Source organism: Dactylosporangium sp. NPDC051484, from assembly GCF_040689395.1.
Classification (GTDB): Bacteria; Actinomycetota; Actinomycetes; order Mycobacteriales; family Micromonosporaceae; genus Dactylosporangium.
In genome coordinates, this window is sequence record NZ_JBFAZX010000003.1 from 55,103 (window position 1) to 112,773 (window position 57,671).

Here is a 57,671-nt window from a genome sequence, read left to right on the forward strand (position 1 = left end):
GCCGCAGACGGTGACGGACGAGGAGACCGAGACCAACGTCGTGGTCGGCCGGCTCCGAGACGTGTGAGGCGGCCGGGCCGCCGCGGTGCGATCCGCGGCGGCCCGACCCGGCGGCGGTTAGACGTTCATCACCACCCGCTGGCCGAGCTCGTGGCTGATCCGCTCGAACGTGCCCGCGTTCTCCTGCTTCTGCACCAGGTTGGTGCGCAGGATCTGGGCGCACTGCATCTCGCCCATGAGCAGCGCCTTGTCGATGAGGTTCTGGTATCCGGCGATGCCGAAGTGCGCCAGCTTGGTCTCGGCGTCGACGGCGTAGATCTCCATCGCCTCCATGGAGGGCCGCTGCTCGGTGAACGCCTGGAACTCCGCGCGCATCCCGTCGAGCGTCATGCACGGCACCTCGGAGGGCTCGGTCTCCATCATCGCGAAGCACGCCTCGATGTTCTGGATCTTCTGCTGGCCCTGCTGCTGCTGGGCCCGCAGGATCTGGGCGAGGGGGCTCTGCTCGGTCCGCCCGAGGATTTCGCCCACCATCTGGTTGCTCTTGCGCTCGGCGTCGTACATGCCCGACAGCTCGTAGAGGAACAGGTCGGCCGGGTTGTCGAGTGCCATCTGCTTCTCCTGCCTGCGTTGGGGTTTCGGTGGTGCCGGACGCGCTCTACCCGCCCTGCCGGGACTCTCACGTGCCCGGCGCGGGTCGTGCATCGTCCGGAGGGTGGTTCGCTTCGGTGCGCGAGCCGGGTGCGGGTTATGGCGTAGATTCGTGCGGGTGGATCGCGTCGTGGTCGTCGGGGCGGGCCCCGTGGGCGTCGCGGCCGCGATCCTGCTCGCGCAGCGCGGCATCCCGTGCCTGGTTCTGGACCGCTACACCGAGCCCTACCCGCTGCCCCGCGCCGTCCACGCCGACGACGAGGTGATGCGCATCCTGCAGGAGATCGGCGTGGCCGAGGACTTCCGGCGGGTCAGCCGGCCCGGGCTGGGGCTGCGGCTGCTCGACGGGCGGCACCGGGTGATGGCCGAGTTCCGCCGGGACGCCGCGCGCGGCCCGCACGGTTACCCGCAGGCGAACATGTTCGACCAGCCCGATCTCGAGCGCCTGCTGCGGGCCCGGATGGCGCGGCTCGAACTGGTCGAGTTCGTCGGCGGCGCCGAGGTCTTCGCCGTCTCCTCCTCGATCGTCCGGTACCGCATGATCTCCGACGGCACCGAACACGCCATGCCGGCCTCGGCCGTGCTCGGGTGCGACGGCGCGAACAGCACCGTCCGCGACCTCATCGGCGCGCGCCGTGTCGATCTGCGTTTCGCCCAGCGCTGGCTCGTCGTCGACGGCGAGTGCGAGGCCGACCTTGGCGCCTGGGGCGGCGTGCACCAGGTGTGCGACCCACGCCGCGCCGCGACCTTCATGCAGCTGGGCCCGCGGCGCTACCGCTGGGAGTTCCGCCTTTTCGACGGCGAGCCCGAGGTGGACGTCGGCGCGCTGCTCGCACCGTGGCTGGGTGAGGTCGCGGTGCGGATCGTGCGCCGGGCGGAGTACACCTTCCGCGCCGAGGTCGCCGACCGCTGGCAGTCCGGGCGGGTGTTTCTGCTGGGTGACGCCGCGCACCAGACGCCGCCGTTCATCGGCCAGGGCCTGGGCGCGGGCCTGCGCGACGCGTACAACCTGGCATGGAAGCTGGCCGCCGACCTGACCACCTCGGGCGGCGCCGGGGATCTGCTCGACTCCTATGAGCGTGAGCGCGCCCCGCATGTGCGCGCCCAGATCCGCCTGGCGATCGTGGCCGGCTGGGCGATGACCGGCGGCCAGGACCGCGCCGCGGCCGTGCGCCGGGTCGTGCTCAGCGCGATCTGGCGCCTGCCCGGCCTCAAGACCCTGGCGCTGCGCTCGACCAGCCCTCCGCTGCGCGGCGCCGGCCGGGGCCGCCGGGCGGGCACCCTGGCGCCGCAGCCCTCGGTGACGTGGCGGGGCCGCAGCGTCCGGCTGGACGAGGTGCTCGGCCCCGGCTGGGCGGTGCTGCACCCGGGCGAGCCCCCGCCCGGCCACGACGGCCGCCGCCTGGTCGCCGTCACCGCGGCCCTCGACCCGACCGGCGAACTGCGCCGCTGGATGCGCGGCCGCACCGTCGTCCTGCGCCCGGACCGGGTGGTCCACGAGTCCCACCGCCGCACCTGACCTCGGCTGACTCCGCGGCGGATCCGGGGCGGGACGCGTCGTGGAAAATGCGGTGAGGCGGGTGACGTTGTGGGCGCACAATTGGGACCGATATGGAATACGGTCAGTTAGTCAAGATCAGTAAGCGGATGTCCAAGGCGCTCCGCCACGATCCCGCGCGCGCCGGGATCGTGCTCGACGACGCCGGGTGGGTGGCGTTGCCGACGTTCCTCGCGGCCATGGGCATCGACCGCGAGACGCTCGACGCCGTCGTCGCGGGCAACGACAAGCAGCGCTTCGCCATTGTCGTCGGGGAGGACGGGGTGGAGCGGATCCGGGCGAACCAGGGGCACTCGGTGCCCGTCGAGCTCGGGCTCGCCGAGGCCGAGCCGCCGGAGGTGCTGTTTCACGGCACCAGCGCCGGCGCCCTCGCCTCGATTCAGGCCACGGGGCTGAACAAGGGCGGGCGTCACCACGTCCACCTGTCGCCCGACACGGACACGGCTCGGCGCGTGGGGGCCCGCCGCGGCGGCGCGATCGTCATCCTCACCGTGCTCGCCGCGCGGATGGCCCGCGCCGGGCACGCGTTCTACCGCTCCGACAACGGTGTGTGGCTCACCGACGCCGTCCCGCCCGAGTTCATCCGGACCGCCTGACCGGGACGGTCGCGGTGCTCAGGAGGCGCTGCAGCAGCGTGGCGAGCGGCATCGACTCGCCGTCGCGGGCGCCCTCGCCGACGATCAGGCGCGGCGGCCGCGGGGCCGGGGCCGCGCCGGTCAGCCACGAGCGGGCCGACGGCGGGACGAGCAGCGAGTAGTACTTCCCGGCCTCGGAAATCGCGATCGTGCGGGCGGAATCGAGATACCAACCGCGCAGCGACGTCCGGTAGGTGCGGCCAGTGTAGGAGCGGGCGCGCAGCGGCACCGGCGGCGGGCCGGACTCGCGTGCGGCGGACACGAAATCGGCTATGAGGCTCATGGCCTGGTTGGCCTCGGCCTCGCGGCGGCGTTCGAGCTGCGCGCCGTGGTGCGCGACCGCCCGGGCCCGCTGCTCGCGCCAGGCTTCGCCCGAGGCTTCGGGCCGCGAATCGTCCGCCACGTTCAAACACTATCCGGTCACACATCACACACGGCGACCGCGCCACCATGCGGATCCGAGCGTTTGGGATGCTAGAAGGGCCGCCATGCCGAGAAGGAGCCACCCGTGACCGCGAGCACCAACGAATACGACATCCTCGGCTTCGCCGAGCTCGGGCTGCGGGACGAGCTGCTGAAGGCGCTGACCGGCCTCGGATACGAGGAGCCCACCCCGATCCAGCGCGAGGCCATCCCGCCGATGCTCGCCGGCCGTGACCTGCTCGGGCAGGCCGCGACGGGCACCGGCAAGACGGCCGCCTTCGCGCTGCCGCTGCTGCAGTGCCTGCCGGGGCCCGGCGGCGAAAACCCGTCGGCGCTGGTCCTGGTGCCGACCCGCGAGCTCGCGGTGCAGGTCTCGGAGGCCATCCACCGATACGGCCGGGATCTGGGCGTCCGAGTCCTGCCCATCTACGGCGGCCAGCCCATCGGGCGGCAGCTGCGCTCGCTCGAGTTCGGCGTCGACGTCGTGGTCGCCACCCCCGGCCGCGCGCTGGACCACCTCGGCCGCGGCACACTGCGCCTGCACGACCTGCGCGTCGTCGTGCTCGACGAGGCCGACGAGATGCTCGACATGGGCTTCGCCGAGGACATCGAGGCCATCCTGCAGGCGACGCCCGAGGACAGGCAGACGGTGCTGTTCTCGGCGACGATGCCGCCGCGCATCGACGGGCTGGCCCGCAGCCATCTCAGCGACCCGGTGCGCATCCAGATCGGGCGCGAGCCGACGCCCGCGGGCGAGGCGCCGCTGGTGCGCCAGGTCGCCTACGTGGTGCAGCGGGCGCACAAGCCGGCCGCGCTCGGCCGCGTGCTCGACGTCGAGTCGCCCGGCGCCGCGATCGTGTTCTGCCGCACCCGCGACGAGGTCGACTCGCTGACCGAGACGCTCAACGGGCGCGGGTATCGTGCGGAGGCCCTGCACGGCGGCATGGGCCAGGAGCAGCGCGACCGGGTGATGGCGCGGCTGCGCAACGGCACCGCCGACCTGCTCATCGCCACCGACGTCGCGGCCCGCGGGCTCGACGTCGAGCACCTGACGCACGTGGTGAACTACGACGTTCCGTCGGCCCCCGAGTCGTATGTGCACCGCATCGGCCGCGTCGGCCGCGCCGGCCGGGAGGGTGTGGCGATCACCCTCGCCGAGCCGCGCGAGCACCGGATGCTCAAGACCATCGAGCGGGTCACCAAGCAGCGCATCGCGATCGAGAAGGTGCCCTCGGTCGCCGACCTGCGCGCCCGGCGCCTCGAGCTGACCCGTGCCGCGCTGCACGAGAGCCTCATCGCCGACATCGACCTCGAGCGGTTCCGGGTGGTCGTGGAGTCCCTCTCCGAGGAGTTCGACCCGGTGGAGATCGCGCTCGCCGCCGTCAAGCTGGCGCACGAGTCGACGGGCATCGGCGAGGGCGATCAGGAGGAGATTCCGGAGGTACCGGTGCGGCAGCCGCGCGAGCGCGAGGACCGCCCCGGCCGGCGGGTGAGCGTGCGCGACGCGGACGGTCGGGGCCGTGGCCGCGACGCCGGGGGCCGGCGCACCCCCGCGGGCGGCATGACCCGGCTGTTCGTGGGCGCCGGCCGCAGTGCCGGCATCCGGCCCCAGGACCTCGTCGGCGCGATCACCGGCGAGTCGAACCTGAGCGGCCGGGACATCGGCGCGATCGAGATCACCGACCGCTTCTCGCTGGTCGAGGTTCCCGACAGCGCCGTCGACGAGGTCATCGACACGCTGCGGCGCACCACGCTGAAGGGCCGCCGCCCGGTGGTCCGCCGCGAGCGCCAGCGCCCGGTCTGAGCCCGGTCTGAGCCCTGAGGTCGCGGTGTAACGCGACCTCAGGCCGTCAGCGGGCCGGACGGCTTCTTGTCCTGCGACGACGGGCCCCACGACTCGAGCACGACGCCGGCGCCGAGCTCGTCCTCGACGGTGCGCACCCAGTCGGTCACCGGTGCGTACCGCGGCTCGACGCCGGCCAGGGCGCGGGTCATCGCCTCCTGCCGGGTGAGGTCGCCGGGCTCGCCGGCGCGCAGCGGGTCACGGCGGTAGGAGCGGCAGATCCGCCGGACCGGCAGGTCCAGGTGGGTGAGCGCCAGGCCGTCGACGCCACCGCAGACCTCCAGCGCGTAGCGGTGCAGCGGCACGTCGAAGTGCCCGACCCGGAACGGGCCCTGCCAGTCGTTGGCGGGGTTGTTCGGGTCGGTGATGCCCAGCCCGGGGTCCTCGGTCGGCAGCGGGCCGGCGCCGTGGCGGGTGGTCACGGTCCGCAGCACGCCGAGCCGGAACGCGGGCGCGCCGTCCAGCAGGGCTTCGGCGTTGGCGAAGGTCGTGGTGCTCCACGTCGTATACGGGTGGAAGCCGTGCCACTCGTCCAGCAGCACCCCCTGTGCCCCCTCGAACACGCAGGGCCCCTCGGCGCGGAAGCCGTCCACCAGCGACGCCGTCGCCGCGAACCCCTCGTAGGCGGGCAGGCACGCCTCCACCGGCGGCCCGCCAGCCCCCAGCCGCTCACGCAGCAGGGCGAGCTTGCGGCGCAGGACCGTGGGCTCGGCGCAGTCGCCGGCGCGCGGCGCGTCGCCGGGGTGCGCGAGCGCGTATGCCATCGTCTCGCCGACGCCCATGCCGCACGAGCCGTGCCGGTCCGCGCCGCGTGCGAGTTCCTTGGCCCGGTTGGCCAGGCGGTGGTAGGGCGTGCTGATGAGCGCCGCGCGGTCGACGCTCAGCCGCCGCCAGACGTCGCGCGCACCCAGGGCGACGAGGTGCTCGGCCTCGGTGACCAGCGCGAGCGGGTCGACGACCATGAACCGCGAGAGGTGGGTGCGCACGCCGGGGCGCAGCGAGCCCGCGCCGAACTGCGCGAACGTGTGCTTGCGGCCGTCGGCGAGCACGACGGTGTGTGCCGCCTGGGCGCCGCCGTTGAACCGTACGACGGTGTGTACCTCGCGGGTCGCGCACAGGTGGTCGACCACGGTCCCTTTGCCGCAGTCGCCGAACCCGAGATCGACGACGATGATGTGCATGCCGCACGCTCCTGGCGATGGGTCGCGTCGAGGTGTGGGTGCCGCCCCCTCGACGGCACCCACGGTGATGAGGCGATTACAAACGTTCCAGCGTTACTGGGCCGGCCAGATCCGTCGGGGTGGAGCCGGTCGCGAGCGGTGCGCGGCCGTCGCCGATGCGAGCCAGGGCCTTGCCGACCGAGTCCACCGCGCCCGAGCCGACCTCGTGCAGGTCCGCCAGGCCCTCGGCGAGGTCGATGCTGTCCTCGCCGAGCCCGATGGTCAGGGCGATCGTCTCGCACACCGCGTCGAGGTCGTCGAGCGCGATGACGTTCTGGCCGAGCAGGTCGCGCCAGAAGTCGAGGATCGCCGTGTTGCCCGCGTACGACGAGCCGGCCGGCAGGATGTAGTACGTGTCGTACGTGCGGCGCACCTCGTCGACGATCGCGCGCAGGCCGATCGGCTCGCCCAGCCGGTCGCCGATGACCTTCTCGACCTCGGCCGGCTTGACCCGTGGGTACGCCTGCTCGTCGCCGATGATGAACAGGTATCCGCGCCGGCCCCGCTTCTCGTAGCAGTCGACGCTGGTACGGCGAGCCATGAAGTACAGCGCGAGCTCGTAGGACTCGGTCATCTGCCCGCCACCGCCGCCCTCGAGCACGAACCGGCCCAGGTCCTCGTCGAGCCGGTTGTCCGACTCGAACTGGCCGATCTGCAGCGGCGCGCGGTCGCACGTGGCGTCACCGATCGCGCCGAACAGGATCTGCGGGTCCTTCACGTAGCCCTTGCGCAGCAACAGGCCGAGCAGCTGCGGCAGCTTCCGCTGCAGCACGCGCGGCACCGAGCGCATCGAGCCGGTCACGTCGAAGAGCACGGCGATGGCCACGGAGTCCGGGTGCTCGTCGGAGTCGCGGCTCTCCCGGGTGCTGCCCAACGGGTCGAGGGCCTTGTGCACGCTGCGTGCGCCGGAGTCGCTGTAGGCGAAGGCGCTCGTGCCGGTGGCGCGCCGGTAGCGGTCGGCGGCGTCGTAGACGTCGGTGGACCAGGTTCCACTGCCCATCGGGATTCTCCCTCGTCAGAGTGTGAACGGTCGGAACTTGCGGGGGCCGTACAGCCGGTGCAGCAGCTCGTCGAGCTCGGGGAGCAGGCGCCACGCGTCGTCGGGCCGCTGCCGCGGCGAGGCGAGCCGGCAGCCGTCGGCGAAGCGGCGCAGCGCCTGCGGTGCGCGCTCGCCCATCAGGTCGGCCATCAGTCGGGCGGTCATGGCCAGGTCGGTGTACGGGCCGGGGGTGCCGCGGTCGAGGACCTCGGCGGGGTAGTGGTCGCGGTAGCGGGGGACGATGGCGGCGATGCGCTCGCCCGGGGCGCTCACGCTGTAGCACCAGTCGACGAGCACCACGCCGTGGTCGTCGGGCTCGATGAGGACGTGCTGCGGCAGTACCGCGCCGTGCACGACGCCCGCGCGGTGCGCGAGGCCGAGCGCGACGAGCAGCCGGCGCCACATCCACGCCGCGTCCCGCGGGTCGAGGCCGTGCGGCCGCCGCTCGGCCACCTCGGCGAGGCTGTGCAGCCGGCTCGCGGACACCGCGATGACGTTGCCCCGCCGTGGCCGGTCGGACGTCTCGGACTTGTGGCGAAACGTCTCGATCAGTCGCGGCACGTACGGCAGATACCTCGGGTCGCCGTGCTCCGCCAGGCGGCGTAGCGCGGTGGCCTCCCGCGCCATCAGGTCATTGCACGCCGGGTCGCGGACCAGCTTGAGGTGGCCCTCCGGCACGCGGTAGAGGTTGGCCAGGTCGCCGCGGTGCTCCAGGGTCGCCGTGGAGTACACGCCGCGCTCGCTGCGGATCGTGCCGCGGTTGCGCCACAGCTCGGCCAGGCGCGCGAACGCCTTGGTGCCCCGCGGCCCGGCGGCGTCCGGGTGGACCAGGCGGGCCAGGCTGCGGTACCGCCGGTTGGCGTCGGCGCCGCCGAAGAGCTCCTCCGCGGTGGCCGTCTCGACCAGGGCGATCGCCTCGTCGGTGTTCATCGCAAGGTCTCCTCCCGGCTCGGCATCAGCAGTGCGGGGTGCAGCAGCTGGGCGTCGCCGGCGCGGTAGAGCTTGGCCCGCGGCCCGCCCCGCGCCCCGCCGCGTTCGGTCGTGGCCCCGGTGCTCTCCACGAACCCCGGCACGGACAGCACCTTGCGGTGGAAGTTGCCGGCGTGCAGCGGTTCGCCCCAGACCGTCTCGTACACCGCCCGCAGCTCGGCGATCGTGAACTCCTCGCCGACGAACTTCGTGGCCAGCGGTGAGTACTCCAGCTTCGAGCGGGCCCGCTCGAGCCCGTCGGCCAGGATCGTGGCGTGGTCGAAGGCCAGCGCGGCCGGCCGGTCGTCCATCGGCACCCAGGCGGCCTCGCGCGCGTCGCTGCCCGACACCGGGTCGGGCAGCTGCGGCGCGAAGGCGAGGTACGCGACCGAGAACACGCGCATGCGCGGGTCCCGCTCCGGCGCACCATACGTCCCCAGCTGCTCCAGGTGCAGCCGCCGGTTGGCGGTGGCCACGCCCGTCTCCTCGGCCAGCTCCCGGGCCGCCGCGGTGGCCAGGTCCTCCCACTCGCCGACGAACCCGCCGGGCAGCGCCCACATGTCCTTCATGGGCGGGCCTCCGCGGCGGACGAGCAGGACGTGCAGCGCCCCGTCGCGAATCGTGAACGCGACGACGTCGACGGTGACGGCGACCGGCGGGTAGGCGCGGGGGTCGTAGCTGGTGAGGAAGTCGGCGTCGTCGTTGGTCACGGTCCGGAGTCCTTCTCGGGAAGAGTCCTTCTCGCCCCGAGTATTTCTCGGTTTGAGTATTTCTCGATCTGAGAACAACATAAGGCGTGCCGGCCGGCGGCGCAACAGTCTTTTGGTCTCTCCGATTCGGCGCCAGGGTCGCTGGCGAGGTCAGGCGCGGCGGGTGCGCATGTGGTGGCTATGCGCGGCCGAGACCTGGGCCGGCCACCGCCGCCGTTCGGCCTCGGACCGGCCGCGGCGGATCCGCCGGCGGCCACCCGCCGACGTCGCCGTGGGCGGCGCGGATCAGGTCGCTGTGGTGCCGCACGGTGGCCGCCCGGCCCTCCACCACCGGCAGGTGCCCGCACTCGGTCATGGCGGCGTCCAGCGTGGCGTCGATGTTGGCGCAGAGTCGGTGCGGCACTGTGCGGAGCCGACTCAGCCGCAGCGCTGATCGCCCGCCCGGCCCGCCCGGCCCGCCAGCCAGCCCGGCCCGCCAGCCCGGCCCGCCCGGCCAGCCCGGCCCGCCCGGCCCGCCCAGCCCCGGCCCGCCCAGCCCGCCCAGCCCCGGCCCGCCCAGCCCGCCCAGCCCCGGCCCGCTCGGCCCGGTCGGCCGGGTCAGCACAGGGGTAGCTCGGCCCTCGCCACGATCAGCCTCGGCGCCGTCATCCGCCACGCCTCCAGGATCAGATCGGCGACGTCGTCCTCGTGCGCCTTGCGCAGCCGCACCTGCAACCATCCGACGCGCCCGGAGGTGTGGGCCTTCTTGTAGGCCCTCGGGTTGTCCTCGACCAGCGCGGCCTGGGCCTCTCTGGCCGCCTTGACGAGCATGGTCCAGTCGTGCGCGCACAGGTAGGCGAACGCCTTGTCCCGCACCCGGAAGCCGATGTGGTTGCCGTGCTGGCGCTGGTCGACCTCGGGCAGCATGAGAACCATCCGGAGCGCCTCTTCGACGCTCACTCCGCGTGTGGTCCGCAATCCCATGACTCTGGTGTAACAGGACGGTACGACACTTTTCCTGGGATCCGATTTTCCCTATTTGGCGACTTTTCTGATCATCCCTGTCCCGTCGGCATCGCCGCAGGTCGGGGCGGCCACTGCCGAAAACTGCCGGCGGGGGTGGTTATGGTGTCGCCCGCCGGTCCCCTGGGTGATGGCGGGTCCGGCACACCCGCCGCGTGGCAAACGGGCGACGCACGGTGACCGTTGTGGTGCGTTGCGCAAGGCGGTGGTGTCTGAAATGTCGTGTGTGCGGCGGACCGGTGAGGGATCCGGCGCACACGGCGGTGTCGGTCGGTGTGTCGAGCCCGATCCGTGACTAGGCTGATTCGCCGGACCCGTCAGACCGAGCCCCAGGGGGTTGAGCATGGCCGACTCGTTCGTGCATCTTCACGTGCACACCGAGTACTCCATGCTCGACGGGGCGGCCCGCCTCAAGGAGATGTTCGCCGAGGCCAACCGGCTCGGCATGCCCGCCGTGGCGATCACCGACCACGGCAACATGCACGGTGCGTATGACTTCTACAAGCAGGCCAAGGCGGTGGGCGTCACCCCGATCCTCGGCGTCGAGGCATACGTGGCGCCCGAGTCGCGGCTGACCAAGCAGCGCGTCCGCTGGGGTCGGCCGGACCAGAAGAACGACGACGTCTCCGGTTCGGGCGGCTACACGCACAAGACGATCTGGGCGCGCAACAGGACCGGGCTGCACAACCTGTTCCGGCTGAACTCGCGGGCGTCGATCGAGGGGCACTTCGTGAAGTGGCCCCGGATGGACGCCGAGATCATCGCCGAGCACGCCGAGGGGCTGATGGCCACGACCGGCTGCCCATCGGGCGAGGTGCAGACCCGGCTGCGGCTGGACCAGTTCGACGAGGCGCTGAAGGCCGCCGCGAAATACCAGGAGATCTTCGGCAAGGACAACTACTTCCTCGAGGTCATGGACCACGGCCTGGACATCGAGCGGCGGGTCCGCGAGGGGCTCACCGAGATCTCCAAGCGGCTCGGCATCCCACCGGTGGTCACCAACGACTCGCACTACACGCACCAGGCCCAGGCCGAGGCGCACGACGTGCTGCTGTGCGTGCAGACCGCGGCCAACATCAACGACCCCAACCGGTTCCGGTTCGGCGGGTCGGGCTATTACCTCAAGTCGGCTGACGAGATGCGCGCCGTGGACTCGTCCGACATCTGGCAGGAGGGCTGCCGCAACACGCTGCTGGTGGCGGAGAAGGTCGACATCGACGGGATGTTCGAGTTCCGCAACCTGATGCCGCGCTTCCCGGTGCCGGAGGGCGAGACGGAGGAGTCGTTCTTCCGCGCGGAGGTCGCCCGCGGCATGGCCCGGCGCTTCCCGAACGGCATCGACGAGGAGCACCAGCGCCAGGCCGACTACGAGGCCGACATGATCGTGAAGATGGGCTTCCCGGCATACTTCCTGGTGGTCTCCGACTTCATCCTGTGGGCCAAGAATGAGGGCATCGCCGTCGGGCCCGGTCGTGGCTCAGCCGCAGGCAGCCTGGTCGCCTACGCGATGGGCATCACCGACCTCGACCCGCTGCCGCACGGCCTGATCTTCGAGCGGTTCCTCAACCCCGACCGCGTCTCGATGCCCGACATCGACATCGACTTCGACGAGCGCCGGCGCGGCGACGTCATCCGCTATGTCACCGAGAAGTGGGGCGAGGATCGGGTCGCGCAGATCGCGACCTTCGGCACCATCAAGGCCAAGGCCGCGATCAAGGACTCGGCGCGGGTGCTGGGCTACCCGTTCGCGGTCGGCGACAAGATCACCAAGGCGATGCCGCCGGCGGTGATGGGCAAGGACATCCCGCTGTCGGGGATCTTCGATCCCAACCACCCGCGCTACTCCGAGGCGGTCGAGTTCCGGGCGCTGTATGACAGCGACCCCGACGTCAAGAAGGTCGTCGAAACCGCGAAGGGCCTGGAGGGGCTGATCCGCCAGACGGGCGTGCACGCCGCCGGCGTGATCATGTCCGCGGAGCCGCTGATCGAGCACGTGCCGCTGATGCGCCGCGACGCCGACGGGGCGATCATCACGCAGTTCGACTACCCGACCTGCGAGACGCTCGGCCTGCTGAAGATGGACTTCCTCGGCCTGCGAAACCTGACGATCATCGACGACGCCGTCAAGAACATCAAACGCCGGGGCATCGACCTCGACCTGCTCTCGCTGGAGCTGGACGACAAGGCGGCCTATGAGCTGCTGGCCCGCGGCGACACGCTCGGCGTGTTCCAGCTCGACGGCGGGCCGATGCGCTCGCTGCTGCGGCTCATGAAGCCCGACAACTTCGAGGACATCTCCGCCGTGCTGGCGCTGTACCGGCCCGGCCCGATGGGTGCGAACTCGCACACCAACTACGCGCTGCGCAAGAACGGGCAGCAGGAGATGATCCCGATCCACCCGGAGCTGGAGGAGCCGCTCAAGGAGATCCTCGGCCCGACATACGGCCTGATCGTCTACCAGGAGCAGGTCCAGCGCGCCGCGCAGAAGCTGGCCGGATACACGCTCGGCCAGGCCGACCTGCTGCGCCGCGCCATGGGCAAGAAGAAGAAAGAGGTCCTGGAGAAGGAGTTCGTGCCGTTCCGTGACGGCATGCGCGAGAACGGCTACAGCGACGAGGCGATCCAGAAGCTGTGGGACGTGCTCGTGCCGTTCGCCGACTACGCCTTCAACAAGGCGCACACGGCCGGCTACGGGCTGGTGTCGTACTGGACGGCGTATCTCAAGGCCAACTTCCCGGCCGAGTACATGGCAGCCCTGCTGACCAGCGTCGGCGACGACAAGGACAAGATGGCCATGTATCTGGCGGAGTGCCGCCGCATGGGCATCGACGTGCTGCCGCCCGACGTCAACGAGTCCGCCGGCCCGTTCACCCCGGTCGGCAAGGACATCCGCTTCGGCCTCGCCGCGGTGCGCAACGTCGGCCACAACGTCGTCGACGCGATCGTGCGGTGCCGGCAGACGCAGGCCGGGCCGTACAAGGACTTCGACGACTTCCTGTCCAAGGTCGACGCCGTCGCCTGCAACAAGAAGACGATCGAGTCGCTGATCAAGGCCGGCGCGTTCGACTCGATGGACCACCCGCGCCGCGGTCTGCTGGCCATCCACGCCGACGCGATCGACAACTACGCCGACCTCAAGAAGAACGAGGCCATCGGGCAGTTCGACCTGTTCGGCGACGCGTTCGGCGCGGACGACTCCGGCTCCGGCGGCACGACGATGACCGTCACGATCCCGCAGATCGAGTGGGACAAGCGCGAGCTGCTCGCGTTCGAGCGGGAGATGCTGGGCCTGTATGTGTCCGACCACCCGCTGTTCGGCCTCGAATCGGTGCTGGCCAAGGCCGCCGACACCGCCATCAGCAGCCTGTCGGAGGAGGGCGCGGTGGCCGACGGCGCCGTCGTCACCCTCGCCGGCATGCTCACCGGCGTCCAGCGGCGGATCACCAAGCAGGGCAAGCCGTGGGCGTCGGCGACCCTGGAGGACCTCGGCGGCGCGGTCGAGGCGCTGTTCTTCCCCAACACCTACGAGCTCGTCGGGCAGTACATCGCCGAGGACGCGATCGTGGTGGTGAAGGGCCGGGTCGACAGGCGCGACGAGACGCCGCGGCTCATGGCGATGGACCTGTCGATGCCGGACGTCACCGCCGCCGACGAGAACCGCCCAGTCGTGCTGTCGCTACCGGCCACCCGCTGCACGCCGCCGCTGGTCGACCGGCTCAAGGAGATCCTGATCAACCACCCGGGCAAGGCCGAGGTGCACGTGAAGCTCAGCCACGGTTCGCGGACCACGCTGCTGCGCCTGGGCCCCTACCACGTCAACCCGACCACCGCGCTGAAGGGCGACCTGAAGGCGCTGCTGGGCCCGAACAGCTTCTCGTGACGGCGGCCGGGGCGATCACGAGGTAGTGTCGGCGGGTGCACACGCACGCCCTCGCCGACGGCCTGCGCCCGCGTCGGTCGCTCTGGCTATCGCGGCGTGCGCGGTGGTCGGCCGCCGCGGTTGCCGCGCTGACCGCCGTGCTCGTGGTCTTCTCCGTGGTGTATCGCGTGAGCCAGCGCCCCTACGGCTTCGAGCGCTTCGACCGGATCGGCGGTGTCGAGCTACCCGCCGGCACCGAGGGAGCGCGCGCCTTCCTCGACGGCGGCCGCGTCTTCCTCGGCCACCCCACCGGCGGCGGCCGTTACGAGCTGCGCGCCGTCGATGCCGGCAAGCCCTCCACCGTCATATGGCGCAACAGCGGGCTCACCGACGTCGACACCTTTCGCTCCGCCCGCGGCATGGTGCAGGTCACCGGCCTGCCAGACGCGGGTGGCAACCGGCGGGTGACCCTGCTCAACGCCAACAACGGCATCCCGTTCACGACCTTCGACGTGAGCGCCGGCGACCGATGGATGCTCATCGGCAAGTACTTCGTCCGGTACTTCGCGGCCGAGCACCGCCTGGTCGTGACCGACGTCGGCACCGGGCGCCGGACGGCGGTGTTCGATCAGCCGGACGGCGCCGGCAGCTGGTGGCCGACCGACAACTGGAGCGGCCAGCAGGTGCCGACCTCGATCGGCGGCGAGCCGCTCGACGAGGCGCTGACCGTCGATCCACACATCGTGCGGACCACCCCCGGCCGGGGCCTGGAGGTCGTCGGCCTGGCCGGCGGCCACGCCATCGGTGCCGGCACCGGCCTGGCCGACCCCGGCGACCTGGTGTACGCCTACGAGGACCAGATCTTCGTCGCGGGCCACGCCGCGGGGTTCCAGGTCCGCGCCTACGACCGCACGCGCCTGAGCCGTCCGCAGTGGAGCTGGACATCACCCGACGCGCAGGCCCGGCCCCTGTTCGTGAGCGCCTGCGGCGAACGGCGGGTCTGCGTCGGCGAGGAGCACCACCTGACGGAGCTCAACACTGACACCGGCGAGGTGGCGTTCCGCGTGGCGGCCGAGCGACCGTCGATGGTCGTGCCGGTCGGCGACCGCGTCATGCTGCGCACCGCGACCCAGGCGATCGGGGTCACCGAGACCCTGCTCGCCGCCGATGGCCGGACCGTGCGCAGCTGGCCGGGCAAGCGCGCCGCCCGCCTGGACGAGGGCAGCTATCTGCTCCTGCCGGCCGTGCCGCCGCCGGGGGAGTACCCCTGGACCGGCGTCGACGCGTCCCGCGGCACGGCCCGTGAGCTCGGCACGATCGACGCGCGCCCGGACGCCTGTACGTGGAGCCACACCTACCTGGCCTGCGCGACGACCCGCGAGTTCGTCTTCTACCGCATCCGCGCGCCCTGGTACTCCCTCTGACCGCGGGGGACGGGCTCGCGACTGGACGCCGGTTCCCGCATCGTGGCTGGCCGGTGGAATATTCGACTGGTGGAGGTTGTCACAAGCGTGGTCGCTTGCCCGACACGCACCATTAATATCCATGCATGGGCGCCCCCGTGCAAGATCTAGAGCAGTGGCGGCGGCTCGCGCTGGGCGTGCTGCGCAAGTCCGGGCTGGCCGGCGAGGACACCCCGCCAGAGGCGGTCGTCGATCTGTTGTCGACCGAGACCTACGACGGGCTGCGTATCGCCCCGCTGTACACGGCCGAGGACCTGGCCCCGCCACCCGGGCAGCCGGGGCAGGTGCCGTTCGTGCGCGGCGGCAGTGGCGCGGCCCGGCCGTGGGACGTGCGGCAGCGCCACGCCGACCCGGACCCGAAGGTAACCCGCGCGGCGGTCCTCGACGACCTCGAGAACGGCGCGACCTCGCTGTGGCTGGCCGGGATCGCGCCCGGCGACCTGGCCGAGGCGCTCGACGGGGTGTATCTGGACCTGGCCTCGGTGGTGCTGGACAACGGCGCGGACACGGTGGAGGCGGCGCGCGCGTTCCTGGCGCTGCCCGGCGAGGACAAGTCGGGCAACCTGGGCGCTGACCCGCTGGGCTGGTCGGCGCGGACCGGCGCGGACGCCGACCTGTCCGTGCTGGCGGCCCTGTCGAAGATCTCGCCCGTCCCGGTGGCCACCGTCGACGCCACGGTGTATCACGACGCGGGCGGCGGCGACGCCGAGGAGCTCGGCTACGCCACCGCGACCGGCGTGGCGTACCTGCGCGAACTGGTCGCCGCCGGGCTCAGCGCCGGCATGGCGCTCAAGCAGCTGGAGTTCCGCTTCGCGGCGACCGCCGACCAGTTCACCACGATCGCGAAGCTGCGCGCCGCCCGGCGGATCTGGTCCCGGGTCGCGCAGGTCTGCGACGTGCCGCACCTGGGCGCCCAGCGCCAGCACGCGGTGACCGGCGAGGCGATGATGACGGCCCGCGACCCGTGGGGCAACCTCCTGCGCACCACCGTGGCGTGCTTCGCCGCCGGGGTGGGCGGCGCCGACGCGGTCACCGTGCAGCCCTTCGACGCGCGGCTCGGCCTGCCCGACGGGTTCTCCCGGCGGATCGCGCGTAACACCCAGTCGCTGCTCATCGAGGAGTCCGGGGTGGCCCGGGTGCTCGACCCGGCCGGCGGGTCCTGGTATGTGGAGTCGCTCACCGACGCCCTCGCGCACGCGGCTTGGGACGTGTTCACCGAGGTCGAGCGGGCCGGCGGGATGGCCGCGGCGCTGCGCGGCGGGATGGTCGCCGACCGGATCGAAGCGACCCGGCAGCGGCGCGCGGAGGACATCGCGCACCGGCGGCAGCCGATCACCGGCGTGTCGGAGTTTCCGGATCTCGCCGAGCGCCGCCCGGTCCGCGCCCCGGCGCCGCCACCGCCCTCCGGCGGCCTGCCCCGGATCTGGTATTCCGAGAGTTTCGAACGGCTGCGCGACGCCGCCGACGCCGCGGCGGCACCCCCGTCGGTGCGCCTGGTGGCGCTCGGCTCGCCGGCCGCGCACTCCGCCCGCGTGTCCTTCGCCGGCAACCTGTTCGCGGCTGGCGGCGTGCGCCTGACAGACGACCCGTCGCCGGTGGCCTGCATCTGCGGCTCCGACCGCTCGTATGCCGAGGAGGCCGCCGAAACCGCGCGGCGGCTGAAGGCCGAGGGCGTGCGCCAGGTGTGGCTGGCCGGGAAGCCCGCCGGGTATGACGGCGTCGACGCGTATCTCTACACCGGCTGTGACGCGCTCGCCGTGCTCCAGCAGACGCACCGAGACCTGGGAGTGGCGCCGTGATCCCCGACTTCTCCGAGGTGGCCCTCGGCACCCCGCGGGCGGAGACCAGCGCCCCGATCGGCGGGCCGGACGGCGCCGAGGTCTGGCACACGCCCGAGGGCATCGACGTCAAGGGATTCTACGGCCCCGACGACCTCGCCGGCGTGGACTTCCTGCACGGCCTTCCGGGGATCCCGCCGTATGTCCGTGGCCCCTACCCGACGATGTACACCACGCAGCCGTGGACGGTCCGGCAGTACGCCGGCTTCTCCACCGCCGAGGAGTCCAACGCGTTCTACCGCCGCAACCTGGCCGGCGGGCAGAAGGGCCTGTCGGTCGCGTTCGATCTGGCCACACACCGCGGCTACGACTCCGACCACCCGCGCGTGGCCGGTGACGTGGGCATGGCCGGCGTCGCGATCGACTCGATCCTGGACATGCGCCGGCTGTTCGAGGGCATCCCGCTGGACCGCATGAGCGTGTCGATGACGATGAACGGCGCCGTCCTGCCGGTGCTGGCGCTGTACATCGTGGCCGCCGAGGAGCAGGGGGTGGCACCGGAGCAGCTGTCCGGCACCATCCAGAACGACATCCTCAAGGAGTTCATGGTCCGCAACACCTACATCTACCCGCCCGAGCCATCGATGCGGATCATCGGCGACATCTTCGGGTACACCTCCAGGCACATGCCGAAGTTCAACTCCATCTCGATCTCCGGCTACCACATCCAGGAGGCCGGGGCGACCGCAGACCTGGAGCTGGCGTACACGCTCGCCGACGGCTTGGAGTACCTGCGCGCCGGGCGCGCCGCCGGCCTCGACGTGGACGCGTTCGCGCCGCGCCTGTCGTTCTTCTGGGCCATCGGCATGAACTTCTTCATGGAGGTCGCGAAGCTGCGCGCCGGCCGGTTGCTGTGGTCGCGGCTGGTCCGCGAGTTCGGGGCGAAGAACCCGAAGTCGCTGAGCCTGCGCACGCACTGCCAGACGTCCGGCTGGTCGCTGACCGCCCAGGACGTGTTCAACAACGTGGTGCGCACCTGCGTCGAGGCGATGGCGGCGACGCAGGGGCACACCCAGTCGCTGCACACCAACGCGCTGGACGAGGCCCTCGCCCTGCCGACCGACTTCTCGGCCCGCATCGCGCGCAACACGCAGCTGCTGCTGCAGCAGGAGTCCGGCACCACGCGGGTGATCGACCCGTGGGGCGGCAGCGCGTACGTCGAGCGGCTCACCCACGACCTCGCCCAGCGGGCGTGGGCGCACATCGAGGAGGTCGAGCGGGCCGGCGGCATGGCCCGCGCGATCGACGAGGGCATCCCGAAGCTGCGCATCGAGGAGGCGGCGGCACGCACCCAGGCCCGCATCGACTCGGGCCGCCAGCCGGTCATCGGCGTCAACAAGTACCGCCCCGACGCCGACGAGCCGATCGAGGTCCTCAAGGTCGACAACTCCGCGGTCCGCGCCGCGCAGATCGCCCGGCTCCAGCGGCTGCGGGCCGAGCGCGACCAGGCCGCCTGCGACGCGGCGCTCGAAGCACTCACCGCGGGCGCGGCCGGCGACGGCAACCTGCTGGAGCTGTCGGTGGCCGCGGCCCGCGCGCACGCCTCCGTCGGGGAGATCTCCGACGCGCTGGAGAAGGTGTTCGGGCGGCACACCGCGCAGATCCGTACCATCTCGGGCGTGTATCGCGATGAGGCCGCCGGCAACGAGCTTGTCGAGGGGGTGCGCGCCGCGACCGACGCGTTCGCCGAGGCCGAGGGGCGCCGCCCGCGGATTCTGGTGGCGAAGATGGGCCAGGACGGTCACGACCGCGGCCAGAAGGTGATCGCGACCGCCTTCGCCGACCTCGGCTTCGACGTCGACGTGGGCCCACTGTTCTCCACGCCGGGTGAGGTGGCCCGCCAGGCGGTCGAGGCCGACGTGCACATCGTCGGGGTCAACTCGCTCGCCGCCGGGCACCTGACCCTGGTGCCCGCGTTGCGGGCGGAGCTGGCGGAGCTGGGCCGCGACGACATCCTCGTAGTGGTCGGCGGCGTCATCCCGCCGCAGGACTACGACGAGCTGCGCGCGGCCGGCGCCGCCGCGATCTTCGGCCCCGGCACCGTCATCGCCGCCGCCGCCCTGGACCTGCTGGAGGTGCTGCGATCCCGGTTGCAGCACTGAGCGACCTCGTCGAGGGCGTGCTGGGCGGCTCACGCGCCTGGATCGCCCGCGCGATCACGCTCGTCGAGTCCACCCGCGCCGACCACCGCGAGCGCGCCCAGGAGCTCCTCGGCGCGCTCGCCCCGCACGCCGGCCGGGCCCGGCGCGTGGGCGTGACCGGCGTGCCGGGTGTTGGCAAGTCCACGTTCATCGACGCGCTCGGCACGCTGCTCACCGGCGAGGGGCACCGCGTCGCCGTGCTCGCCGTCGACCCGTCCTCGACCCGGACCGGGGGCAGCATCCTCGGCGACAAGACGCGCATGACCCGCCTGGCCGCCGACCCGGCCGCGTTCGTGCGCCCGTCGCCGACGTCCGGCACGCTGGGCGGCGTCGCCCGGGCGACCCGCGAGGCGATGGTCGTGGTCGAGGCGGCCGGCTATGACGCGGTGCTCGTGGAGACCGTCGGCGTGGGCCAGTCCGAGACCGCGGTCGCCGACATGGTCGACACGTTCCTGCTGCTGGCCCTGGCGCGCACCGGCGACCAGCTGCAGGGCATCAAGAAGGGCGTGCTGGAGCTCGCCGACGTCATCGCGGTCAACAAGGCCGACGGCCCGCACGAGGCCGACGCCCGATCCGCCGCCCGCGAGCTCGCCGGGGCCCTGCGCCTGCTTCGCACGGGCCGGGAGACCTGGCAACCCCCGGTCGTCACGTGCAGCGGCCTCACCGGCGCCGGACTGCCCGACCTGTGGGCGCAGCTGACCCGCCACCATGACACCCTCGAGGCCTCCGGCGCCCTGCGGGCCAGGCGCGAGCGCCAGCAGCTCGGCTGGGTCTGGTCGATGACCCGCGACGCGCTGCTCGACGGCCTGCGCACCAGCCCCGCGGTCCGCGATCTGGCGCCGCGCGTCGAGCGGCAGGTGCTCGACGGCACGCTGACCCCGGTGCAGGCCGCGGAGGCCCTGCTGGTCGCCTACCGCGGCCAGTCCTAGGCCAGTCCCAAGCCAGTCTGGACCTTAGGCTTCCACCGTCTCCCCGGTCTCCAGGTCGACCACCGAGATCGCCTCCATCGGGCACGATGCGACGGCGTCGAGCACGGCCTCGTCGGGCTCGACGTCCGGCGTGACGGGGTGCGAGCGCCCCGCGGCGTCGTCGAGCTCGAACCGCCCGGGCGCGATGCCGGCGCAGCTTCCCGAGCCGATGCACGTGTGGTTCACGGTGATCCGCCACATGCCGTACAACCTATCGAAGCCTGTCGCACCCCGGACAAGTGGCATTTCATATTTTTGGGCGATGAGCCTGATTGCAGCAAGATTCGTACTGATCACGCGAGGTTCTTGCATGGATCATTGAAAATTCCGTATCGCGGCCGTAACCTGAGGTCCTTCTACGTCAGGTGATAATCCAGAGGTTCGGTGAGTCGTGGATAGACACCCGAGCACGATTACGTTTCGCACCGACCGCACCGGCCGCGCCTGCGAGGGGCCGCTGATCTGGTCGCAGCTGGCGATCTGGGACGTGTTCCGCTGGCTTCCGCCGGAGGACACGACGCTCAACCTGCTCGTGAGCTGCCCGGTCCCGCCCGGCCGCGACCTGCCCGCCGTGCTCGACGCCCTGCGGCTGCTGGTGGAGCGGCACGACTCGCTGCATACGCTGTATCTCGACACGCCCGACGGCCCGATCCAGCGCGTCGTCGAGGCCGGTGAGATCCCGCTGCGGGTCCACGACCTCGGCGACGTCGGCCTGGAGGAGGCCACGACCGACCTCGGCGAGGCGTTACGCCGCCCGTGGTTCGACATCGGCGCCGACCTGCCGCTGCGCGCCGCGGTGCTGGTGCGCTCCGGCGAGCCGCTGCTGGTGCTGCTCGCCGCGAGCCACATGGCCGTTGACGGCTGGAGCTTCAACATCGTCCGCGGCGACCTGGCAAACCTGCTCGCCGACCCGCCCGTCGTGGTCGAGCCCGGCCAGCAGCCACTCGAGCGGATCGAATACGAGCGCTCCGCGATCGGCAAGCGCCGTGAGGCCAAGGCGCTCGCGTTCTTGGCCCGCCACCTGGAGAGCCTGCCGGCGAGCATGATCGTGCGGGTCGGCGACGGCACGCCCAACCTCGACTGGGGCCTCATCCAGTCCCCGGCGCTCGCCCTGGCCGCCAACTCCCTGGCCGCTCGCCACGGCGTGCCACCCGCGACGGTGCTGCTGGGCGCCACGACCCTGCAACTGGCCGCGTATACCGGCGAGGACGACGCCGCCCTGCGCATGATCGTGTCGACCCGCTTCCGCCCGGCCAGCCGTGGCCTGGTCGGCGCCTTCAACTCCAACGCGCTCTTCCGGCTCGACTGCGCCCCGGCACGGCTGCACTCCGAGACGGTCGACGGGTTCCTGCGGCGCTCGGCCGATATGGCGCTCTCGGCGTACGCCCACTGCGAATACGACCCGCGCGCCCTCGACACGCTGATCGCCGATCTCGCCGAGCGGCGGGGCATCGTGCCGGACGGCTACTGCTACTTCAACGACACGCGGTATTCCCTGATGGATGCCGAGCCGCCGGCCCCCGTGCCGCAGGACGAACTCGCCGAACGGGTGGCCGACCTGCTCCCGGCCACGAAGCTGCGTTCCCCGGTCATCGACCGCCAGCCGAAGCACGCGAACTTCTTCATGTTCCTGATGGACCTGGGCGAGACGGCCGAGCTGATGCTGTGCGTGGAGCACGGCTTCTTCGGCCGGCGCGGGCCGCTGGGCTTCCTGTCGGACCTGGAGCGCCTGATCGTCCGCTTCGCGGTCGACGAGACGGCGACGGCGGACGCGCTCCACGCCTCGGTCCGCTGACCCGCCGCACGTCGCCGACCTGCGGAGTTGGCGGGCAGGGCGGCATGGCATCCGTGCTACGGTTGGGCTGTTGCAGTCTTGATTTCCATATATGTTGCCGCGCCCGTGGGTAGTGCACCTGCGGGCGCTGTCAGTATTGCCGGGTTTCCGGAGCAGGGTCATCAAAGCGGCGACGCGGGAGACCACACCGTGTGGCCTCCATTTGCCTTGCGAAGGAGCAGGACATGACCGTCGGTACTGTGAAGTGGTTCAACGCGGAGAAGGGCTTCGGCTTCATCACCCCGGATGGCGGTGGCGCCGATGTGTTCGCCCACTACTCCGCGATCTCGGCGGGCGGTTTCCGCAGCCTTGAGGAGAACCAGCGGGTGGAGTTCGACATCACCCAGGGTCAAAAGGGGCCGCAGGCGTCCAACATCCGCGTCATCTGAGCCGTCTCGTCACATTGAGCAGTGCCCCGGCCGGTCGACTGTCGACCGGCCGGGCTTGCGGAGGCGAGTAGTAGCGCTCAGCGCCCACCTCGGCGAGCGCCCGGCCGGGCCCGGGCGGAGAAGGCCGCCGCACTGGATGCCGCCGGGGCGGAGCGCGTCGAGGACGCCGCCTGCGCGGAGCGCGTCGAGGACGCCGCCTGCGCGGAGCGCGTCGAGGACGCCGCCTGCGCGGGCTTGCCGCCCCGCCGGCCCCGGCCGCCCCGGGCAGGCTGTGTCTCGTGCCGCGGTGGTTCGTGGCGTTGCGCCTCGGGCCGCTGCGTCTCGTGCCGCTTTGGCTCGTGGCGTTGCGTCTCGGGGCGTGGGGCGGCGAGCGGCCGCGCCGATTCGGGGACCAGCATCCGTTCGCCAGGGGCGAGCTCGCGCAGCAGCGCGTGACCCGGACTCAGGCGGGTGGTGATCGCCGCAATGCCCGCCCGGCGGGTCAGCTCCCGCACCTCGGGCGCCTGGCCGTCGGTCATCAGCGTGACGACTGTGCCGGCCGCGCCCGCCCGGGCCGTGCGCCCCGAGCGGTGCAGGTATGCCTTGTGCTCCGCCGGCGGGTCCGCGTGCACGACCAGGGCCACGTCCTCGACGTCGATGCCGCGGGCGGCGATGTCGGTGGCGACCAGCGTGCGCACGTCACCGTCGGAGAACGCCCGCAGGTTTCGGGTGCGCGCGGCCTGGGCCAGGTTGCCGTGCAGCTCCACGGCGGACACGCCGGCCGCGACGAGCCGGCGGGTGAGCGTCTTCGCGCCCCGCTTGGTGCGCGTGAACACGACGGTCCGGCCCGGCGCGGCGGTCAGTTCGACCAGCACGGCGAAGCGATCGTCGGCGTGGACGTGCAGGACGTGGTGCGTCATCGCGGCCACCGGCGAGAGCGTCGAGTCGACGCTGTGCTCGACCGGGTCGGTGAGGAACCGCCGCACCAGGACGTCGACACCGGCGTCCAGCGTGGCCGAGAACAGCAGGCGCTGCCCGCCGCGCGGGGTCTGCTCCAGCAGCCGCTTCACGGTGGGCAGGAAGCCGAGGTCGGCCATGTGGTCGGCCTCGTCGAGGACGGTGATCTCGACGGCGTCCAGGCGCGCGTGACCGGCCTCGACGTGGTCGGCGAGCCGGCCGGGGCAGGCCACCAGGACGTCGACCCCGGCGCGCAGGCCGGCGATCTGCGGCCCGGCTCCGACGCCGCCGAAGACGGTCATCGTGCGCAGCTTCAGTGCCTTGGCCAGCGGGGCCATCACGGCGTCGATCTGGGCGGCCAGCTCGCGGGTGGGCGCGAGGATCAGCGCCCGGGGCCGCCCGGCCCGCCGTGGCGCGGCACCCGCGGCCAGGCGGGTGAGCACCGCAAGCACGAATGCGTAGGTCTTGCCCGACCCGGTGCGGCCCCGGCCGAGCACGTCCCGCCCGGCGATCGCGTCGGGCAGGGTCGCGGCCTGGATCGGGAAGGGCCGGTGCACCCCGGTCGCGGCCAGCACGCGGTTGAGCGCGTCGGGCACGCCGAGGTCGGCGAAGGTCAGCGACTCCGGCGAGGTGGGACCGGCCGAGGTGGAACTGGCCGAGGTGGGCTTGGGCGAGGTGGTCTGGTGCGGGCGGCGTGCCGCCATGAAGGCTCCGTACGTCGAAGGGGACGTCCCGCCCGGCGCTGACCGTTTCGGCCGCGGCGCGTGGCGTGGGACATCGAAGCCGGCCCGCACGATGGGCGGACCGCGCCGTCAGTCTACCTGAATCCGCTACCGGACCCCGTTGCCAGCTGGCGGGCGGTGAGCGCAGCTGTGGCGCCGGCCGATCACGGTGCTACGACCTGCCACCGGCGCTGCCCGTCCATCCATGCCCCGGCCAGGATCTCCGCCGACTGCCGGCCCGGGCACTGGTAGATCTTCGACCGGCCGCCGCCGGCTCGGGCCTCTACCTCCCACGACTCACCGTCAGTGCGGATGTACACGTCGCGACGTCCTCTTACGGTGCGGTCGCCGTTCCACCAGTGACGTTCGATTCTCACCCACTGACCGTATAGCACCCGGTCCAAGCCCGGAATATTGACGATATTGGTATGGCCGGTGATCGCGCACAGTGTGCGTAGGCTGACCGTATGGCGCCGCACGCTCGCCGCCATGGCCCCGAAGCCTCCGACGTATCCAACCCGGAATGCGACGCGACCGCTTAGCGGTTGACGCGCAACGGGACGGCGCTGATCACGGCCTGTAGCGCGCTGGGCACGCGGAGTAGGTCTGGCGTCAGGTCGCGAACCATCGCGCGCACGCCTGTGCCCGCAGGAACTCCGGCCAGCTGGCGTCGCCACGGCGAGGTGTCGGGTCCGTCGGACCCCTGCTCCGGTCAGTACACCAGCATCCGGGTGAGCCGCCGGTCGGCCAGCCACACGCTGGCCGCGCCGAACAGCACCAGGTACACCGTCGAGATCAACAGGGGCGCCCCGAACTGGCCCATGCACACCGACCGCAGCAGCTCGATGGCATGGTAGAGCGGAAGGCACACGACGATCCCGCGCAGCAACGCCGGGTACACCGACAGCGGGTAGAACGTGGTCGCGAACAGGAACATCGGCAGCATCACCAGCTGGAGGTACTGGTGGTGATGCTGCGCCTTGATAAATGTGGCCGCCGCCAGGCCGCCCGCTGCGAAGGCGAAGGCGACCAGGAGCGCGCCGGGGATCACCAGCAGCGCCCACAAGCTGTGCACCAGGCCCAGCGCGGCGATTACCCCGAGGAAGCAACTGGACGCCAGGGCTCCGCGCAGCATCGCCGCCACGATTTCGCCGTGGCCGACATCTGTCGGCGTCATCGGGGTGGTGACGATGGCGTCGTACACCTTCTCGAAACGCAGTCGGAACCAGACGAGATTGGTGGTCTCGTAGATCGCGCTGTTCATCGCCGAGGTGGCCAGCAGGGCCGGCGCGACGAAGGCGGCGTAGTCGGTCACCGCACGGCCGTGGTCGGTGAACGTGGAGACGAGCTGCCCGATGCCCAGGCCGATGGACAGCAGGTAGAGGAACGGTTCAAAGACGCCATTGACGATCAGTCCCCAGGGCCGGTTCCTCTTCAGCACCCAGTAGTGGCGCAGGACAAGCATGTATGCGTGCACGTGATTCCTTAGCGTCTGCGGCGGGAGGGTCCGAAGCGGACCTGTGGGGCAGCGGGAGGCGTACGACGGCTCACGGGTGCAGGTAGCGGCGGTAGGTGCGCCGGGCGATCAACAGCCCGACGACGGTCAGCACGACGAGGTACGCCACATGCACGGCGGCTCCTGTCCACGTCGCGGTACCCAGACTCAACGTCCGGCACAGCTGCACCCCCTGCCACAGCGGGGTCACGTAGGCGAGCCAGCGTAGCCACTCGGGCAACTGCTCGACGGCGAAGAAGGTCCCGGAGAACAGGTACAGCGGCATGACGACCCACTTGAACGCGGTGTTCACCGGCCGGGGATTCGGCAGCGTCACCGCCCACGCCATCACCGGTGTGGCGAACGCCAGCGCGGTCAGCACGGCGGCGAACGGCGTCAGCATGACCAGCGGCGAACGCGCCGCCCCGAAGGCAATCATCACGGCCGCGAAGATGAACGCGCTCATCGCCACCCGCAGGGCCATGAACATCAGGTGCCCGACCATGATGTCTGTCGGCTCCAACGGCGTCGCAGTGGCGACCTGATAGCTGCCGCCCGGTCGCTTCGCCCGGCTGATCGGGAACGCCGACTCGACGACGCCGTTCTGCATCGCGGAGGCGGCCAGCATGCCGGGCGCGAAGAAGGCCAGATACGGCACTCCACCGGGCGTGCTGGAGGGCCGGATGATGGCGCCGAGACCGACCCCGATGGCGATGAGGAACAGCAGCGGGTTGGCCACACTGACGACGATCGTGCCGCGCCAGGTACGCCTGTATCGCAGCAGCCAGTACCGGAATTCGCGCATCGCCAGCCGGGACGGTTCGGCCGCCCGCGCCGCGACGGCCGGCAGGATTGCGGATTCGGCTGCCATCAGTCCACCAACGTCCGTCCGGTCAGCGCCAGGAAGACGTCCTCCAGGCTGGCGCGGCGAACCAGTGCGGTCTCCGGCTCCAGGCGCAGCGCATGCACGCTGGCCAGCGCCGTCTCGCCGTCATCCGCGTACCACAGCACCCGGTCCGGCAGCACCTCGATTCGGGCCGAGGCGGCCTCCTTGATTTTGTCGACAGCATCCGACTGCGCGCCGACGGCGAAGCGCAGCTCCAGCACCTCCCGCGTGGCATACCGGTCGATCAGCTCGCGCGGCGAGCCCTCGGCGACGATCCTGCCGTGGTCCATCACCACGAGCCGGTCGCACAACTGCTCGGCCTCGTCCATGTAGTGGGTGGTGAGGATGAGCGTGACCCCCTGCTGTTTGAGCCGGAACAACCGGTCCCACAACACATGCCGGGCCTGTGGGTCCAGCCCGGTCGTCGGCTCGTCCAGCAGCAGGACCTGCGGCTCGTTGATGAGCGATCGCGCGATGGTCAGCCGCCGGCGCATGCCGCCGGAGAGGTGCTCGACCTTGGCGTCGGCCTTCTCGGTCAGCTGGGCGAACTCGAGAAGCTCGTCCGCCCTGGACGCGATGGAGGCCTTGTCCAAGCCGAAGTAGCGACCGTAGATGAGGATGTTCTCCCGTACCGTCAACTCCGCGTCGAGGGCGTCGTCCTGCGGTATCACGCCGATGCGACCACGAATAGTCCGCCCATGGGTCGCCGGGTCGAGTCCGAGCACCTCGAGTTCGCCACTCGACCTCGGAGAGACACAGGCGATCATCCGCATCGTCGACGATTTGCCCGCTCCGTTGGGCCCCAGCACACCGAATGCCTCGCCGCGCCGCACCTGAAGGTCGATGCCGTCGACCGCCGTAAACGCCGTACCTCGGCGCTCCCGAGGCGGGAAGATCTTGGTGAGCCCGACGGTTCGGACGAGAACGTCCTGGCCGGCGGCTGCGGAGGGATGAATTGACATGCCCGTATGGTAAGAACTTGTATGAGCGTCATGCAAGGGCTTACCATTTGACAGAAGCATCAGATAAATAAGTGCAAAAACTCGACTATGCCATTTGTGTTGCCGCCCATATCGAGAGCGAGTCACGCCTTGACCGTGCCCGTCGAACTCGACCCGTTGAGGATTTCCGCGCCTCGCGCGACGATCGTCGCGCGAGGCGCCCGACGTGAACCCCACCCGATCGACACTGGACGCACCGTCGTGAGCTCGCTCGTGCACTGGGCCACCGAGAGTCCACAGTCGACAGCAGTGGTACACCGGGATACGACGGTGAGCTATGCGGACCTCGCCCGCCGTGTCTGGCGGGTGCGGCGGCGGCTGCTGGCGGCGGGCTGCCGGCCAGGCGACGTGGTCGGGTGCGCCGGGCCGCGCGGGGTGGATACGACAGCGGTGTTCCTCGCGCTGGAAGGCATCGGGGCTGTTTACCTGCCGCTCGACCTGAGCTGGCCGGCGCACCGGATGGCGCAGATTCTGGCCGCCAGCAAGGCGAGCCTCGTGATCGTCTACGGCATTCGCACCACCACCGCACCCGAGGACGCCGCCGCCACCACCGGCACGCCGCTGATCACGGTGACCGGCGCGGACGCCGGTTCGGTGGCCGAGGATGAGTCCGACGGTGAGAACGCGGCGGGCGAACCCGGCCTGCCGGAGGTCCTGGCGGAGATCGATCGCCGGCGGTGCGCTGACGACGCCGAGCCGCGCTACCTCTTCTACACCTCGGGCAGCACCGGCACTCCGAAGGGCGCCCTGATCGAGCATCGGGGCATGGTCAACCATCTGCACGCAAAGATCCTCGAGATGGGGCTCACCCGCGCCGACCGGCTGGCCTTCACCGCGCCGCTGGTCTTCGACATCGCGGTCTGCCAGGCACTGCTGCCCATCATGCTGGGCGGCACCAGCGTCGTGCTGGACGACGACGAGCTCAGGTTTCCCCGGATCCTGGTCGCGAAGCTGCGCGACCACCAGGTCTCGGTGATCGAGGTGGTTCCCACCGTCCTGGACTGGATCGCCGGCGCGGGCGGTCACGCCGCCGCCGGCGTGCCCAGCCTTCGCCTGGCCGTGTCGACCGGCGAGGAACTGCGCCCGGCTCTGGCCCGGCGCTGGTTCGCGGCGATGCCAGGCACCGAGATCCTCAACGCGTACGGGTTCACTGAGACCTCCGACGACATCGCCCACCATCGGGTCACGGCCGCCGACCTGGACGGCGTCCGACTGCCTGTCGGCTCGCCCATCATCAACTCCACGCTGTATGTCCTGGTCGAGGAGGATGACGGGTGGCGCGCCGCGGCAAACGGCGAGCCCGGCGAACTGTTCGTCGGCGGCCTGCCGGTCGGTCCGGGGTACCCCGATGATCCGGTCGCCACGCGCCGCGCGTACCTGCGCGACGTTCTCGACGACGACTCGCCGACCGGCCGGCTCTACCGGACCGGCGATGGCGCAATGCTGCGCGACGGCCTGCTGTACTGCCTCGGCCGGCTGGACCGGCAGGCCAAGATCGGTGGCGTGCGGATCGAGCCCGATGAGATCGAGGCACTGCTGCTGCAGCACCCGGGGATCATGCGGTGTGCGGTGCTGGTGCATCATGCCGGCGACACCCCCGAACTGGTCGCGTTCTATCAGTCGGCCACACCGACACCCGCGCCGGCGCAGCTGCGGTCCTACCTGGCTGAGCGGCTCCCACCGGCGATGGTTCCGCAGCGGTTCCTGGACGTGCCGGACCTGCCGCTGAGCGCCAACGGCAAGGTCGACCACGCCGCCCTGGCCGAGCGCCTGCGGCCGGCTGCCCGCTGACGCCGGCCCGCGAGCTGTCCCGGACGAAGGTGCCGCTGGTGCGGCTGCGGGGCCGTGGAGCGCCTGGAGTAGCGACGAGCCGCCGGCGCTGGCCGCGCGGTGCCCGCATCGAGCCTCCACGGCGGGCGGCGGTCGTTGCGCGCCTGCCCGCCCTCGCCGGTCAGCGCCGCTGGACCTGAGCCTCGACCGCGAACGGCGCTTCGTGTGCCGGCACCAGTTTCGGGGCGCCCCGCTCCCGCAGTCGCCGCCGGAATTGGCCATGCCATGACTGGAGGCTGCCATCCGGCGAGCTGGCACTGCACAGCCACTGGGGATCGCAGTACGCGCCGAGTTCGAGCTCGGACACCATACTGCTGCCGTACAACTGGTCGACGTGGTGACAGACCCAGGCGACGGCCGGCGCGATCCCGGAAGACGCCATGATTGCGATGATCTCTGCCGCCTGCGCTCGGGCGAGCCGGTTCCAGAAACGCCACACGTCGGCGAACTGGCTCAACCGCGCGTCTTTTTCATTGATCACCCGGGCGAACCAGCCCTCGCGGAACAGGTGCAGCACGACGAACAGGAAGGAGTATGGCGTGGTGAGCGCCGGCACCGTGGCTCCGGGCTCCCCGAAGCCGACCGGATTGCGCTGGATCGTCGCCAGTGCATCGTCCATCGGGACCTGCCACGCCGTTCCGTACCAGGTGAGGCTGAACGCGATGTCTACCATGTGGTACGGCACCGCCGACTCCGGTGCCAGGCGCAAGAAGTGCGGCAGGTGATCGGGGTAGAGGCGGTACATGGCGGTGACCGACCGGGGCAGGTCGACCAGTTCGCCGGTGCGGTTGTCGAACGACTTCCCGCCGGCGTACCCGAGTTCAGTCAGCGCTGCGGCCACCTCGTGACGCTGCTCGGGCAGCACCATCAGGTCGATGTCACCGAAGTGGCGGGTGCCCCGGTCGTCGTAGAGGAGCGCGTGGGAAGCCACACCCTTGGTGGTGGCCACAGTGATACCGCGGGCGGCCAGGCCGTCGGTCACCCGGATCGCCTCGGCGCAGAACGCCGTCGTTTTCAGACGGTTCCAGTGCAGCGCGCCCAGCACCGCCTTCTGGGTCTGGTGCGGCATCAGCGACAGCAGACCGGCTTCGGCCAGGAAGTCCGCCAGGGCCGGCAGTAGAGCGTGTCGCGCCGCCTGCGCGAGCAGTTCGTCGGGGTCGACCACTGATGCCGCGACCTCGACCGCTTCCCCGAACGCAGCCGATCCGGGATCGGCTATCGATACGAGTTCCAGCAGGCGCCACTCGGGGTTCGAGCCGACCTCAGCCGCCGACATACCTAGCCTCCTTTCGTTGGGCGTACACGTCATCGCTGCGCTTGCGCCGCGCTGACCGCGGCCCACAGGCTGGTTGGTGTCTGAAAGGTCTCCAGCGACAAGACGGCGTCGGGCAACGTGATGTCGAAGGTGTCCTCGATCGCCACGAGTAGACGCACCATCCGCAGCGAGTCGAGCCCGAGATCGATGAGGTTCGTGTCGCCGGCCAACGACGACCCCACGGTGAACCCGGTCAACTGCTCGGCTACCACGTTCTCGAAGTCCTTCGGCCACGGCACCGTCTCGGCCGGGTCGGTCATGCCAGCGTCACCGCCTTGTCCATCAGGGCCATCGTCCCCACCGAGGTGAGCAGGCGGTCGTTGGCCAGGTTCAGTGCCGCCGATCGGAGGTCGCGGAAGTGGCGCTCCAGCGGGATCGGCGACGTGCGCAGGTACCCGGTGGACAGCCCGACCAGTTGGATCAGCCGGTCGACGGCCCGGAACGTCAGTTCCGACGCGGCAACCTTGAGGGTGTTGAGATGGATCTGCGTGCTGGGAAGGTCGAGGGAACGGGCAGCGGCCCGCGCCGCCTGCACCTCTTCGATGACTCGGCGCAGATAGGCGTTGACGAGTTCCAGGTCGATCCGGACCCGTGCCAGCCGCTCGTTGACGAGTTCGGAATTCGGGTCCAGGCCTTTCGGTCGATTTTTAGAGCGCATCAACAGGATGACGTCGGCATAACCGGATTTCGCCGCACCAAGCCAGCACGCCGCCCAGCCGATATGTGCCGCCGGAATCATGCTATCGACGGCAATAGATCGAAATTCGCCCCGGTCGCCGACGATCTGCCCGATCGGAATGTCGCCCTGGATGCGTATGCCGATGCTGTGAGTGCCGCGCATACCCAGCGGATCCCAGACGCCGGAGCTGTCGAGTTTCAACTGATTGCGATCGACATAGACTAATGTCACCCGATTTGACGACGCGCCCGCCGAATCCCGCATAGTAATCAGGAAGCCGTCGGCGTGCTCCCCGCCGGTCACGATCGGGGCGCCGCGGTCCAACCGCAGTACATGGTCGGACTGCTCCAGCGCTGAGGCGGCGGTCATGACGTTGCCGCCGGTGGCGGGCTCCGTGGTCACTGACGCCAGGTACACCTCGCCCGCCGCGATGCGGGGCAGGACTCGTTCCCGAAGCGGCTCGGCCGCGTAGCGCACCAGGGCGTCGACCTGCTGTGAGTGCATAGCCCACACCATGGCCGTGGAGAGGCAGGCGGAGGCCAGCACCTCGGCCACCGCCGCGAGGTCGCCCAGGTCGCCGCCGAGCCCACCGTAGGCGTGCGGAACCAGTAGGCCGAGCAGGCCGCTACCGCGCAACGCCGCCAATGAAGCGACCGGAAAAGCAGCCGAATCGTCGACCTCGGCCGCGTGTGCCCGCAGCTCGGGGAGAATCTCACGCGCCCGGTCGACCGGGGTTACCCGCGACCCATCTATTGTCAGCACGACAATCCCGTTTCCGCCGGTGAACGGTACGCCCGACTTGTCCCGCCTGGACGTCGAGGCCCAACTATGCGTGTCAGGAATCGCGCACAACAAGCCCTCTGTGATGTAGATCACGCATCGAACTACATTGGAGGCCGCGAGAATGGGATATCAGCTCGCAAGTTCCACGCAATCTTGTTGCAAGTCCTTGCGTCGGCTAATATACGCCGCCAGAAAGGGGTTCAAGTTCACCTGTGTGACCGACCCGCGGTGTAACGCCTCGGCGATAGCCATCATGCGCTCGCTCGGCGGCCGGGTCGCGGCCGAGTAGTCACCGGCCGGCCCGGCGCCACGCGCACCACACCTCCCACGGCAACCCCGCCGGATCGCCAACGTCTCGCCACGCAGGAAAGGATCACCGGACAGATGACTCGCACGGCGCGTTATCGGCTGCCGTTCACCGGCCATGGCGCCACCGCCCCGCTGACGTGGGGGCAAGTGGCCATCTGGGACGTCATCCGATGGCTTCCCGATCACCAGTTGCCGTCCCTGAACCTGATGTCCGCCGTGCGGGTACCCGACGGGTGCACCGTCACCGACGTGCTCGACGCGCTGCGCCACCTGGTCGAGCGCCACGACTCGTTGCATTCGCTCTACCTTGAGCAGGCCGGCGTGGAACTGCAGCGGGTCCTCGATCGTGGCGAGTTGGAAGTCGATCTCTATCCACTGGCCGACGGCGACGCGCTGGCGCAGGGCCAGGCATTGGGGGCGGTGCTGCGCCGCGAGCTGTTCGACCCGGCGACCGATCTGCCCCTGCGAGCGGCGGTGCTCACCGCGGGCGATCAGCCCAGGGCCATCGTGCTGACCGCCTGCCACATGGCGGTCGACGGTTGGAGTTTTCAGATCGTCCTGCAGGATCTGCGCCGCCTGCTTGACGAGCCCACAGGCGCCACGCTGATGCCGCCGGCTCAACAGCCCGTGGCGCGCGCCGCCTATGAGCAGACCCCGGCCGCGCGCAGGCGCGAGGAGCGGGCGCTGACGTTCTGGGAGCAGAACATCCGCACCCTGCCGTCCGCGATGCTCAGCGAAGTGGTGACGAACGAACCAGTACCACTGCGCTGGGCGCAGATCGAATCCCGGGCGATGGCGCTAGCGATCGCGTCCCTCTCCGCCCAGGCTCGGGTGTCCAGTTCGGTGACGTTCCTGGCCGCCATCACCATGCTGCTCGCACTGCACACCAGCGAGCAGTCAGCGGCCGTGCGCGTCATCGTGGCCACCCGGTTCAAGACCGAGAACGAAAGGCTGGTCGGCGCGTTCAATCAGAATGCGCTGTTCCGGATGGATCTCGCGGACGAAAGCATCGGCGACTTCCTGCGCAGGGCGGCCTCGTCGGCGGCCAGTGCGTACCGCAGCAGCGAATACAATCCGCGTTCGCTGGAGTCGATGGTGCAGCGGGTCGCCACGGAACGCGGCATCGAGGCGGGCGGGTACTGCTACGTCAATGACGTCCGGTACGAGTTGTACGGCGAGGCCGACGCCGAGGCGCCCGCCGACGTCGCGGCCGAGATCAGGGACGCGATGCCCGGCAGCGTCCTCGTCGACCTGGAGGACACCCGGATTCAGAAGGGCTCCAAATTCTTCATCTACCTCCGCGGCGGGCCGCAACGGTCGATCGTGCAGTTGTCGGCCCACCCTCATTTCCTGGCGCCGAACTCCCCAGCGGACTTCCTCAGCGACCTCGAATGGATGCTCACCACCGCTGCCTGCGACAACCCGTCAATCGGCGAGCTGCGCAAGCAGTGGTCGCAGCGGCACCCGGGCCGCCCAGGCTGCGACTCTGACTGACCAGACGAACCCCGGCGTACGGCAGATCACGGCCGAGGAGGCCGATTATTTGAGGGAAGGACCCAGCACATGGGCGATGTCGTTGGTCGGGAGCTGGTTACCGGCTGCGATTGGCTGCAGTATGACTACCGGCCGGCCCTGCTTCCCGCCGGCCTGGCGCGGTCGTTGGACATGTGGCGGTACCGGGACCTGCTGCCCCTTGCCGCCGGTCCGATCCGGTACCCCCTGCCGGTCGGCGGCAGCCCACTGCTATCCGTACCCGGACTGCGGCAACGGTTGGACGTACCCCAACTGTGGATCAAGGACGAGACCCACGGGCCCAGTGCCTCCAACAAGGACCGGGCCACGGCCCTGGTCATTGAGGATGGCCTGCGCCGCGGCGTTGACACCATTACCACCGCCTCCACCGGCAACGCCGCAGTGGCCACGGCGTTCGGCGCGGCAGCGGCCCAGCTGCGCGCCGTCATCTTCGTGAGCATCGACTGCCAGCCGGACAAGCTCGCGCTGATGACGCAGGCCGGCGCCCGAGTCTTCCAGGTGCGCGAAGGTTACGCGGCGGCCGTCGACCTTTCCCGCGCGGCGGCCGACCGGTTCGGCTGGCTCGACCGCAACACCGGTACCAACCCGCTGACGATGGAGGCGAAGAAGACGGTCGCCTTCGAGGTGTGGGAGCAGCTCGGACGGCGGATACCGGATGTCGTCATCGCCCCGGTCGGTGACGGTCCGACGCTCGCCGCGCTCGACAAGGGCTTCGCGGAACTGGTCAGATGCGGGGTCGCCGAGCGACAACCGCGCCTCGTCGGCGTGCAGGCCGAGCGCTGTCAGCCGCTGGTGTGCGCCTGGACCGGGGTAGAGCCGCGTGCCGACCAACTGGACCCGGCCGGCACGATCGCTGACGGGATCGCCGTGCCGAAAGCGGCGATCGGGGATCTGGTGCTGACGGCGGTGCGCCGGGGTGGCGGCGCTATGGTGGCCGTGTCCGACGACGCGCTGCTCGCCGCCGCGGCTACGCTCGCCAGTGACGCCGGCGTCGGAGCGGAGCCGGCCGCGGCCGCGTCGCTGGCCGGACTGGCGCTCGCTCTTGACGACGGTCTGGTGGATCGCTCCGAGACCGTGGTTCTGCTCAACACCGGCCGGGAGGTCAAGCCGAGCCCGGCCTCGGGCAGTGCCGGCCGGGTCAGCATCGTGAACGCCCGGCTCGATGAGGTGCGGCGGGCCCTGGACAGCGATCAGCCCCGCATGCCCGGATCGTGACCTGCGCAAGAGAGGCCGTTACTGGGCTTGTGTACTGGCCGCGCCGGCATGGAACGCGCTGCTCACCGACGCCGGGATCACCGTCGCGAAGATCCCGGCGTCGGGTCGTAGACCGGATGCTCATCCATGGCGAGGGGCACGTGGCTGGACGTGTACGTCCGTCACCACAACGGTTGGCGGCCACAACGATCTCTGGACGTGGCCCCGCCCCGGTTCGAACACATCAGCGCGGAGATCCCGCGCCGCTGAGCATCTTCTGGAAGCGCCGCAGCAACGGGAACGGCACGTCGCGTTCGACGTGGAAGCCAAGCTGGGCGTTGTAGGCGTACTCGACCGGGTCGGAAAGGCTCAGGGCCGACATGCCGCGGGCGAACTGCTCGACGTAGCCTGGGAACTGCGACTGCAGCGTGTAGATGACGCTGTAGTACAGGTTGCGTCCCAGCGAGAAGCACGGGTACCGGGCGTCGTAGTTGTCCAGCGAGTACTTGGGGAAGCAGCCATCGATGATCCGCTTCGGGCAGAGCCACAGCGGGAACACGAGCCGGATGTCGTCCCCGATCGCCCGCACCGGGAAGCCGGCCGGCTTCAGTCCAGTCGAGACACGGAACATGTTCTCGCAGACGATGTCCTCGAGGTTGACGCCGGTGCAGATGTACTGCGTGCCGATCTCGCGGGCGTGCTTCGACAGCGCCAGGCGGATGAGCAGCGTACCCATGAACTCGAAGTCGTCGCCGGGGAATTCCCGCTCGAACCGGTCGATCAGCGGCACCGCGTCCTTCGGAATGCCCAAGAGCTCCTTGACCTCGTCCGCCTCAATAATCCGCAGGGTCAGCCCGTACGTGTCGCAGAGCGCCTGCGCACGGGGCACGCCGGCGTCCCAGTCCGGGATGCCCTTGAGGATCACCGGGTGCACCGTGATTCCGTGGTCGGTGAGTTGACTCAGCCCGTACAGCAGCGCGTTGCTGTCGCCCCCGCCACTCACCCCGACGACGAGATCCGAGCCGGCGGGCACGTGGGCGCGGATCGTGTCGCCGACCCGGTCGGCGATGATCGACTTACCCTCGGCCGGGCTCAGTTTCTTAAGGAACGTCTCGGTGCCACCCTGCTCGTTGTCGAAGCGCTGGTAGATGTACTCCGTCGCCTCCGCGCCCGGATCGTCGCTCTCAATGACCGCGAAATCGGTCGGCGTGAAGAGGAACGGATTGACGTTGCGGTTGAAGTACAGCAGGATCTCCGACGCATCGACGAAGTCCCGCAACGTGAGATCGAGGCACGCGGTGAGGCGTGGCTCCCCGCCCGATTTCGGCCGGACGTAGATGGAGACCGCCGACCACGGGACATTCGCGCGGCCGAGTATGTCGATGAGGCGTTCGTCCGCCCCACCGGGAAGCGCTTGGCGGCCGTGGGACGTGACCACCGAAACCACTGGAATTTCTACATCGTGAGCGTTCATGGTCTACCGGTCCCGTCTGAGCGTGATGGGTGCGGGTGCGGTGACGATGGGCCGCCGGAAAACCGGCGACCCATCGCTTAATTACTGAGCGCCGACCTCGCAGGAGGCGCCGCAGATGACCTCGAGGCCGTTCTTCGAGGCCGGAACGAACGAGGCACCCGAACGGAACGACTCGAGCTCCGCAACACCGAGGCTGGCCATCCGGGACGGACCAGCCGCCCGGATGAGCTCGACGGCCTGCTCTTTGAGGCCGAAGTTGCTGCTCTGGACGGGGGACACAGCTTCGCGCATGTGACGCTCCTTAATCCAGCGGGACTTGTTTCCCGCATAAGCAGATTACCCGCCGCATTCTGAGGAATGTCAAGGCCATCGGATGTGGTCACTGCTTGTATTCGTTTTCGCGAGACCGTGCGTCTCAAGTGGTATAGCAATCCTGTCTCAGATGGAAATTCGGCTCCGACGCATTCTGCGACAATCACACGGGCGCACGGCACAATCCAGACGCTTCGGCGAACCGGCTCCCTGCCGGCCTGCCGCCCCCGCCATCCTGCTGGCACCGTGGACCCGCCGAACTGACCAGGGGCGACGGTCCGCAGTGTGACGTACGCCACTCCTTCAGGATGCGACCAGACCAGCCGATACATCGCTCGCCGTATCCGCCGGGCTGGCCCCTGGCGCCGGCCGCAGTGGTCGGGTCGCGCAGACGGCCCACCGGAAGGCGCTCGCAACCGCCCGACTGTGGTATCAATGCGTGGCGGATTCGAAAATGAGCCGAGCGTGCCTGCATCGCAGTCCCTCGACTGGTCCACATTGACCCGCATGCCCTTGAAGGCCGGCGTTAGGAGCGGAAGACAAACTTCCGCGACGCATTCGGGCTCTTCGAAGTTAAGCGGCGTTGAGGTGCCCGCTGGCGTGGCAGGTGCGCAATCGCTGGTTGTCGGGTTTGCGGAAGCCGTAGGTCTCGCGGGCGATGGTTTTGATGACGGCCTCAGCCGCCGGCCGGCGGCGACTGCAATGACAGCGCCGAGTCGAGCGGGACCTCGCTGCCGTTGCGCAGCAGCAGCAACGGGCTCGCGTGGTCCAGGATGGCGTCCTGCGTCACGATGATGGCTGCCACGTCAGGCAGCGAGGGCACCTCGTACATCGGCGCCACCAGCACCGATTCCAGGATGGCCCGCAGGCTCCGGGCACCGGTGCCACGCATGATGGCCTGATCGGCCACGGCCTCCAGCGCCCCTGGCTCGAACTGCAGATCGACCCCGTCCACCTGCAACAGTTGCCGGTACTGCTTCACCAGAGCGTTCTTCGGCTGCGTGAGGATCTGCAGCAGTGCGTCGCGGTCCAGGTTCCGCACCGACGTGATCACCGGCAGACGGCCGATGAACTCCGGGATCATGCCGAAGGACACCAGATCCTCCGGGGTGATGTCGGCCAGCAGGTCGCTCTTGTCCGCATCGATCCAGGCGGCGATGTTCCCGCCGAACCCCATCTCCCGCCGGCCTACCCTGGCCTGGACGATGCGTTCGACGCCGACGAACGCCCCGCCGAGGATGAACAGGATGTGCGAGGTGTCGATCCGGACAGTGTCGCGGTCTTGGTACCCGCGCCCGCTACGGGCGTTCGCCCCGTGCTCCTTCAGCGAGATCGTCGCGACGGTACCCTCGAGGATCTTGAGCAACGACTGCTGCACGCCCTCGCCGGACACGTCGCGCGATCCCGTCGCGCCATCGCTGCGGCGGGCGCATTTGTCAATCTCGTCGATGTACACGATGCCGGTCTGCGCCCGCTCGATGTCGAACTGCGCGGCGCGCACCAGCTGCAGCAGGATCGTGTCCACGTCCTCACCGACATACCCGGCCTGCGTCAACGCGGTCGCGTCGGCCACCGCGAACGGCACGTTGAGGATACGGGCCAGCGTCTGCGCAAGCAGGGTCTTACCGGAGCCGGTCGGCCCCAGTAGGAGGATGTTGGACTTCGCCAGTTCCACCCCGTCGTGGCCGCCGCCGGAGAGCAGCTGGATCCGCTTGTAGTGGTTGTAGACCGCCACCGACAGGGCGCGTTTGGCCTGGTCCTGGCCAACGATGTACTCGTCGAGGAAGGCCCGAATCTCCCGGGGCTTCGGCACGCCCTCGGCCACCCGCGCGGCCTCGCTGGCGCGATTCTCCGCCACCACCTCGGCGCACAGCTCGACGCAGCCGGCGCAGATCTGCACTCCCGGACCCTCGACCAGCCGCTCGACCTCGCTCTCCGGCTTCGTGCAGAACGAACACCTCGACGTCACGCGTGATGAGTCCGCCGCGACCATCTGTCCCCCTTGTCCATCGGACGGTGCTGTTTCGAGCCCCGCGTTCCAGGGACGCCGGAACCGACCGGGGAGCAGCTGATCAACCGACCGGAGCGCGCCGCCAGCATATCGACCTACGTCACACAAAACACTGTATCGGATGTCGGGTGGATGTGGGGCCGGACCTGCTGTCGCGCCGGGACCAACGCGGTCCGCTCGGATGCCGGCCACCTGGCCGTGAGTGCCTTCAGGGCTGCGCGTCGACTCGTCGCGCATGTAGGCATATTCGTCGAACCCACACCCGTAGATAACTGTCCTTTATGGACATCGATCGCTAGCCCGGCGCTCGAGGTACCCCCGCCACCAGTCCGGCGCATTCCGCGATCACCGCCTCCGCCTCCGATGTGACCTGTTCGGCGAAGTCGGTGGACCACCGTTGCAGGAACGGATCTGCGATGCCGGCGTCCTCGCCGGCCAACGCCTCCACGATGCGAAGCAGACACAGCGGCATGAATTGCAGCGCATAGCCGCCCTCATGGGTCAGCACAAGCCGGCCGCGGGCGTACCGCTCAGCGATCTCGACGATCCGTGTCGTCATCCAGCCGTAGTCGCCGGAGTGCAACGCCAGCCGGGCCGACGGGTCCAGGTAACTCCCGTCCAGGCCACTCGCCACGAAGACGATGTCGGGCCTGAACCGCGCCGCCGCCGGCCCGACGATGCGGTCGAACACAGCCCGATAGACACCGCCACCGCTGCCCATCGGGACCGGGACGTTGATATTGGTACCCACGCCCGAGCCCCCGCCCCGCGCGTCGGTGCCCCCGGTGCCGGGCGGATACGCGCGCCCCTGATGGATGGAGATGGTCAGCACCCCGGGGTCGTCCCAGAAGGCGGCCTGTTGGCTGTTGCCGTGGTGGGCGTCCCAGTCGACGATGAGGATCCGACGCGCGCCGAGCCGCTTGGCCTCCATCGCCGCGAGCACCAGGTTCGCGAACTGGGCGCCGCCGGCGCTGTCGGCCTCAGTGTGATGGCCCGCGGGTCGCACGAGCGCATACCCGTTGCGTAGCTCGCCCCGCCAGATCCGCCGGCACAGCTCGACGGCGGCGCCCGCGGCGAGCAGTCCGACTTGGACATCTGGGGACGGCGTCCCCGGCCCGAGCAGCCCCCGGTCCCGCGTGAACCGTTCGGTGTGGAACGTGAGGACTTCCCGGGCTGTCGCGGGCGGGAAGTCCTCGATGATGCGTACCGACGGCAGCATTCCGGCCGCGTGCGTCAGGATGTCGAACAGGCACTGCACGCGGTCGCCGCGGTCCCAGCCCTCGTCGGGCAAGAAGTCCGGGACAGGAAACGGTGCCCGTCGCGAGGCCCGGAGTAGGGCGAATGTCGGCGTCCACGCCACCCCGGTCTCAACCATCGATATCCATGATCTGATGCCCCGCCAACTCGACAAGTAGTCCAGCGCTGTCGCGCACCGCCCGATCGAGCGATATTCCGTATGTCACCGCGACCTGTTCGCCTATCTGGCGTACTGTGCGCGAACCGTCGACCTGGCGGAACACGAACTCGGCGCACTCGTCGAGTTCCAACGCCCGGTCCGCGGTGGCGACAAAGAGCTTCCCGCGGTACTTACGAACGCGTGCGCCGAGGCGGCGGCGTGGCACAGTGTCGGGACCCACCATGGCCGTCAGAGCTCCGCTTCGAGCGACAGGTTCTTGCATACCTCGACCACCTGCTCGACCCAGCGCTCCGGGGCAGCGGGATCGAGGCCGGCCATGGTCTCGAAAGCCCAGTAGCGCTCGAACGACAGATGCGGCGGATTGGCCTCCTGGAAACGCCGGGCCCGCCACTTGGCGCTGCGGGATCCGTAGCGCCCACGGCTCTCGAGCAGAGCGTCGATGGCATGGCCGAACGCGATGCGCGCCGCCAGCACCGCGCTGATGACATCACCTTCGGCAAGTTGGCCGAGCGCGTCCTCGACGGACGCGTCGGCCTGGGCGAGTGACCGAGTCACCGTGAAGGCCCGGAACGCCGAGCGGGCCAGCGCCGTCTGGCGGCGCTCCACCCAATCCGCGCCGCACAGCGGCACACAGGTAGTCAGGCGTTCGAGGAACAACTCCTCGGCGTCGACCAGTTCCCTGGACGGGGCGCGGCCACTCTCGAACCGCGCGTGGCTCACCTTGGCGAATACCTGGTCGACCTGAGTGTCCAGCCAGAACTTGATTTCCCACCGGCGGTTGTCGACGGTGGTGACGGCGATCGGCACGCTGCGCGGGCGCACCTGCACCGGGACGCTTCCAGCCCGGTCACCGGCCCACTCCGATGTGGAAACCACCACGAAGTCGTAGTCGCTGCCCGGGTTGTCCCACCCGAGCGCCACCGAACCGACGCACAGCACGGCGATCCAGTCGTCCGGCACCAGCCCCCGCCGCTGGAGTTCGGCCAGGCAACCGGTCAGGTCTGCCTGCCGCGCCGACCGCCGCTGCACCATCGCGGTGGGTGTGCGTGGTACTTCGGACAGATGGGCCGCTGACCCTTTACGCAACGCGCGCACCCTCTTTCGCTCCCGAGATCGTAGGCACGAAAAGTGTCCATTGCGGCGATCGACCATGTTCGCCATGCATCCACCAACTGGCGTTGATGCTCCGCGACTACCGCTACCGACGTCGGCCACGAGGTGGTCACGTTGAGCCGGGCGAAGCCCTGGTGGTAACCGCGGAAGCGGAGCCCGTCCACCAGGTCCAGGCAGCAGTGCTTTCGTACGTAGCCGGCGGTGTCACTCTGGACGTCCGGCGGCACGACCCGGCGAAGGTCGAGCCCAAAACATGCAGCCAGCGGCGACGACGTAACTGGGAACCGTGGGTGCGACGTATGTCTTCCGACTATCCGGTCCAGCTGCCCCACCGACGGGTCCCGATGAGAGGAAGCCAGTCCGCTCAACGATTTTGCCCGTTGTCAACCTTCTGTCTCCCCATTATCAACTTCAATGCACTGTAGATGCTCGTCACAGCCTCGGCAAGGGGTGCAGTTGGCGGCTGCTCGCATCGCTCGTGGCGATCAGGCCGAGCGGGATCGCGCCGCCGTCGGTGCCGGTCGAGCGTTTCATGCCGCCCTTGCCCCGGTCGACCGGGGCAAGGGCGGTGCGTTCGCCGCCGCACGGGGCTTTCGTGATGATCCGGTTGGGCCCCGAGGGCGCCGTGTGTGGCGGCCACGGAGCCGAAGGCGTCGATCGACCTGCTGTCGTACGGCGCGCCCACGCCGATCGGGTTCGACAGGCGGCCGCGACGCGGCGGTTCGAGCACCGCTTCAGCCGGCGCCCCGGCTTGCGACCGGCGACCGTGCCGCGGTGGACGATCAACCGCGGCAAGCCGAACCTGGAACGACCGCCTCCATCCGGGACAACGTTTATTGCTCCCTCCTTGATAGACGTATATAACTCATGTCACACGTCAAGAAAATCAAATCAAGAATGTCCGGATCTCACGCGAAGCCGACGTGGAACCTGTTGGAGATTCCCTTGCCGAATCGAACAACTGGGGGACAAGCTGACGAATTGAAACACCTCTCCATGCCTGGAAACCCGTTGCCACGTAAGCGTTTCCGGCTACGAGACCGTCGGCGGGCCAGTCTCTTGGCATCCATTATTGGCTATTGACAATGGCGGTAGTGTGTCACCAGCCGAACTACACCACACGTTGTGAGAGAGCGGGTAACCAGTGACAGTCACCCATCCCACAGTGGCCGGAGTGCGTCGGGTGACCGACGACGAGGTCAAGCATTTCCAGACGCACGGCTGGGTCAAGCTGGAGGGTCTGCTGGACCGTTCGTTGGTCGATAAGTTGCTGGAGCGGGCCATAACAAAGATGGGCAGCGATCCGCTGACGCTCAGCACCGACCGACCGACCGAACTGCGTCCCAACGACTTCAAGTGGTACGAACGCTGGGACGGCTGCTCCCACCACGACGAGTGGATCAAGACCTTGAGTCACTCGCCGGCGATGGCCACCGTTGCCTCAGCGCTTATGGGCGGCCCGGTGCGCTACTACTACGACCACGTCTTCGTCAAGGTCCCAGCGGCCAATGCTGGCACCGAGACCCCGTGGCATCAGGATCTGCCACATCACCCGCTCGACCGGCAAGGAGCGTTCACCATGTGGATGCCGCTGATCGACTGTCCGCCCGAGATGGGCACGATGCGGTTCCTCAATGGTTCACATCGCTGCGGGCCCCTCGGTCGCTATCTCAACCGCGACGACGGCGTGAACCTGCTCGACGAGCACCCGGAGATGACAGAGCGGTTCGAGATCTCGCCGGCTCTGCACCTCAAGCCAGGTGACGCAACCGTGCATGATCTCGGGATCATCCACTACGCCCCGCCGAACACAACAGCAACGCCACGGTGGGTCTACACGCTGCAATGGCTGCCGCCGCAAGCTCGCTACACGGGAGCGCCCAACCATCGCACCGACGGCCACGGGCTCGAGCTCGACAAGCCGCTGGACCACCCGCGCTTCCCGATCATCCCGACCGAGTGACACCCGGGCCCGGCCGCCCGCCCCGAGATTGGTCCGGCTGAGGGTCGCCTACCGCGCGACGGACAGCGGCCGGCCCGCACGGGCAATCCAGTCCTGCGACGTCGGGGCGGGCATGGTGCCCGCGAGGCCCGGCCGCTCCATCGGCAGCACCTCGGTGGCGATGCGAACAAAATCCCACACGTCCGTGGCGGGATCCGCCGGGTCGATGACGGCGGCGAGTTCGTCCCAGCGCAGCTTCGGTCCGCAGTCGCGCGCCGCCCGAAGCCGGTCAAGGTCTTTGAGGGTGACACCGTGCGCGGCAAGCCGTCCGAACGCGGCTTCCAGGTCGAAATCGCTGGCCGGGTACAACCGCTCGAGCTCGTCGATCTCGGCGTAGGCGAGGTCTGCGAGGTCGTCGTCGTAGTGGTCGCGCGCCTGCTCAAACAGGCGACGCCGGTCCGCTCGGTCGAAGAAGATGCCGGCCTCACGAACCACGTCTGCCGGCTCGTCGGCCACGTGCACGAAGTTGATCACGCGGTGCGGTGGCAGCAGCACCGAGCGCAGCTGCTGCGGGCTGCGCGCTGTCGCGTCCGACGACCCCTTGAGCTCAGACAGGCGCATCGTGCCCGGCACGACGCCGTCGTATCGGACATCCACCAACAGCAGCAGGAGCGACGGCGTCGCCGCGTGCATGAGCGAGCACAGCGACAGCCGGTCGGCAGGATAGACGTGCCAGTCGTACTGCCAGACGGCTCGCATAGACTGACGGTTGTGCTGGAAGGGCGCGACGCCCACGACACGAAACCCTTGCTCCGCGAAGTACCGCATCGTGGGCCGCAGCCGCCGGCCGGCCACCCCGTCGGCCTTGAACGCGAACATGGCCATCGGGTTGAGCCAGTTCCGGCGGTCCGCTCCGAAGATGTCGACCACATCGGCCCAGCACTCACGGAAGTACAGATCCTCGGTGTATGCGGTGCGCTTGCGAGCCGAGGCGGTCAGCGCGAACCAGTCGTCCTCGTCGGGCATGCTGTCGGGGGTAGCGTCGGGCACCGGTGTCTCTCCTCTGTAGACCTTCGGGAATCAGGCTAGTTGGCCGGCTGTGGTGTCGACCGGCAGTCGCGCCGGTTCCCGCCACGCCATGGGATCGGGGTTGTCGATCACCTTGGGCTCGCCAGGCTCGTCGGCGATGATGGCATAGCTGCCGATCACGGTGAGGTCCCACTCGTCAACCCGGCAGTCCAGGGCCGACAGCTCGCGGACCAGCCAGCGCCAATCAATAACCACGCCACTGGTCGCCTGATCGAGGACCGCACGGACTCCGGCAATCCGGGGCTCATGGTCAGGACGCGAGACCACGAGCGCATCCAGCGCCGCGTCGACCCGGTCGACGGCGTCGGCGAGCGTGAACGACTTGGCGGAACTGCCGTCGCGTGCGAGCGCCTCCCGCAGCGTGTCGCGGTCCGCGTCGGCGAGTTTGCCGCTCGACAGCGCGGCCAGCATCCGGCGGCGGACATCCTGGGGAAACAACACCCCCAGCTCACGCACCAGGTCGGCGGGCTCGTCGGCGAAGTGCACCAGGCTGAACACCCTGTTCGGCTGGCGCAACTGGCTGCGCAGTGTGCCCGCGGCCTGGGTCTTGAGATTGGCCGAACCCTTCAGCTCGCTGAGCCGCACGGTGCCGGGCAGGTCATGCTGCCCGTCGCTGCGCAGCAGCAGCGCCAGGGAGGGTTGCGACAAGAAGAGCGCATCCTTCAGCGCAAGCCGATCGAGCGTCGCGGAGGTCAGCTGGTACCGCCAGAGTTCCCGCCACATGTGGCAGGAAAATGTGAGATATTCCACAGCTACCACTGAGAAGCCGTGTTCGATCACAAATGAATAGACCGTGTTGAGCTTTCCCGCGAGGAGTCCATCGGGCTTCATCATCAGGAAGGCGGCATTGTGCAACACCGAATCAATGGACGTGCCGAATATGTCAGTCGCGTCGGCCAGCGCCTCGCGGAAGTAGGATTCGCGCCGGTAATACTCGACCTTACGTGGCATCCGGGTAAGTCTCGACCATTCCACAGGGATCCGCCGCCTTCATCTCGCGGACGTCAGGTACGTGCGCACCAGGCTAGCAGGTTCGGCTGGGCGCAAACGCCCGCCGGGCGATCGTCAATCGTGGTCCTTGGCGCGGTAACAGCGGCTGCTGGCGGCGTCCCGGCGCTCGTCTGTCGCCGTCGGTGCGCCCTTGTCCCAGGTGGCGTCACCTGCCCGGAGCCATCTGAAACATTGGCGTGCACACGCCATCCGAGACAACAAAATGACCTGGGGGCCCGGCGGTGCCGCTGCCAGGAAACCCTGCCCTGGGCAGCCCTTTACTCGAAATTTGGAGCGCCCGGATGCATCGACGTCAGCCGCACCAGCCCTTGACAGTCGACGCCCCCGCGTCAGTACTCTGGCGGGCACCGGAAACAGTGCGTACGAACGGCAGGGGGCTTGATGCGCGAGACAATCTCTCGGGCTGAAGAATGCGCCGGCCGGACATATTCCAGCGGTCGAGCGGCGAGGGTGTCCGATGTCGCCCGATCGTCCTGAGCGACCGTTTCAACCGCCGATGCCGCCCATCTCGATGCCCGCGGACCTGGCCGAAGCAGCGGTCACGGCGTTCCGCGCCGAGCTGGCGGCGATCCTCGCGCGCGAGGCCGGCTCGGCTGTGGCACGCGACGTCGTCGTCCTGGCACTCGACGGAGTCGGCTACGAGGTGGCCCGCGAGTGCTGGCCGTCGGCGCGGACCCGGCTGCGACGCTCGGTGTGGCCGACGACCACGGCGACGAGCTGGCTGAGCCAGTTGACCGGCTGCGACGTCGCGACGCATGGGATACCGGGCGTCGTGTTCCGCGGGCCCGCGGGCGACGGGCTGATCAACGTCTTCGACCATCAGGGTCGCGATCTCATCGATCCGCTGCCGACCGTCTTCGACGATGCGGCACACCTCGGATACACGCCGATGGCCGTGCTCGGCGACATGGAGACCTACCCCGGCCGGTGGCGGGACGCTCTCCTGCACGGCGCTCAACCGGTCCTCGGGCACCGTTTCTACACGCCGGTGAGCGGCCCGTACCGCGAGCGGGCGCCCGAGCTGCTGGCGTCGCTGATCCGAAAGGCGGTGGCCGATGGACTGAGCCGCGGTAGCGGCGCGCCGCGGCTGCTCTGGTGCTACATCGAAGTGGACCGGCACGTGCACCACCATGGGTATGACTCGCACACAACGGCGGTGCTGGCCGCGCTGGACCGGCTGGCTTGCGAGCTGGCCGACACGGGCGCGGTGGTGCTGGCGCACGCCGACCACGGGCTCGTGGCGACCCGTCCCGACCCTGAGCTTGCCGCGCTCCTCGACGTGGTCTGCGCCAAGCACGACTGCCTGATGGGCGGAGCCGGGCGGACCCGGTGGCTGTACCCTGCGGCCGGGACCGCGGACGCAGTCGCGGAACAGCTGCGCACGCAACTGCCGGCTTCGGTTTCCCTCGATCACGCTGATGCGCGCTTTGGCACCGCGGAGACCTCCCGCGCCCGCCGGCGGGTCGGCGAACTGGTGCTCACGGCGCTCGGCGAATCCTTCCTCGTCGACCCGGACTACCGGTACGAACACGGCTCGCTGCTGGCGGGCGAGGTCGACACCCCCCTGTCCAGCTGGGGGCTGTGAGCAACGGAGGCGGCATGGCGGCGAAGCACAACACAGCGGACCTCGATCGAACGTTGGGTATCTTGATGGCGCGGGTCGGCATCACCGTGCCGGACGACCGCCGGGCCGGTGTGCTCGCCGGGTTTCAGGAGCTGACCGGCATGGCCGCGCTGATGCGCCAACCGCGCGACGCCGCGGCGGAGCCGGCAGCGATGTTCGACCTGGCGGCGGTACTGCGTGAGCACTGAGCCGTCGATCAGCGACCGTCCGCTGCACGAGTGGACGGTCGGGGAGCTCGGTGCCGCTCTGCGCGACGGCACGCTCACCTCCCGGGAACTGACTGAACACACACTGCACCGCATCGCCGCCGTCGACCCGCAGGTGCACGCCTTCATCCTGGTCACCACCGAGCAGGCGCGCATGGATGCGGCGCAGGCCGACGCGGACCTGGACGCCGGCATCGACCGTGGGCCGCTACATGGCATTCCCTACGGGTTGAAGGACATCATCGACGCTACTGGCACCCCGACCACCTGCAACTCCCGGCTGATGCTCGACTTCCTGCCCAATCGGGACGCCACCAGTGTGGCGCTGCTTCGCGCCGGTGGCGCGGTCCTGGTCGGCAAACTCGCCACCGCCGAGTTCGCGCTCGGCGGTCCGGGCTTCGACCTGCCATTCCCGCCCGCCCGCAACCCATGGAACACGGCCCACTTCACGGGCGGCTCGTCCGCCGGCTCGGCGGCCGCGGTAGCCGCTCGGCTGGTGCCGATGGCACTGGGATCGGACACGGGCGGGTCGATCCGTTCGCCGGCCTTCAACTGCGGTGTCGTGGGCCTGAAACCGACCTATGGACTCGTGTCCCGCGCCGGTCTCTTTCCGCTGTCGTACTCCTTGGATCATTGCGGCACGCTCACCCGCACTGTCGGCGACGCCGCGCTCGCGCTGAACGTGCTGGCCGGCTTCGACTCGCGCGACCCGAGCAGCGTTCGAGTGCCGCCGCAGAACTACAGCGCCGAACTCGGCGCCGGTGTGCAAGGGCTGCGCATCGCCTATGCCCGCGAGATGTTCGCCACGTTGCCCGGTATTCACCCGGAGGTCGTCGGTTCGGTCGACGCGGTGGCCGAGCGGCTCGTTGCGCTGGGCGCCGACGTGACCGAGGTACACCTACCCGCGTTCGACCTCTTCAAGGCGTGCGGGCGGATCATCATGCTGGCGGAGGCGTACTCGATTCACGAGGAGACGCTACGCACCCGCCCGTACGACTACGGGCGGTACACCTACCAGCGCATCGCACCGGCCGCGACGCTGAGCGCCGCCGACCTGGTGCAGGCGATGCGCCTCCGCCGGGAGTTGACCGTCGCGCTGAACACGGTGCTCGAAGGGTATGACGCGATGCTCACCAACACCGGCATCGCGCCGGCTGCCCCGTTCGACGACTTCCCGCTCGACTGGCCACCGCCGAGCCACGCGGTGTCGGTACAGACGCCGACGTTCAACGTGACCGGCAATCCGGCATTGGCGCTACCGGTCGGGCTCTCGAACGGCGGGCTGCCGCTGGGCGTGCAGATCGTGGGGCGGCCGTTCGACGAGCGCATGGTGCTTCGGGTTGCCGCGGCACTGGAATCAGCGCTTGGGTTCTGCGACCGCACGCCGCCGGTCGGCCCGGCCGCGGCCGGGCCTGCGGCACTGGCCGGCGCGGGACGGGAGATCCTGCCGTGAGCCCGGTCCGGCTGGCCGTCGTGGGCGGTGGCCCGTGGTGCGTGTACGCGCTGGAGCGGCTGTGCGCCGAACTGCCGTTCGCACCGGTGCCCGACGGCTTGGTGATCTCCATTTTCGAGCGGACGGGTAGGTTCGGCGCGGGCACCGCCCACGACGACCGGCAGCCGGCCACGAGCTACCTCAACCGGGTCGCCAGCCAGCTGTCGTTCGCGGCGGACGAGTCCAACCGGGACGCCCGCCACCTGCTGCCCGCCGACCTTCGCCCGACGTTCGCCGAGTGGTGCCAGCGCCGATTCAAGCAGACCGGCGACAGCCGCTTCGATCTGCTTCCGCAGGACGTGCCGCAGCGATACCTGCACGGCATAGCCCTTCGCGAAATGTTCGATCGGTACCTCGACCTCCTCCGGGCGATCGACGGCGTGAGCGTGAGCGTCCACCCCGTTGAGGTCGTCGACATCGAGGAGAGCGGGGGCCGGTTCCGCATCCGCGCCGCCCACGTCGACGAGCCTGCGGACAACGTGCTGCTGGTCACCGGACAGTCGGAGAACACACCGGCGGCCGGCTCCGTGGCCGACACGCTACGGCTGCACGCCGACCAGCACCCGGAAGCATGCTATATCGGCAGCCCGTATCCGCTCGGCGAGCGGCTCACCGCGGAGTCGGTGCCGCCCGGCTGCCGGCTCGGCGTGCTGGGCCTCGGACTCACTTCTATCGATCTCATCCTGCATCTGACGGAAGGGCGAGGTGGCACCTTCACCCCGATCGGGACCGGTCCGCTGACCCGCCTGGAGTACCGGCGCAGTGGCGCGGAGCCGGCCAGCATTGTCGCGGTGAGCCCGAGCGGGCTGTTCCCATGGTGCCGTCCGGACAACCAGAAAGCCGCCGACCGCAGCGGGACCGGGCATGCGGCCCTCGAACACCGGCCCGCCTTCCTGACCGCAGAGGCCGTCGCCGTCCTCCGCTCGGCGGTGGGGGAGCCGGCCATCGTCAACGGCGTCGAGATGCGCCAGCTCGACTTCGAGCGCCATGTGTTCCCACTGGTCGTGCTGGAACTCGCCTACGCCTACTACCGCACGCTGTTCGGCGCCGCGGCCGAGGAGTTACACACCCTGGTCCGGTCGCGCTACCTGGCGTTCCTGCGCACTGGCGGCGCGCCGCGGGACGAGGCCGTGGAACACCTGCTCGCACCCGTGCACGCCTGGTTCGAGGAGGTGAGCCGTGCGGTCGAGACGGGAACCGCCGGCGCGGAGGTGCGCGCGGCGTTCCGCGGGGTCGTGTTCGGTGACGTGCCCGGCGCCGCGGTGTCCCCGTGGGGGCACCCGCACGACGTACGCGCGCATGCCTTCGACTGGCGTGCGCTGTTCGATCCGATCGGCGGCGACCACCCGGACCCCGAGCCGGATTGGCAGGCCAGGGTGATCACCCACATGCGCCGTGACCTCGCCGCCGCGGTGCAGGGCAACCTGGGAAACCCGGTCAAGGCCGCCTGTGACGGCGTGTGGCGCGACCTGCGTGCGGTCTTCTCGGCGGTGTTGGACTTCGGCGGGCTCACCGCCGCGTCCCATCGGCAGTTTCGCGAGATCTACCTGCGTCACTACGCCCGGATGTCCAACGGCGCAGGGATTGAGCCGATGCGCAAGGTGCTGGCACTGGTCGAGAGCGGGTTGCTCGACGTGTCGATCGGTCCCGGCGCCGTGGTGGAGCCGGTGCCGAACCGGCCTGTGTTCCGGTTGCGCGACCGGGCCGCGCGGGTGTGCCGCGAGGTCGAGGTGATGGTGGAAGGGCGCGGTCACCCGTTCGATCCGGTGCACGACGTGGGGCCGCTCTATCGCAACCTCATGGAGCGCGGCCTGGTGCGGCAGTGGCGCAACCCCGGAGCCGAGCCCGGCAGCGACTACCTCCCGGGTGCTCTGGACGTGTCACGAGCCTTCCATCCGGTGCGCCGCGACGGCGAGGTCGAGCATCGGCTCACGGTGCTCGGTGCGCCCGTGGAGGGCATGGTCTTCTTTCAGCTGTCCGCCGCCCGGCCGCACGCGGACAGCGGCGTCATCAACACCGTGGCCCGGTGGGCCGACGAGTTCGTCGGCACCATGGCGAAACGCACACCCGGGTATCCGGTACGAGAAGGAGTCCATCGATGAGCCTCGCCATCGTCAATGCCGGCCAGCGTCCGATCCTGCGACTGGTCGATGAGGATGCCCCGGTCGTCATGTTGGAGGAGGAGATCGGGCCCGACCGCGCCTGGCGTGGGACGACGGTGACGGCCGCCGACTGGACGGTGCCCGTCGACCACGACGCGCTGCGCGAGATCACCCGGTTGGTGCAGAACCTGCGCGCCGCACCGCTGCCGTTGCTGCTGCGCCGCCCCGAGCATTTCGACCTGCCGCACTGCCGCGAGCTGATGCGTCGAGTCCGGCGGACGCTTACCGACGGGATCGGGCTCGTGGTTGTGGATCGCATGCCGCTGCACGAAATGAGCCGAGAGGAGGCGACGACCGTGTACTGGACGCTGGGCCAGTTCCTCGGCCAGCCGGTCGCCACCAAATGGGACGGCACGATGCTGTACGACGTCAAGGACACCGGCAAGCGCTTCGGGCACGGGGTGCGCGGCTCGGCCACAAACGTGGAGCTGACCTTCCACACCGACAACGCGTTCGGAGCCACACTGCCCGACTTCGTCGGCCTGCTCTGTCTGCAGCAGTCCCAGTCCGGCGGGACCAGCCGGTTCTGCAGCCTCTACACCGTCCACAACGAGTTGCTGCGCCGCGCACCCGAACTGCTGCGACGGCTCTACCAGCCGGCGTACTACGACCGGCAGGCCGAGCACGCACCGGACGCACCGCAGGTGCTGCGTGCGCCGATGTTCAGCTACGCCGGCGGCAAACTCGCCGCGCGCCTGGTGCCAGGCCTGGTCCGACGAGGGTACGCGCTGATGGGTGAGGAGCCGGACGCACCGCTCGTGGACGCGTTGGAGTGCCTGGAGTCCGTGCTGGCCGACGAGTCGTTGCGGGTGGAGTTCAAAATCGAGCCGGGCCAGTTGCAGTACCTCAACAACCTCGAGTGCGGCCACTACCGCAGCGCCTTCGTCGACGCCGAAGAGCCTGAGCGCAAGCGGCACCTGATCCGGGTCTGGTATCGAGACCACGGCGGCCCGACCTACGACGGCTACCCGTCGCCGTCATGAGCCGACCGGCTGATCCGGTCGTCGCCTACCTGCTCGACGCGGTGCGTACCGCCGAGATGCTGGCGGATGTCGAGCGCCTCGCCACATACGACCGCTACCAGGCGTCGCAGGGCTTGGCGAGGGCCGCGGACCTGGTGGCCGCGTCGGCGGAGTCGGCGGGAGTCACCGGCGTGGACATTCAGTGGTACCCGGCGGACGGCGCCGCGCATTGGTGGACCTTTCGGAGTCCGGTTGCCTGGACACCGATCCACGCCTCGCTGCGCCTGTCCGGCCCCGGGGGTGGCTCGGTCGACATCGACCACGACACCGAGCCGTTCTCCGTAGCCACCTACTCCGCACCGACCGCGCCCGAGGGAACGGTGGCGCCGCTCGTGCGGCACGGTTGCGGGGCACCGCTCGGCGGCGCCGTCGTTGTCCTCGAGCGGGCGACCTACCTCGAGGGCGACGTGCTGACCACGTTGGCCGAGGCCGGTGCCCTGGGCTTCGTCACCGACACACCGTGGCGCGACGATGCGGGCACAGCCCGCCGGGGTCGTATCGAACTGCCACCGGACACCGGCCTCGCCGCGTTCAGCCTGACCCCCGCCGAACTCGACGTCGCCAGAGCCTTGGCGGACGCCGGCGGCACGGCCCGGGTCCGCATCAGCGTGGACCGCTCGGCCGCGATGCCGGTCGTGTCCGGCTTGCTCCCTGGCACTGACCAGGGACTGGACGAGATCTGGCTGACCGCCCACCTGTGTCATCCCCGCCCGAGCGCCAACGACAACGCCTCCGGCGTCGCGGCCGCGCTGGGCGCGGCGGCCGCGCTGCGTCGTGCGCAGCGGGACGGTCCACGGTGGCAGAACACCCGTGGCATTCGGTTGTTCTGGGGACCCGAGTTCCTCGGGATGGCCGCCACACTGCACGCCAACCGCGGTGGCAGGCTGCCCGGCGCGGTGCTCAACCTCGACATGGTCGGCGAGGACCAGACCCGTTGCGAATCGCCCTTCGTGCTCGAACGGCCGCCGGACTGTCATCCCTCGCTGCTTGCGCCGCTGGCCGAGCACGTCGTTGGCGCAGTGTTCGCCGCCACGGCGGTCCCGCGTGGTGGGACCTGGCGGACCGCTGAGTTCGACGGGTTCTCCGACCACGCGCTCTTCGCCGACCCATCGGTCCGCCGGCCGGCCGTTCAGTTCTGCCACCCGGCTGACCGGTTCAACCACTCGGCTGCCGACACCCCGGACAAGGTCTCCGCACTGGAGATGCTGCGCTCGGCCACGGCGGCTGCGGCGCTCGCGCACCTGGCCGCCGGTCCCGGCATACCGGGATCGGCACTGCCGGATGCCGTCGAGCGGTGGTGCCGGGCGCAGCGAACCGAGGCCGACCGGATCGCCGCCGGGCAGGACGAGCGGTGGGGCGCAGGGCTGCGCGCCCACGTCGCGCAGACCACCGCGGCGGTCCGCGCGCTGCTGCGTTCGGCGCCTCTCACGCAGAAGCCACCATCCGCCGCGGCCCAAGGGGCTGTCCCGCAGCGTCCGCTGCGGGCCGACTGGGCCGGGCCATTGAACCTCCGAGCGATGCAGCAATCGCTGCCGGATGGCACGCGGTCCCGCCTAGCCGGCCTGATCGCGGCGGACAAGTCGTGGCTGTCCGTGCTGTTCAACCTCGCCATCCGCGCCGACGGGAGCACCGACCGCCGGACACTGGTCGAGAAAACGTCCTTCGGTCTGCGCCGCCCACTCGACCCGGAGCCGACCGACCTGCTGCTTGACGCCCTGCTGGAATCAGGCTGGGTGACCGAGTCACCGATCACCCAAGGAGCATCACCATTCCCCTCGCCAACGACTCGTACCGCGAACTGAGCGCACTCGCCGATGATGGCGAGTGGCTGAACCTGGTCTGGACCGTGGACGAACGTGAGTTTCTCGCGGCCGACCTGGGCGGGCTCATCGCCGCCGAGCTCACCGACGAAGTCGCGGCCGGACTGCCGGCGGTGTACAGCTACCTCGTGCAGGACCCGTACGGCGAGCGCTGGCTGGGCCCGACGGTCGCCGAGCTGTTCCCGATGGCTGGATCCGGCGTCACCGTGGGCGCCGGCGTGATCGCATTGCTGCACGCGCTGGCCGGGCTCGCCGGGCGCGACCCGGTCTACGTTCTTGGCGACGTGTACCCAGACCTTCCACATTGGATGGTTGCGGCCGGCGGGCGGTGCGTCTCGCGCTTCGACTTCGGCAACGCAGACGACGCCGACCATGCCGGCAACGTGGCGGCGTGCGGCGCGCGGCTGGTGCTGATCGAGCGGCCCGCCCTGACCGGTCCTACCATGGACCTGCCGCGGCTGCGCACGTTCTGTGCGTCGCTACCCGCCGGGGTCGCTGTGCTGGTGGACGAGTCCTACGCCAACTACCATCCGCCGGCGTACAGTGCCGTGCCGCTCACCGCAGACCTGCCCAACCTGGCCGTCGTCCGCGGCCTGGCCAAGGGATACGGCCTGGGCGGGATCCGGGTCGGATACTGCGTGTCGTCCGCCGGCCTGACCGACCGGGTGCGTGCCCTGGTGCCGCCGATGCTCGCCGCGTCGCTGTCGCTGCGCCTCGCCCGGGCGGTCCTGGCGCTGGGCGATGTCACGGGACCGCTACGGGCCCGGATCGCACAGGTCCGAGCCGAGACCCTAGAGCTGTTCGAGCGAGCCGGTATTGTCGGTGCGCAGCCGGCCGGCGAGCACATCCCGTTTATGTTCTTCGATGATGAGGGCGATCCGGGACCGACCCGGCTCCGGGCAGCCGGCGTCCTCGGAAAACGGCACAACTACTGGTCCGAAAGGCGCCGGACCGCGGCGTACCGCTATCGCATCAGCCTCCCGCTACGGGCCGAACGGATGGCGTCGCTCCGCGCGAGGCTGACTGCCTGACGGCCGCCCGGTCATCGCAGCCGGGCGATCGTGCTCGTCGCAAGGTCTACTCCTGCGGGCTGCGCAGGGGTGACGTACGAGCCGATGCCCAGGTCGTGTTCGGTTTTCGCCAACTCGTCGGCGCACCACTTAGAGGCGTCGTCTTCGCTGTTCAGGGCCTGCCGCTGGACGGTCGACCTTGATATTCTGGGAAGCCACGACGGCGCCGAGAGGATGGCCGGCGTGCCCACGGACACACCCGATGACCGGCGAGTCGTGCGCGCTGCCCACAAACGTGAACGGTGCCGTTCGGTTGCGTGCCGGACGCCCCGAGCCCGGTGGAGGCCGGCGTGACAGATGAGCGGTTCTCCTGGCTAGCGCCGATGACCCTCTGGCCTTATGCCCTATCCCTCCTTCCCCCGCCACCGGTCCGTCCGCAGGGCGGTGGCGCACCCCGCCAGGACGACCGGGCCGTCTTCGCTGCGGTGGTCTTCGTCGTCGCGACCGGCACACCCTGGCGATCATTGCCGAAGCTCTTCGGAGTGTCCTGGCAGAACAGCCACCGCCGGTTCGTCGAGTGGACCAGCGCCGGCGTCTGGGTTCGGCTGCGACTGTCCACACAGGACGACGAAGCGGCGGGTGCCGCGCGGGAGTGGGCCGCGATCCTCGCGCAGAACGCAGAAACCCGGCTGCGGGAGCCGCGCTACGCCGCACCCGCAGCCGCGATCGATGGCACGGCAGGGTCGAAGTCGGCACCCGGCTGGCGCAGGCCAACGGTCCGCCAGGTGCACCACACGCTTGCCGATCGGCTATTCGGTGCACGGACCCAGTAGTACTTTGTTAGCTCGTGTCATCGAATGGGCGTTTGCAGAGGACACGAGCCGGATGACCGGAGACGGTCACGTCCGGAATCTGCGGGAGCCGGCGGGTGTGACCCCGCCGGCCACCCCGGCCTACCAGGAGGCGGTCAATCAGGACACGGAGGCGGCGAACTGATTGTCCCCCGCTTCCACGACCATCGTCAGGAACGGGCGCCCAGGACGCTTCGGCCTGCGTAGCGGGCCTGCGTGCCCAGCTCTTCTTCGATGCGCATCAGCTGGTTGTACTTCGCGGTGCGGTCCGACCGCGACAGCGAGCCGGTCTTGATCTGCCCGCAGCCGGTGGCCACTGCCAGGTCTGAGATCGTGGTGTCCTCGGTCTCGCCGGACCGGTGCGACATCACGGCCGTGTAGCCGGCCTTGTGGGCCGTCTCGGTGGTGGTCAGCGTCTCGGTCAGCGTGCCGATCTGGTTCACCTTGATCAGGATCGAGTTGCCGTAGCCGTTCTCGATACCGTTGATGAGCCTCGCGACGTCGGTGCAGAACAGATCGTCGCCGACCAGCTGGATCCGGTCGCCGAGGGTCTTCGTGACGAGCGTCCAGCCCTCGTAGTCGTCCTCGGCCATGCCGTCCTCGATGGACACGATCGGGAACCGCTCGACGAGGCTGGCGATGTACGCCACGTGTTCCTCGACGGAGCGCTTGACACCCTCTCCTGCGTAGTCGTAGACACCACCGGAGAAGAACTCTGAAGCCGCCGGGTCCAGTGCGATGGCGACGTCGCCGCCCGGCTGGTAGCCCGCCTTCTCGATGGAGTCGACGACGAACTGCAGCGCCTCGTCCGCCGAGCGCAGGTTGGGTGCGAACCCACCCTCGTCGCCGACGTTGACGTTGTGTCCCGCGTCCTTGAGGCTCTTGCGGAGGGTGTGGAACACCTCCGAACCGATTCGCACGGCGTCGGCGAAGGTGGGGGCGCCGATCGGCGCGATCATGAACTCCTGGAAATCGATCGGGTTGTCGGCGTGCGCACCGCCGTTGATGATGTTCATCAGCGGCACGGGCAGCAGATTCGCCGATACGCCGCCGACGTAGCGGTAGATCGGCAGCGTGTGCGCCGCCGCGGCGGCCCGGGCCACGGCGAGAGACACGCCCAGGATCGCGTTGGCGCCCAGGCGACCCTTGTTCTTGGTCCCATCCAGGTCGATCATCCTCTGGTCGACATCGGCCTGCGCCTCGGCCTGCATCCCGACAACCGCATCGGCGAGTTCACCGTTGACGGCGGCAACCGCCTTGCGCACTCCGCGACCGAGGTAGCGGCCCTTGTCACCGTCACGCAGTTCTACGGCCTCGTTGGTTCCCGTCGATGCGCCCGACGGCACGGCCGCCCGCCCGAACGCACCACCTTCGAGCGTGACATCCACCTCGACAGTAGGGTTTCCCCGACTGTCGACGATCTCACGCGCGATGACGCGGCTGATTGCGGTCATTTCACTCCTCGGCTGTCCGGTCCCCACTCTACGGACGGGCGACCAATGTGAGCCGGCCCGCCTCATCGCGGAACCGTTCGTCAATTCCTCATCCGCGACACATCGTAGTGCTGGACCGCGTGCCTGCGTCATCGCCCCGTGGGGCTTCTCCTGTTGGCTGGTCACGGTCACCCGGCAGTGCGGACGCCGGTCAGGGGCGGGGACATTGACGTTTATGGCGGTCCCGTGATCTGATCCGAGAGGTCTTCACATTTTGGATCGAGGAGACTGCCCGTGTCCGTGTTCCGTCGTGCCCTGCTGGTGGTGACCCTCGTCGCCGCCGGTGCGGTGGCCGTCCCCGCCGCCCCGGCCGCCGCCGCGTTGCCGACCGCCGCCGTTGCCCTGGGCGACAGCTTCATCAGCGGCGAGGGGGCCGGCGCCTACCAGCCGGTCGTCG

50 protein-coding genes and 1 pseudogene (2 of these 51 running past the window's edge) are annotated in these 57,671 nt (G+C 69.9%); 24 read left to right on the top strand and 27 right to left on the bottom strand.

The window, feature by feature from the left end; genetic code table 11:
• Nucleotides 1-67, top strand: the end of a protein-coding gene (locus tag AB0367_RS06600) for a putative protein N(5)-glutamine methyltransferase (protein WP_366225184.1). Its footprint begins 707 nt before the window's first position; 67 of the gene's 774 nt are visible here — the last part of the coding sequence; its start codon lies beyond the left edge, outside the window; it ends in the stop codon at nt 65-67.
• Nucleotides 68-117: 50 nt separating this feature from the next.
• On the opposite strand, the gene AB0367_RS06605 is transcribed toward AB0367_RS06600, so the two are convergent.
• Nucleotides 118-612 carry a DUF892 family protein gene (locus tag AB0367_RS06605; RefSeq protein ID WP_366225185.1) on the bottom strand — a complete coding sequence of 165 codons (495 nt, stop codon included), beginning with the start codon at nt 610-612 and terminating at the stop codon, nt 118-120.
• Between the two features lie 157 nt (nt 613-769).
• Between AB0367_RS06605 and AB0367_RS06610 the strand changes: the two genes are divergently transcribed.
• Nucleotides 770-2,170, top strand: a complete 1,401-nt coding sequence (locus tag AB0367_RS06610) for a bifunctional 3-(3-hydroxy-phenyl)propionate/3-hydroxycinnamic acid hydroxylase (protein WP_366225187.1) — start codon at nt 770-772, stop codon at nt 2,168-2,170.
• A 92-nt stretch (nt 2,171-2,262) separates the two neighbouring features.
• Nucleotides 2,263-2,805 (top strand): RNA 2'-phosphotransferase, encoded by a 543-nt coding sequence (locus AB0367_RS06615; protein ID WP_366225188.1) that lies wholly within the window; start codon nt 2,263-2,265, stop codon nt 2,803-2,805.
• On the opposite strand, the gene AB0367_RS06620 is transcribed toward AB0367_RS06615, so the two are convergent.
• A complete protein-coding gene (locus tag AB0367_RS06620; protein ID WP_366225189.1) occupies nt 2,789-3,247 on the bottom strand; it encodes a hypothetical protein in 459 nt (152 codons plus the stop codon). The two genes, AB0367_RS06615 and AB0367_RS06620, sit on opposite strands and share 17 nt — an antisense overlap.
• Nucleotides 3,248-3,352: 105 nt before the next feature.
• On the opposite strand from AB0367_RS06620, the gene AB0367_RS06625 reads away from it, so the two are divergent.
• Nucleotides 3,353-5,071, top strand: coding sequence for a DEAD/DEAH box helicase (locus tag AB0367_RS06625; protein WP_366225190.1), 1,719 nt, complete (start codon nt 3,353-3,355; stop codon nt 5,069-5,071).
• Nucleotides 5,072-5,109: 38 nt separating this feature from the next.
• Here AB0367_RS06625 and AB0367_RS06630 read toward each other — a convergent pair whose 3' ends face one another.
• The 6 genes from AB0367_RS06630 to AB0367_RS06655 form a co-directional block, all read right to left on the bottom strand.
• Complete coding sequence (locus AB0367_RS06630) at nt 5,110-6,291, bottom strand: adenylosuccinate synthetase (RefSeq protein ID WP_366225191.1); 1,182 nt, start codon at nt 6,289-6,291, stop codon at nt 5,110-5,112.
• A gap of 76 nt (nt 6,292-6,367) precedes the next feature.
• A complete protein-coding gene (locus AB0367_RS06635) occupies nt 6,368-7,330 on the bottom strand; it encodes a hypothetical protein (RefSeq protein ID WP_366225192.1) in 963 nt (320 codons plus the stop codon).
• Between the two features lie 15 nt (nt 7,331-7,345).
• Complete coding sequence (locus AB0367_RS06640) at nt 7,346-8,299, bottom strand: serine/threonine protein kinase (RefSeq protein ID WP_366225193.1); 954 nt, start codon at nt 8,297-8,299, stop codon at nt 7,346-7,348.
• On the bottom strand, nt 8,296-9,048 hold the full coding sequence (locus tag AB0367_RS06645) for an NUDIX domain-containing protein (RefSeq protein ID WP_366225194.1): 753 nt from the start codon (nt 9,046-9,048) through the stop codon (nt 8,296-8,298). Before AB0367_RS06645 ends, AB0367_RS06640 begins: the two co-directional genes overlap by 4 nt.
• Before the next feature lie 178 nt (nt 9,049-9,226).
• Nucleotides 9,227-9,652: a hypothetical protein gene (locus AB0367_RS06650; RefSeq protein WP_366225195.1), complete on the bottom strand. Its 426-nt coding sequence runs from the start codon at nt 9,650-9,652 to the stop codon at nt 9,227-9,229.
• Nucleotides 9,646-9,987, bottom strand: a complete 342-nt coding sequence (locus tag AB0367_RS06655; protein ID WP_366225196.1) for an MmcQ/YjbR family DNA-binding protein — start codon at nt 9,985-9,987, stop codon at nt 9,646-9,648. Before AB0367_RS06655 ends, AB0367_RS06650 begins: the two co-directional genes overlap by 7 nt.
• 406 nt (nt 9,988-10,393) lie before the next feature.
• Here AB0367_RS06655 and dnaE point away from each other — a divergent pair, with 406 nt between their 5' ends.
• From dnaE to meaB, 5 genes are all read left to right on the top strand, one after another.
• On the top strand, nt 10,394-13,930 hold the full coding sequence (gene dnaE / locus AB0367_RS06660) for a DNA polymerase III subunit alpha (RefSeq protein ID WP_366225197.1): 3,537 nt from the start codon (nt 10,394-10,396) through the stop codon (nt 13,928-13,930).
• A gap of 35 nt (nt 13,931-13,965) precedes the next feature.
• Entirely contained in the window at nt 13,966-15,333 is a 1,368-nt protein-coding gene (locus tag AB0367_RS06665; protein WP_366225198.1) for a hypothetical protein, read from the top strand.
• A gap of 125 nt (nt 15,334-15,458) precedes the next feature.
• Nucleotides 15,459-17,171, top strand: coding sequence for a methylmalonyl-CoA mutase subunit beta (locus AB0367_RS06670; RefSeq protein ID WP_366225199.1), 1,713 nt, complete (start codon nt 15,459-15,461; stop codon nt 17,169-17,171).
• Nucleotides 17,168-19,312 carry a methylmalonyl-CoA mutase gene (scpA, locus tag AB0367_RS06675; protein WP_366225200.1) on the top strand — a complete coding sequence of 715 codons (2,145 nt, stop codon included), beginning with the start codon at nt 17,168-17,170 and terminating at the stop codon, nt 19,310-19,312. The genes AB0367_RS06670 and scpA overlap by 4 nt, the downstream gene beginning before the upstream one ends.
• A gap of 17 nt (nt 19,313-19,329) precedes the next feature.
• Nucleotides 19,330-20,280, top strand: coding sequence for a methylmalonyl Co-A mutase-associated GTPase MeaB (gene meaB / locus AB0367_RS06680; RefSeq protein WP_366225201.1), 951 nt, complete (start codon nt 19,330-19,332; stop codon nt 20,278-20,280).
• 24 nt (nt 20,281-20,304) lie between these two features.
• Here meaB and AB0367_RS06685 read toward each other — a convergent pair whose 3' ends face one another.
• Nucleotides 20,305-20,520 (bottom strand): ferredoxin, encoded by a 216-nt coding sequence (locus AB0367_RS06685; protein WP_366225202.1) that lies wholly within the window; start codon nt 20,518-20,520, stop codon nt 20,305-20,307.
• Between the two features lie 190 nt (nt 20,521-20,710).
• Between AB0367_RS06685 and AB0367_RS06690 the strand changes: the two genes are divergently transcribed.
• A complete protein-coding gene (locus tag AB0367_RS06690; RefSeq protein ID WP_366225203.1) occupies nt 20,711-22,114 on the top strand; it encodes a condensation domain-containing protein in 1,404 nt (467 codons plus the stop codon).
• A 224-nt stretch (nt 22,115-22,338) separates the two neighbouring features.
• On the top strand, nt 22,339-22,542 hold the full coding sequence (locus AB0367_RS06695) for a cold-shock protein (RefSeq protein ID WP_366225204.1): 204 nt from the start codon (nt 22,339-22,341) through the stop codon (nt 22,540-22,542).
• 77 nt (nt 22,543-22,619) lie between these two features.
• On the opposite strand, the gene AB0367_RS06700 is transcribed toward AB0367_RS06695, so the two are convergent.
• From AB0367_RS06700 to AB0367_RS06720, 5 genes are all read right to left on the bottom strand, one after another.
• Nucleotides 22,620-24,182 (bottom strand): DEAD/DEAH box helicase, encoded by a 1,563-nt coding sequence (locus AB0367_RS06700; RefSeq protein ID WP_366225205.1) that lies wholly within the window; start codon nt 24,180-24,182, stop codon nt 22,620-22,622.
• 182 nt (nt 24,183-24,364) lie between these two features.
• The gene (locus AB0367_RS06705; RefSeq protein ID WP_366225206.1) at nt 24,365-24,577 is read right to left on the bottom strand and encodes a hypothetical protein; all 213 of its coding nucleotides are present in this window, start codon (nt 24,575-24,577) and stop codon (nt 24,365-24,367) included.
• A gap of 335 nt (nt 24,578-24,912) precedes the next feature.
• Nucleotides 24,913-25,677, bottom strand: a complete 765-nt coding sequence (locus tag AB0367_RS06710; protein WP_366225207.1) for an ABC transporter permease — start codon at nt 25,675-25,677, stop codon at nt 24,913-24,915.
• Nucleotides 25,678-25,747: 70 nt separating this feature from the next.
• Nucleotides 25,748-26,566, bottom strand: a complete 819-nt coding sequence (locus AB0367_RS06715) for an ABC transporter permease (RefSeq protein WP_366225208.1) — start codon at nt 26,564-26,566, stop codon at nt 25,748-25,750.
• Complete coding sequence (locus AB0367_RS06720; RefSeq protein ID WP_366225209.1) at nt 26,566-27,543, bottom strand: ABC transporter ATP-binding protein; 978 nt, start codon at nt 27,541-27,543, stop codon at nt 26,566-26,568. The genes AB0367_RS06715 and AB0367_RS06720 overlap by 1 nt, the downstream gene beginning before the upstream one ends.
• 87 nt (nt 27,544-27,630) lie before the next feature.
• Between AB0367_RS06720 and AB0367_RS06725 the strand changes: the two genes are divergently transcribed.
• Nucleotides 27,631-29,373 carry an amino acid adenylation domain-containing protein gene (locus tag AB0367_RS06725; RefSeq protein WP_366225211.1) on the top strand — a complete coding sequence of 581 codons (1,743 nt, stop codon included), beginning with the start codon at nt 27,631-27,633 and terminating at the stop codon, nt 29,371-29,373.
• 160 nt (nt 29,374-29,533) lie between these two features.
• Here the strand turns inward: AB0367_RS06725 and AB0367_RS06730 are convergent, their stop codons facing one another.
• From AB0367_RS06730 to AB0367_RS06740, 3 genes are read right to left on the bottom strand one after another with little or no spacing between them, the layout of a single operon-like run.
• Nucleotides 29,534-30,688, bottom strand: a complete 1,155-nt coding sequence (locus tag AB0367_RS06730; RefSeq protein WP_366225212.1) for a nucleotidyltransferase family protein — start codon at nt 30,686-30,688, stop codon at nt 29,534-29,536.
• A gap of 29 nt (nt 30,689-30,717) precedes the next feature.
• Nucleotides 30,718-30,987 carry a phosphopantetheine-binding protein gene (locus tag AB0367_RS06735; protein ID WP_366225213.1) on the bottom strand — a complete coding sequence of 90 codons (270 nt, stop codon included), beginning with the start codon at nt 30,985-30,987 and terminating at the stop codon, nt 30,718-30,720.
• Entirely contained in the window at nt 30,984-32,282 is a 1,299-nt protein-coding gene (locus tag AB0367_RS06740) for an acyl-CoA dehydrogenase family protein (protein WP_366225214.1), read from the bottom strand. Before AB0367_RS06740 ends, AB0367_RS06735 begins: the two co-directional genes overlap by 4 nt.
• A gap of 423 nt (nt 32,283-32,705) precedes the next feature.
• Here AB0367_RS06740 and AB0367_RS06745 point away from each other — a divergent pair, with 423 nt between their 5' ends.
• Together AB0367_RS06745 and AB0367_RS06750 are read left to right on the top strand one after the other, a co-directional pair.
• Nucleotides 32,706-33,992: a condensation domain-containing protein gene (locus AB0367_RS06745; RefSeq protein WP_366225607.1), complete on the top strand. Its 1,287-nt coding sequence runs from the start codon at nt 32,706-32,708 to the stop codon at nt 33,990-33,992.
• Nucleotides 33,993-34,061: 69 nt separating this feature from the next.
• Nucleotides 34,062-35,246, top strand: coding sequence for a pyridoxal-phosphate dependent enzyme (locus AB0367_RS06750; RefSeq protein WP_366225215.1), 1,185 nt, complete (start codon nt 34,062-34,064; stop codon nt 35,244-35,246).
• A 223-nt stretch (nt 35,247-35,469) separates the two neighbouring features.
• Here the strand turns inward: AB0367_RS06750 and AB0367_RS06755 are convergent, their stop codons facing one another.
• From AB0367_RS06755 to AB0367_RS06785, 7 genes and pseudogenes are all read right to left on the bottom strand, one after another.
• Nucleotides 35,470-36,663 (bottom strand): hypothetical protein, encoded by a 1,194-nt coding sequence (locus AB0367_RS06755; protein WP_366225216.1) that lies wholly within the window; start codon nt 36,661-36,663, stop codon nt 35,470-35,472.
• 117 nt (nt 36,664-36,780) lie between these two features.
• Complete coding sequence (locus AB0367_RS06760) at nt 36,781-36,990, bottom strand: hypothetical protein (RefSeq protein WP_366225217.1); 210 nt, start codon at nt 36,988-36,990, stop codon at nt 36,781-36,783.
• A 697-nt stretch (nt 36,991-37,687) separates the two neighbouring features.
• A complete protein-coding gene (gene clpX / locus AB0367_RS06765) occupies nt 37,688-39,004 on the bottom strand; it encodes an ATP-dependent Clp protease ATP-binding subunit ClpX (protein ID WP_366225608.1) in 1,317 nt (438 codons plus the stop codon).
• Between the two features lie 313 nt (nt 39,005-39,317).
• On the bottom strand, nt 39,318-40,397 hold the full coding sequence (locus AB0367_RS06770) for a class II histone deacetylase (protein ID WP_366225218.1): 1,080 nt from the start codon (nt 40,395-40,397) through the stop codon (nt 39,318-39,320).
• The gene (locus AB0367_RS06775) at nt 40,390-40,662 is read right to left on the bottom strand and encodes a PqqD family protein (RefSeq protein ID WP_366225219.1); all 273 of its coding nucleotides are present in this window, start codon (nt 40,660-40,662) and stop codon (nt 40,390-40,392) included. The genes AB0367_RS06770 and AB0367_RS06775 overlap by 8 nt, the downstream gene beginning before the upstream one ends.
• 5 nt (nt 40,663-40,667) lie before the next feature.
• Nucleotides 40,668-41,471, bottom strand: a complete 804-nt coding sequence (locus AB0367_RS06780) for a hypothetical protein (RefSeq protein WP_366225220.1) — start codon at nt 41,469-41,471, stop codon at nt 40,668-40,670.
• A gap of 564 nt (nt 41,472-42,035) precedes the next feature.
• Nucleotides 42,036-42,152, bottom strand: a pseudogene (locus AB0367_RS06785) (IS5/IS1182 family transposase); the annotation flags it as partial.
• Nucleotides 42,153-42,735: 583 nt separating this feature from the next.
• Here AB0367_RS06785 and AB0367_RS06790 point away from each other — a divergent pair.
• Nucleotides 42,736-43,515, top strand: a complete 780-nt coding sequence (locus AB0367_RS06790) for a phytanoyl-CoA dioxygenase family protein (RefSeq protein WP_366225221.1) — start codon at nt 42,736-42,738, stop codon at nt 43,513-43,515.
• 48 nt (nt 43,516-43,563) lie between these two features.
• On the opposite strand, the gene AB0367_RS06795 is transcribed toward AB0367_RS06790, so the two are convergent.
• Nucleotides 43,564-44,544: a hypothetical protein gene (locus tag AB0367_RS06795; RefSeq protein ID WP_366225222.1), complete on the bottom strand. Its 981-nt coding sequence runs from the start codon at nt 44,542-44,544 to the stop codon at nt 43,564-43,566.
• Nucleotides 44,545-44,574: 30 nt separating this feature from the next.
• The gene (locus tag AB0367_RS06800) at nt 44,575-45,534 is read right to left on the bottom strand and encodes a nucleoside-diphosphate kinase (RefSeq protein WP_366225223.1); all 960 of its coding nucleotides are present in this window, start codon (nt 45,532-45,534) and stop codon (nt 44,575-44,577) included.
• A gap of 556 nt (nt 45,535-46,090) precedes the next feature.
• On the opposite strand from AB0367_RS06800, the gene AB0367_RS06805 reads away from it, so the two are divergent.
• The 8 genes from AB0367_RS06805 to AB0367_RS06840 all read left to right on the top strand — a co-directional run bounded on the left by AB0367_RS06805 (nt 46,091) and on the right by AB0367_RS06840 (nt 55,763).
• A complete protein-coding gene (locus tag AB0367_RS06805) occupies nt 46,091-47,179 on the top strand; it encodes an alkaline phosphatase family protein (protein ID WP_366225224.1) in 1,089 nt (362 codons plus the stop codon).
• 53 nt (nt 47,180-47,232) lie between these two features.
• Nucleotides 47,233-47,406 (top strand): hypothetical protein, encoded by a 174-nt coding sequence (locus tag AB0367_RS06810; RefSeq protein ID WP_366225225.1) that lies wholly within the window; start codon nt 47,233-47,235, stop codon nt 47,404-47,406.
• On the top strand, nt 47,396-48,877 hold the full coding sequence (locus AB0367_RS06815) for an amidase (RefSeq protein WP_366225226.1): 1,482 nt from the start codon (nt 47,396-47,398) through the stop codon (nt 48,875-48,877). Before AB0367_RS06810 ends, AB0367_RS06815 begins: the two co-directional genes overlap by 11 nt.
• Nucleotides 48,874-51,018, top strand: coding sequence for an FAD/NAD(P)-binding protein (locus AB0367_RS06820; RefSeq protein WP_366225227.1), 2,145 nt, complete (start codon nt 48,874-48,876; stop codon nt 51,016-51,018). Before AB0367_RS06815 ends, AB0367_RS06820 begins: the two co-directional genes overlap by 4 nt.
• On the top strand, nt 51,015-52,061 hold the full coding sequence (locus AB0367_RS06825) for a TauD/TfdA family dioxygenase (protein ID WP_366225229.1): 1,047 nt from the start codon (nt 51,015-51,017) through the stop codon (nt 52,059-52,061). Before AB0367_RS06820 ends, AB0367_RS06825 begins: the two co-directional genes overlap by 4 nt.
• Nucleotides 52,058-53,902, top strand: coding sequence for a M28 family peptidase (locus AB0367_RS06830; protein ID WP_366225230.1), 1,845 nt, complete (start codon nt 52,058-52,060; stop codon nt 53,900-53,902). The genes AB0367_RS06825 and AB0367_RS06830 overlap by 4 nt, the downstream gene beginning before the upstream one ends.
• A 44-nt stretch (nt 53,903-53,946) precedes the next feature.
• Nucleotides 53,947-54,951 (top strand): aminotransferase class I/II-fold pyridoxal phosphate-dependent enzyme, encoded by a 1,005-nt coding sequence (locus AB0367_RS06835; RefSeq protein WP_366225231.1) that lies wholly within the window; start codon nt 53,947-53,949, stop codon nt 54,949-54,951.
• A gap of 329 nt (nt 54,952-55,280) precedes the next feature.
• On the top strand, nt 55,281-55,763 hold the full coding sequence (locus tag AB0367_RS06840) for a transposase (RefSeq protein WP_366225232.1): 483 nt from the start codon (nt 55,281-55,283) through the stop codon (nt 55,761-55,763).
• A 188-nt stretch (nt 55,764-55,951) separates the two neighbouring features.
• On the opposite strand, the gene eno is transcribed toward AB0367_RS06840, so the two are convergent.
• On the bottom strand, nt 55,952-57,235 hold the full coding sequence (gene eno, locus AB0367_RS06845) for a phosphopyruvate hydratase (RefSeq protein ID WP_366225233.1): 1,284 nt from the start codon (nt 57,233-57,235) through the stop codon (nt 55,952-55,954).
• Between the two features lie 303 nt (nt 57,236-57,538).
• Here eno and AB0367_RS06850 point away from each other — a divergent pair, with 303 nt between their 5' ends.
• Nucleotides 57,539-57,671, top strand: partial view of a hypothetical protein gene (locus AB0367_RS06850; protein WP_366225609.1) — the 5' portion only. Its footprint extends 1,082 nt past the window's final position; only the first 133 of its 1,215 coding nucleotides appear in the window; its start codon is at nt 57,539-57,541; its stop codon lies off the right edge, out of view.

Coding starts and splice junctions, on each gene's coding strand:
- AB0367_RS06605 (WP_366225185.1), bottom strand. CDS start 612: ATGGCACTCGACAACCCGGCCGACCTGTTCCTCTACGAGCTGTCGGGC.
- AB0367_RS06615 (WP_366225188.1), top strand. CDS start 2,263: ATGGAATACGGTCAGTTAGTCAAGATCAGTAAGCGGATGTCCAAGGCG.
- AB0367_RS06630 (WP_366225191.1), bottom strand. CDS start 6,291: ATGCACATCATCGTCGTCGATCTCGGGTTCGGCGACTGCGGCAAAGGG.
- AB0367_RS06635 (WP_366225192.1), bottom strand. CDS start 7,330: ATGGGCAGTGGAACCTGGTCCACCGACGTCTACGACGCCGCCGACCGC.
- AB0367_RS06640 (WP_366225193.1), bottom strand. CDS start 8,299: ATGAACACCGACGAGGCGATCGCCCTGGTCGAGACGGCCACCGCGGAG.
- dnaE (WP_366225197.1), top strand. CDS start 10,394: ATGGCCGACTCGTTCGTGCATCTTCACGTGCACACCGAGTACTCCATG.
- AB0367_RS06670 (WP_366225199.1), top strand. CDS start 15,459: ATGGGCGCCCCCGTGCAAGATCTAGAGCAGTGGCGGCGGCTCGCGCTG.
- AB0367_RS06685 (WP_366225202.1), bottom strand. CDS start 20,520: ATGTGGCGGATCACCGTGAACCACACGTGCATCGGCTCGGGAAGCTGC.
- AB0367_RS06695 (WP_366225204.1), top strand. CDS start 22,339: ATGACCGTCGGTACTGTGAAGTGGTTCAACGCGGAGAAGGGCTTCGGC.
- AB0367_RS06700 (WP_366225205.1), bottom strand. CDS start 24,182: ATGGCGGCACGCCGCCCGCACCAGACCACCTCGCCCAAGCCCACCTCG.
- AB0367_RS06715 (WP_366225208.1), bottom strand. CDS start 26,566: ATGGCAGCCGAATCCGCAATCCTGCCGGCCGTCGCGGCGCGGGCGGCC.
- AB0367_RS06720 (WP_366225209.1), bottom strand. CDS start 27,543: ATGTCAATTCATCCCTCCGCAGCCGCCGGCCAGGACGTTCTCGTCCGA.
- AB0367_RS06725 (WP_366225211.1), top strand. CDS start 27,631: ATGCCATTTGTGTTGCCGCCCATATCGAGAGCGAGTCACGCCTTGACC.
- AB0367_RS06730 (WP_366225212.1), bottom strand. CDS start 30,688: ATGTCGGCGGCTGAGGTCGGCTCGAACCCCGAGTGGCGCCTGCTGGAA.
- AB0367_RS06735 (WP_366225213.1), bottom strand. CDS start 30,987: ATGACCGACCCGGCCGAGACGGTGCCGTGGCCGAAGGACTTCGAGAAC.
- AB0367_RS06745 (WP_366225607.1), top strand. CDS start 32,706: ATGTCCGCCGTGCGGGTACCCGACGGGTGCACCGTCACCGACGTGCTC.
- AB0367_RS06750 (WP_366225215.1), top strand. CDS start 34,062: ATGGGCGATGTCGTTGGTCGGGAGCTGGTTACCGGCTGCGATTGGCTG.
- AB0367_RS06760 (WP_366225217.1), bottom strand. CDS start 36,990: ATGCGCGAAGCTGTGTCCCCCGTCCAGAGCAGCAACTTCGGCCTCAAA.
- clpX (WP_366225608.1), bottom strand. CDS start 39,004: ATGGTCGCGGCGGACTCATCACGCGTGACGTCGAGGTGTTCGTTCTGC.
- AB0367_RS06770 (WP_366225218.1), bottom strand. CDS start 40,397: ATGGTTGAGACCGGGGTGGCGTGGACGCCGACATTCGCCCTACTCCGG.
- AB0367_RS06775 (WP_366225219.1), bottom strand. CDS start 40,662: ATGGTGGGTCCCGACACTGTGCCACGCCGCCGCCTCGGCGCACGCGTT.
- AB0367_RS06780 (WP_366225220.1), bottom strand. CDS start 41,471: ATGGTGCAGCGGCGGTCGGCGCGGCAGGCAGACCTGACCGGTTGCCTG.
- AB0367_RS06800 (WP_366225223.1), bottom strand. CDS start 45,534: ATGCCACGTAAGGTCGAGTATTACCGGCGCGAATCCTACTTCCGCGAG.
- AB0367_RS06805 (WP_366225224.1), top strand. CDS start 46,091: ATGCCGCCCATCTCGATGCCCGCGGACCTGGCCGAAGCAGCGGTCACG.
- AB0367_RS06825 (WP_366225229.1), top strand. CDS start 51,015: ATGAGCCTCGCCATCGTCAATGCCGGCCAGCGTCCGATCCTGCGACTG.
- AB0367_RS06830 (WP_366225230.1), top strand. CDS start 52,058: ATGAGCCGACCGGCTGATCCGGTCGTCGCCTACCTGCTCGACGCGGTG.
- eno (WP_366225233.1), bottom strand. CDS start 57,235: ATGACCGCAATCAGCCGCGTCATCGCGCGTGAGATCGTCGACAGTCGG.